Here is a 57,671-nt window from a genome sequence, read left to right as displayed (position 1 = left end):
AAAAAGCATTTTGTACACAGGATAATCTGCACCAACATTAATCCGAAAGCCTACCGCAACAATAATCAAAATCCCTGCGACCCACACAAAAACACTCTGCTTTTTTTCTAACCTAAAAATCTCCCAATAACTCGCAAAGGCAAGAAAGAGAAAAATCAAGATAAAAATAGGGTGTAAAATTGGCATCAATAAAGTACTGTTTTTATATTAATTTCCGTACAAACGAATAGAGTCCTGTAAAATAAAGGAAATAAAATACTTTTTTCTTAAGTGGCAAAGATAAGAGATAATTCTTTTCAAAGCGTTGATAGGTAAATATTTCTCTTTTTGATAGGTGATGTTTTCTGCTAAAACTTTTCAGTGCATTACTCATTTCACCATACGACCGATCATCTTTTACAAAAGCCAAGTAAGCCAAGAAGGTATAAACTCCTTCCAGAATATTAAAATTTTTAAGCTCCTTATTTTTTGCAGCATACTGCGATTTTTCAAATGCTACATTTACTGCTTCCACTGCTTTCAAAATATCTAAACCGCTACGGTTATGTGTTTTCGTGATTGAATCTTTTCGTTCTAGATAATCGTAATGATAGCATTGGGTTTGTGCAATTGTTCTGCATTCCAGCAGCAATTGTGGAATCAACTGAATGTCCTCAAAATGAATGTTTTTTTTAAATCTTTTATTTTCGAAAAGCTCTTTTTTGAAAATTTTATTACATGCAAAATACGAAAGATCTGAAAAAACTGAAAAATGCGTTTCTAAGTCGATTTTCTCGGGCATATTTGGAATTTGCGTAAGTTTCTGCGTGATATTACCAAATTCATCTACTTTTTGTAGATTACAAACCACCATTTCGGCAGCATGATTTTTTGCTAACGCATACATTTCTTCAAACATGGTTACCGAAACCGAATCATCGCTATCTACAAATCCAATGAACTCGCCTTTTGCTCGGTCTAAACCAAAATTTCGCGCCTCACTTAAACCTCCATTTTCTTTGAAGAACGATTTAATTATTACAGGATATTGGTGCTGGTATTCATCAATAATGATTTGTGAATGATCTGGACTCCCATCATTAACTACTAAAATTTCGATGTCCTGCAAAGTTTGATGAACCAAAGAATCTAAACATTTTCTAAGGTATTTTTCAACTTGGTAAACGGGAACAATTATGGAAACTTTCGGCATCTTAGTTTGTGTTTTCTATCCGTTTTTTATAAAGATAATAATCTTTACCAATCGGTCTAATCTGGTAAATCCATTTTAAAAGCAAAGGTGCATGATCGTGAATTTTTGCAATTGGATAGTCCTTGACGAGTTGATAATCTTGCTCAAAATCTTTGCTGTCTTCTGGTTTTATCTTGTATAAACTGTTTGTATCACCCGGTTTTTTTGCAATGGTTAAAATATAATCAGGCTGAAATTGATGAACAGCATTGATCCACCAATATTTCTCATCCTTCCGCATTTCGTCATTAATGCGTTCATTTACCAAACCCACCTCATCATACGTGTAAAGCCTCGTATAAAAAGGAATTATCCCAGCGGGCTCCAGCAAAATAGATTGCTCAATACCCACGTTATCTTTATTGATATCTGCTGCGATGGTCATTCTTTGGCGCTCTTCCATATAACCAATTGTGTATGATTGTAGCATTTGAAAAAAATACAACCCTACACCTGCAATTGAGATTCCGGCAAACAACCATTTCTTCTTCCAAGTAGTGATGTTCAAAAAATAATATAAAGTCACCACAAACAAAAATGCCCGTGGAAGCCAATAATACCAATCAAAATAAGCTTTAAAAATTGAAAATATCGTAATTTTTGAAAGGGCAAATAGAAGAATCAAACCCAAAATAACTTTGGTTGTAGGTGTTCCTATTTTTTTATTCTTAATAATTTTGAAAATAGCATAACCTAAAAAACCTAGAAATACAACAAAAAGTAAAAACGTATAAATTGCATACTTCTTAATTAAACCGCCATAATAGGCCCATTGATAAAGAAAAAACTCAATGCTGTTATTCTGTGTAAGATTTTTATAGGCAATTTTTTTTGCTGTAATCGTATGGTTGACGATTTCACCAAAATAAAAATAATTAAAGCCTACCACAGTCACTACGCCAATAATCCCACCTAAAATATAGAGGTAATTGAATTTTCTCTTAAGATACCAATCGCCCAGAAAGAAAATTCCTAGAAAAATTACAGTATCCACTCTGGTCCAAAGTAAAAGTATAGGAAAAAGAAAATAGGCCCATTTTTTATTTTTAAAAAGACCAAAATAAATCAGACTATTATAGAGGAAAAACAAAATCCCATACTCCATTCCGAGGAAAGAAGCGGTTAAAGCGGGTGGTGTAATATTTAGCAAAAGAAAGAAAAACCCCCGCTTCAGCGTATCACCCGGAAAGAAAATCTGGGCCAACCACCAAGACCCCATTGCAAAAAGAATCCCACTGAAAATAAGCAGTGGATAAATAAATCCATCACCAAAAATGAGTTGGAAAAATGCGGTTACAAGAACATATAAATGTGTGGTAGAAGCCGAAATCCTTTCATCACCATTAAAACCAATAACGCCATATTGCACGAAATTTCTCGCAACACGCCAAGTAATAAAAGAATCCTCCTGAATGTTTTTGGTGAAAAACAAAGGGACTTTTACCAAAACAGCCAGTAGTATAAGCAGAAAAGGAGATGCGAAAATCTTTGATAGAACGGATTTCATCAGGGTGTTTAAGCGTCAAAAATAAGAATTTTAATTGAAGTAGAAGAATCGTAAAACCCACTAATTTTTTAGCAGTCGTGGGTTCAGCGCTCCTTTTTTTGCTGCTTCGTAATCGCTCAGCGAACACGGGATTAATTGCGACAGGTCTTCATCAGCTCCAAAATACCAAAGGTTCGTAAATCTTTCCCGCTGAAAAGCATATTTCTCTTCATCAATCATCAACCAATAGATCTCAAAAGATTTTTCGACGGGATGAGATTTCTGAATATTAATTCCTTCGATAAGATGCCAAATCATCTGCGCCATCAATTGGTGATTCAGAAAAGATTCAGAATTGGCATTAAAATTAAAAATCCCAACCGACTTCAACTTTTGACTCAACCCGATTTCTTTCATATAGGCACAAATCTCTCTTTTGTTTAAGCCATTGATTTGCGGATTGACTGAAAAACCATCGCCTATACTTTCTACCGCGTCACAATTTAAAGTGACCAGATCTGCTTGTCGGAAAAACGGTTCTGTTCTCTCAGTATTGTTCATTAAATCGGCCAGCCTTACCACATCAAATTCTACTTCTTTCATCAATTTCACCGAGTCCATTTCATTCAAATGTTTCTGATAACCGAGATGATGATAATGATTTAGGCTAAAAGTTTTGGAACCTAAAATTCTGGACAGAAAATTTTTCTCCGTGAGTTCTTCTCCTTCATTTACCAAAGAAATGAGATTAGAAATTTGGGTATAATTCGTGTTTTTTTGATGAAAATCTAAAGCTGAGAATAACGAGAAAGCCAAGTCATTACTGCCGCCAATTAGAACTGGTATGGCATTTTTATAATGACACATGGATAATACCTCTTGTAAAATATAATGAGTATCCTGATGAGACCTCCCTGAAATTAAATTTCCTAAATCACAAATCGGGACTTCGAAATCTAAATTTGACAATCGATAAAGTTCTTTTCTAACGTTTTTAAAGTCTAGAATTTCTGCCTCACCATTTTGTAGTCCACGGTAATCAGAGCAAAAGATGAGCGCAATTCCGTACTCTTGTATTTCATTAAAGATGCTATTTCCGATTTGCCATTTTTCTGTTTTTATGGGCCTTGGTGGCAGCAGAATGTCCTCGAGATTCATAGTAGGTAATATTGATTGTAGCAAAAGTAAAAAAAAAGCACCACCCATTGGCGATGCTTTAGTTTTTAAATCAGATAAATACTAGTCTTTGATTACTTTTTTAGTCAAAAAAGACTGATCTTTCATGATAATTTTAACAATATAGACTCCCTTTGTTAAGTTTCCTGCATTTACCGTCCCATTTTCTATATTTGATTTTAACACCAATTTTCCGCTTAAATCATACAATTCTACCGCTTGCGCATCTTTGCTTTTGATATTGAATTGGTTTTTAAAAGGATTAGGATAGAGATTGATTTCTTTATTTTTCGGGTCATTATTGGTTTGCGTTTCGGTTGAGCCTAAAACTACAGGATTTCCATTTATAATTGTTCCCAGCAATCTATTTTCATCTTTTGCGCATCTTACTGACATTCCCGCCTGCGGATAAACTGCGGTACCGGTTTGCATCTTGCTTCCTTGAAACTGCATCGCGAGGGCGTAGCCTGTGCCATAGTCTGCCATCGATGCGGTCCACACTCCTGATCTTTCAAACAAGACTTGGTTCTGACCCAGCTCGCCACGAATACCATCAGCTGGAAAGCTTCCGATTGGAAAGAGTGGATTTTCAAATTTCCAACCACTATTCCCTGCAACAGTTCCAGAATAGAAATTTGCTACATCATGCCATTGATTCTGTATAATCCCAACCTTACCGTAGGCATCATTTTGATACCCATTGTACCAAGGAGAACTCCCCTTTGAACCTGCATAGAGATTGGTAAATGTAACATCTGGGACACGCCAACCTTCAGGACAAGGATCAAACGGAGATTTTTTGTCTGCATGTCCCCATCTGTTATCAGCTTGAGCACGCTCGTTGGAAACCCAATCTCGCACTTTGGTTAAATCGTTAGAAAATGAATTACCACCGTCGTATATAGTACCTATACCAGCATGGTACAAAAACGACAAGGGGTTCCCTACCGAATAGCGCACATTTTCCTGCAATTTTTTATAGTTGGTTGCATTTTGAGAGCTGTAACTGGCATAATCCGTAGTGAAATTTAATCTATAGTCTTCTGCACCAACTGAAGTAAAGTTTAAATTGTTTTTACTAAAAAATTTGGTTGGATTTGCCGGGATGGGCTGATCTGAAAAAACATATATTACATCGGTATCTGGATTTGCAAATATAGGCAGCGGATCCTTTCTACCCCACTGATAATGAAGACCATTGGCTTTTCCGGAGGCCAAGGAATTGCTTACTGCACCAAGATTTCGATCCATAAAAGTAGTTTTGAGAGGAGGTAATTTACTTGCTGTTGGATTGATGAAATTATAAGAAACTGGGATAAGGTTTTCTGTTACATAGGTAACTTCATTGTCAGTTGGGTCACTTTCTGCCGCCCAAATATGCCAGCTCCAAAGCGCAGGAGAATTTGGATCTGTGTCATGAAGGGAGACCACTGCATTTCCTTTTATCAAAGGATTAACTACCACATTAATAGCGGAGTTTCTACCATCAATGAGATTAGGCTCAAGTACGACTGAGGTAATTAATTGAGGATCTGAAGTCCACAAAACTTTTGCTACCAAATTATCAGAAGGAAGCATGCCGTGATTAGAAAGAATTTGATTATAAACCGAAAAGGCTTTATTGACTGGTATTTTCACCAAAGTTTCATCGACAACGACATAAGAATTAGGGTTTTCTAGACCTACGGTATAATTTTCTTTTTCAGAAGTGAAATATTGGGTTGCAAAATCACCGATTAATAATAGGTTCGGATCCCGCATACATTTTACTGCGTTACCTGCTTTGGTCGGATTGGTTTGATTGTTAAAAATTGCATGAAGTCCTACATTCGTACTTGTTCTAAAAGGATCCGAAATCATTGAAAAAATACGAGCACCATCGTAAGCAAATGTTGAACTCCACAGTCCCCCATTTGCAGCATTATCCTCAAATGAAATTCCTGCTGGAGCATTCGGAGCGGAAGAGTTGGGATAGTAAACATAACCACCAGAAATAGCAAGTATCCCTAGGTTTCTACTCCCTCCTAGCACATTAGTAAAATCCATTCCTAATCCAGGATAAACTTTAATTCCATCAAGATTCGGATTTTGTGACTGAGGAAAAAGCTGTCGCAAAGTTGTACTACTATCATCGTTATTCCAATCTTGTTTACCGAAAAAAGCCAAATTATTATTTTGTGTTTCTCTTCCGTAATAAGAGGGAATTCGCCAGCCATTCGGGCAAGGATCAAGTTCTGATTTTAGCTCATAGGAGCGACTCTCTTTTTTTAGCGTTGCGTTGGAGCTGTTGCCATTGCTATGATAACCCTTGGCGTTATCTGACCATAAATCCCAAGCTACATAATCGGGACTGGCACCCGGAATTTTATACCTGCTGCTAGAAAACCAATTCCCTTGTACATCTGTATTGATAATATAAGTAATGGGATTTTTTACTGAATATTGAATGTTTTTCTCAATTTCATTAAAGGGTCTAATCTCAACAGGAATCGTATTAACAGGATCAATTTGTTTGTGTTTTAACACGCCGACTTCGCCAGAAATTTCATAGAAATAGGCATCTTTATACAACAACGGAGGAAAAGGGTCCTTTCGTCCCCATTCGTACATTAAGCCACCAGATTTTTGCCACTGATCGCCCAGAAAACTACTGGAAGTTGCACCAAGGTTACGGTCCATGTATTGAATATTGATGGGGCGTCCGGCAATATCGGTTTCTGTACCTTGCTGATAATATACTCCCTCTGCGGGATTATCAGTTACCCAAACATGCCAACTCCAATAGATGGTTTCATCAACTTTTAAAGCGACCACCGCATTTCCTTTGCCTCTTCCTCTATTAATTTCTACCTTAATTTTGGATTTAGAAGGATCAGCACCTGGCACAAGGCTGACCTTATCAATAAGCCCAGGTACATCTTCCCAATAAAGAGAAGCAGTTTGAACACCAGCTGGAATAGGATTTGGGAGACCATCTGATTTTAGATACTCGTATTCTGCCCACATTTTATAGGCTTTGGCAACGGGGATTTCTAACCCGCCATAATTGTTGGTTTGCGCGAGCCCAATATCGAAGATATAACTATTGGGAGCTTTGGCTTCATTTGAAGTTTGAGCGGAAAATAAATTAGCAAAAAAACAAAAAGCTAACAGTTGATTTTTAATCATTATCAAAAAATTATACAAATTAATACTGTAAATTTTTTAACATCTTTTGTGTGTTTAGTTTCTTTTAAATCAAATGTGTTTTGTGTTTGTTTTTTTCATTTTGTGTGAGACCAAATATATAAATATAATTCACACCTTATCAACATGTTATAGAAAAAAACAGGTGTTTAATATTGAATGTTTGGAAATATCCAATTTGTAAATTGGTAACAACCTGTAAATAAAGTCATAAGCAGTGCATCTTCCCCCTAAATACGATACAAAAAAATAGCTTAAAATTTATATGTTTAACGCATAAACGCCTAATTTTCTTAAAAAAGGCGGTAAAAACCGTAAAAATTACGACCCAAAACAAGTCGTTTTGAGCCAAAAAATCCATAAAAAAAATCCCGCCGATCAATCGATGAGATTTGTATAACAAGATGTAAATCAAAACGCTACTTCTTTTTAACTACTGATTTTTTAGTAGTGTTTTTTTTCACAGCAGGTTTTTTTGTTACTGCTTTTTTAGGTTTTTCTTTAAACGCATTTTTATCTTGCGCGGTAATCCATTTTTTAACTTCTTCTAAAGACACTTCTGCTAATTCTTCTGCCGTAAATTTTTCTTCTTTTTTATTTTTTGGAATTTTAAAAATGTTTTTACCCATTTTAACAATCGGTCCCCATCTTGCATTTTCTATGGAAATCTTTTCGTCTGTCCATTGTTGAATGTAACGGTTGGCTTCCTTTTCTAACTTTGCCTCTATCAATTCATTGATGTCGCTCTGGCTAAGGTTATCGAAATCGTAGCGTTTAGGCACATTAATAAACATGGATTGATATTTAATAAAAGGGCCAAATCGACCGGTACCTTTCGTAACCGGCTCTCCTTTGAAAGTCGCTATTGGCGCATCGGCAAGTTTCTTCTCTTTAATGATTTCCTCGGCTCTTTGCTGGTTAACAGAAAGGGCATCTTCCCCTTTAGGAATACTGATGAAAGCATCGCCCCACTTCACATAAGGACCAAATCTACCCACTCCAATGGTCACAGTTTGACCTTCAAAATCATTTAAGTCAAAAGGGATTTTGAACAATTCTAACGCTTCTTCTAAAGTAATGGTCGCAATATTTTGCGTCGGCATTAAACTTGCAAAAACGGGTTTTTCCTCATCGTCTTGTTCACCAATTTGAACCATGGGTCCAAATCTTCCAATTCTGGTCAACACGTTTTTTCCGGATTTAGGATCTACGCCCAAAATTCTTTGGCCACTGGCTCGGTCTGCGTTTTCTTCAACGTCGGCGATTCTCGGGTGAAAATCTTTATAAAAATCTTGTAAAACCACTTTCCATTTTTCTTCACCACTGGCAATATGGTCAAAATCTTGTTCTACTTTTGCGGTAAAGCCATAATCGAGGACTTCGGCGAAATTCTGGGTGAGGAAATCATTGACGACTTCACCAATATCAGTTGGGACAAACTTATTTTTATCACCACCAAACTTTTCGGTTAAAACTTCTTTTTTTAGATCTGTCTTCCCTAAAGTCATTTTCACGATTTCTCTTTCTTGCGGAAGAATTTCTTTCTTATCTACATATTCTCTGTTCTGAATCGTTTGAATGGTCGGCGCATACGTAGAAGGTCTCCCGATGCCGAGTTCCTCTAGTTTTTTTACCAAACCGGCTTCAGTATATCTTGCAGAAGGCCTTGAGAATTTCTCGGTCGCTTCTATTTTTTTATAATCCAATTCTTCACCAAGAGAAACTTTCGGCAACAACTTATCGTTGTTATCCTCCTCATCATCTTCGGCTTTCAGAATTCCGTAAGCTTTCAGAAAACCTTCGAAAATAATCACTTCGCCTTGTGCTTCAAAATGTTGTGGGAGTTTTGTATTCCCAATTTCAATGACCGTTTTCTCAATTTTAGCGTTCGCCATTTGGGAGGCTAAAGTTCTTTTATAAATCAATTGATACAACTTATTTAATTGTGCATCACCAATTGTTTTCACTGAAAAATCAGTCGGGCGAATTGCTTCGTGAGCTTCCTGTGCAGATGCAGACTTGGTGGTATAATTTCTGGGATTTGAATACGCCTCACCATATTCTGACAAAATTTGCGCTTTCGCTCCGTTAATGGCTTCCTGCGAAAGATTCACGGAATCGGTTCTCATATACGTAATAAACCCTTCTTCATATAAACGCTGCGCAACTCTCATGGTAGCGGTCACGCCATAACCTAATCTGTTACTGGCTTCCTGTTGTAAAGTTGAGGTTGTAAAAGGAGCCGAAGCGCTTCTGGTCCCTGGTTTTGTTTCTACATTTAAAACCTTGAAATCAGTTGCTTGGCATTGATTTAAAAAATCCTCCGCATCTTTTTCTTTGGCAAAATCTTTCTTCAGTTTTGCGCTAATTTCCTGCTTGTTATTATTAACGAATAATCCTTCTAATTTAAACGTGGATTTCGGTTGAAAACCTCTGATTTCAAGTTCCCGCTCTACGACCAAACGAACGGCTACAGATTGAACGCGTCCTGCGGATAGTCCGGTTTTTACTTTTTTCCAAAGAACTGGCGACATTTCAAAACCAACAATTCTATCGAGAATTCTACGGGCTTGTTGCGCATTGACTAAATTTTGGTCTATTGTTCTCGGATTTTCTATCGCTTTTAAAATGGCATTTTTGGTAATCTCGTGAAAGACAATCCTTCTGGTATTTTCTTCCTTCAATTTTAATTCTTGGGCCAAATGCCAAGCGATCGCTTCCCCTTCGCGATCCTCATCGGAAGCGAGCCAAACCATATCTGCTTTTTTAACTGCAGCTTTTAATTCGGCAACGAGTTTCTTCTTATCGGCAGAAACCTCATAGTCTGGGGTGAAGGTCTCCAGGTCGATTCCCATTCCTTTCTTTGGCAAATCTCGAATGTGTCCGAAACTCGATTTCACTTCGAAATCTTTGCCCAAATATTTCTGTATGGTTTTTGCTTTTGCAGGTGATTCTACGATCACTAAATTTTTTGACATCCCGGAAACTTTTTTGCAAAAGTAGAAGTTTTTTTTTAATACGACGTTTTTCTCTTTCATTTGACTGGTTTTAAAATAAAATTTAAACGGAACAAAACCCTTACATTTGCTCTGATAACAAACTACTTTTGAAAAAATTCATTCAAAACACCTTACAGAGTCAAAAAGTTTTCTACCGCTATTTTCGGCGAAAAGGGCTGAAAAGATTTTTTAAAGAAAATATTTTAGAAACCGATGGTAGCAACCATAGCAAAGCAAAATCAATTGCCTTGGGCGTGTTCATTGGTCTTTCTCCATTTTGGGGATTTCACTCTTTTTTAGCCATCACCTTATCGGTTTATTTTAAATTGAATAAAGTGTTGACTTTTATGACTTCGCAAATCACTTTTCCTCCTTTAATCCCCATGATTATATGGCTTTCGATGATTGTGGGCGCTCCGTTTGTAGGCCATACTTCTAATTTAGAAAACCAAAGTTTCGATTATGATTTTATCAAAAACAATATCACACAATATATAATAGGGAGCTTAATTTTATCAGTGAGCTGCGCTCTGTTAATGGGTTTTTTATCATATTTTATTCTAGAAAAATTCAGCCCTTCCAGAAAAAAGATGGTTAGGGATCATTGAAAGAAAAATCAATATAATTGATAATCACTAATTTAAAATAACATATTTTTGTGATAAACTTATTAGAATGTCCGAAATATTAAATGTAATCATTGAGCGAGACACTTATGAAAGCATCTTATATGCGGTATTGGGCGGACTACTATTGCTTTCGATTTATCACTTATCTCTTTTTTTTCAAAATCGAGATCAATCTTATTTACTATACAGTTCTTATACTTTTACTTCTTTTCTCGCTTATATGACTTTAGCAGAAAGTGGATTTCTATTTGACCTGTCCTATTTCTTCAATTTCAATTACCATTCTAAGGAGTTTTTTACCATCATTTTCAACGGTATTTATTTCTTATTTTTCGCGCAATTTTTAAACATCAAAGAAACCAACCAGACCTGGTATAAAATCATTGTTTTACCCATTTATTTTTTAATTAGTATTGCGGCAATCGGACTCGGAATTTTACAAATATGGAATATCGAAATTGTTTTTAATCGTTTCTACGACCTATTTCCGTATCTCATTACTGTTCAGACCATCATCTCGTTTTACATTCTAACAAAAGTTAAAAACAAACTCAAATACTATATTATTTTTGGGGGGATATTTCTATACATCTGCTCCATTTTGGGCGAGCAACCGGTAAGAGAGTCACCTTTTCTAAATATAAGTAGAAAGGCAGGCGATTTTATTTATTTCATCGGACTTATCGTAGAAAACATAGCGTTTTCCTTCGCTCTAGGTCGTAAACAAAGGATTACTTATCAGGAAAAAGTTTCTTTTAATAAAAATTTAATTGTAGAAATGCAGAAAAATGCAATCCTAAAAGATAAAATAAACTTACAAAATCAAAACAAGCTTTTGGTTGAAAATGAGCGAATAAAGTACCAACAAGAGATTTCTGATTTGAAACTTTCTATTTTGCAAAACCAAATGAATCCTCATTTTATCTTTAACGCTCTTAATTCTATTAAATTTTACATCCGAGAAAATGATTGTGAAAATGCGGTAAACTACCTCACTAAATTTTCAAAAATAATCCGGTCAATTCTTATTTCTTCAACCGTTAAAGATTTTACCTTAGAGGAAGAAATCCAAATAATCAAAGTGTATGTAGATCTTGAAAACCTACGGTTTAATAAAAAAATAGATTTCACAATATCCATTGATGAGCAGATCAATCCTGAGCAAATAAAACTTCCGCCAATGGTGATGCAGCCTTTCATAGAAAATGCGATTTTACATGGAGTAACTTTGGTCAACGAAAAGAAAATCAATCTACAAATTCATCAAAACTGCAATCATATAGAAATACGAATTAGCGACAATGGGGTGGGCAGAAAAGAAGCAGAACGAAATCGGGTTCGGCAGAAAAGTTTGAGCAATTCCCTAGGCACAAAAATCGCTGATGGAATGTTGAAAAACTATTTCGGCACTAACTCCTATAAAATCAAGTATCATGATTTGCACCAAAATGATAAACCCTGTGGAACCATGGTCGTTTTAGAAATTCCAATTCCCTAATCTTTAGCGTATTCAATACCTCATAATTCCCTGAAAATTCTTATATTCGCAAACTTAATTAATGAAGATAATTCTTATTGAACTGTTTGAAAATGAAGAAGTTTACCGAATATAAAAATCTCGATTTAACAACCATTGCCGAGAATATTACCCAATTTTGGGACGAGAACCAAACCTTTAAAAAATCCGTCGAAATGCGCGATGGCGAGCCGGAATATGTATTTTATGAAGGTCCTCCTTCTGCAAACGGGATGCCTGGGATTCACCACGTGATGGCGAGAGCGTTGAAAGATATTTTCTGTCGCTACCAAACCCAAAACGGGAAGCAGGTTTTCCGCAAAGCTGGCTGGGATACGCATGGTTTACCGATTGAGCTCGGTGTAGAAAAAGAATTGGGGATTACAAAAGAAGATATCGGTAAAACAATATCGGTTGAAGATTATAACCAAGCCTGTCGCAATGCGGTAATGCGCTATACCGATGTGTGGAATGACCTGACCGAAAAAATTGGATATTGGGTAGATTTAGAAGACCCTTATATCACGTACGAACCCAAATACATGGAAACCGTTTGGTGGCTTTTGAAGCAACTTTACGAGAAAGACCTGATGTACAAAGGTTACACGATTCAACCGTATTCTCCCGCAGCTGGAACCGGCCTTTCTTCTCACGAATTAAACCAGCCGGGAACCTATCGCGATGTTTCAGATACGACTGTGGTTGCACAGTTCAAAGTGAAGCGCGCTCCTGAAAATGCGAGCGAAACTTGGAAAAAATTATCGGCAATCGCTTATCCTGAATCAAATATTGACACTTCCGAAATCGCAGGAGTTTCTTGTGGTGGCGCCTTGCATTGGGAAGAATTTGAGGCTGAGCAACCTAAGGCGAATGTTTATTTTCTAGCGTGGACGACCACTCCTTGGACTTTACCTTCTAACACGGCTTTGGCAGTGGGAAGAGACATTGAATATATTTTGGTAAAAACCTTTAACCAATATACTTTTGAGCCGATTCATATTGTTTTGGCAAGGGTACTTTTACAAAAGAATTTTGGTAAAAAATATATTGAAGGAACAGAGGAGGATTTTAGCAATTATCGTTCAGAAAACAAAACAATTCCTTATCAAATTTTAAAAGAATTTACAGGTGCAGATTTAGCCGGAACCGAATATGAACAATTAGTTCCCTGGTTTTTACCTGCCGAAAATGCAGACAAAGCCTTCCGTGTGATTATCGGAGATTTTGTAACCACAGAAGATGGAACTGGAATCGTACACATCGCACCCACTTTCGGGGCTGATGATGCGCGTGTTGGAAAAGAAAACGGAATCCCACCCTTATTAATTAAAGATGAAAATGATAATCTCGTTCCCTTGGTTGATTTGCAGGGTCGTTTCTTAACAGGAGGCAACACCCCCGAATTATTTGGCGGCAAATACATTAAAAACGAATATTACGACGACGGAACTGCACCAGAAAAATCCTGGGATGTAGAACTCGCCATTCTTTTAAAAACAGAGAACAAAGCCTTTAAAGTAGAAAAATACGTGCACAGTTACCCGCATTGCTGGCGAACTGATAAGCCGGTTTTATATTATCCGCTGGATTCTTGGTTTGTAAAAATGACTGCGGTGAAAGACCGTTTGGTTGAATTAAATGAAACCATCAACTGGAAACCAAAATCTACGGGCGAAGGCCGTTTTGCCAACTGGCTGGTCAACGTAAATGATTGGAATCTCTCCCGTTCAAGATATTGGGGAATCCCATTACCAATATGGCGCACCGAAGATTTGAAAGAAGAAATCATCATCGGTTCTGTAGAAGAATTAATGATGGAGATGCAGAAATCAATGGACGCTGGTTTCATGACCGAAAATCCTTTTGCAGCGTTCGAAGTTGGAAATATGTCAAATGAAAATTATGCAAACATCGATTTGCATAAAAACATTGTAGATGAAATAATTTTGGTTTCAGCTTCTGGAAAACCGATGAGTCGCGAAACTGATTTGATTGATGTTTGGTTTGATTCTGGCTCAATGCCTTACGCACAGTTGCATTATCCTTTTGAAAACAAGGAAATGATCGATTCTCATAAAGCCTTTCCAGCAGATTTTATCGCAGAAGGAGTTGACCAAACAAGAGGTTGGTTTTATACTTTACACGCCATTGCAACGGCTGTTTTTGATTCAGTGGCCTACAAAAATGTAATGTCCAACGGTTTGGTTTTAGATAAAAACGGCCAAAAAATGTCGAAACGCTTGGGCAACGCCGTTGACCCATTTACCACCTTAGAAAAATACGGGCCCGATGCCACACGTTGGTATATGATTTCTAACGCAAATCCGTGGGAAAATTTGAAATTTGACTTGGAAGGAATTGATGAAGTTCGCAGGAAATTCTTCGGAACACTGTACAATACGTATTCTTTCTTTGCATTGTATGCAAATGTTGATGGTTTTACCTATGCTGAAAAAAACGTAGAAAACCGACCAGAAATCGACCGATGGATTTTATCTGAACTCAATTTACTCGTAAAAGAAGTTTCTGCTTTTTATCAAGATTACGAACCAACAAAAGTAGCGCGGGCCATTAATAATTTTGTCAATGACAACTTAAGCAACTGGTATGTAAGACTTTGTAGACGAAGATTTTGGAAAGGAGATTACTCTGAAGACAAAATTTCTGCCTACCAAACTTTATACACTTGTTTGGAAACAATCTCAAAAATTGCGGCTCCAATTGCGCCATTTTTCATGGATCAGCTCTATCAGGATTTGAATAAAGTAACGGGAAAAAACACCTTAGAATCAGTTCACTTAACCGATTTCCCAAGTTCAAATGAAGATCTAATCGATCAGGATTTGGTAGAAAAAACGCATCTTGCACAGCAAATTACATCGATGGTTTTTTCCCTAAGAAAGAAAGAAAACATTAAGGTAAGACAGCCACTGCAAAAAGTAATGATCCCGGTTTTGGATCAGAAAACAGAAGCGCAGATTTTAGCGGTTTCGGACTTGATAAAACAGGAAGTTAATGTAAAAGAATTACAGCTGATCAAGGCTGATGAAGCGGCAGACCTCATTGTGAAACAAATCAAACCTAACTTTAAAACTTTGGGTGCAAGACTTGGGAAAGACATGAAAACAGTTGCTGGAGAAATTACGACTTTTACGGCGGAGCAGATTTCAAGTTTAGAAAAAGAAGGACGCATGGAAATTCAAGGTTATGAAATTTCATTGGATGATGTAGAAATTTTCACCAAAGATATCCCAGGCTGGACGGTTACCAGTGAAGGAAAATTAACCGTAGCCTTAGATCTAACCCTAACTGATGAACTGAAAGCAGAAGGAATCGCACGGGAATTCATCAATCGGGTGCAGAATTTAAGAAAGGAAAAAGATTTCGACTTAACAGACAGAATAACAATCCGTTTAGAGGAAAATAGTCCTTTTGAAAAAGAAATTATCAATAATGAGACATATATTTCAACAGAAGTATTGTCAGATAGAATAGAAATTGTAATTTCACTCTCAAATTTTGACGAAATCGAGATTGATGATCTACAATTTAAGGTAGAAGTTAAAAAAAAATAAACACATCATAATGGCCAGTGAGGAACTGGTTTTTTAAAAATACAGCTATGGCAGAAGACAGACAAAGGTACGGTGACGCCGACTTACAAGAATTTAAAGAAGTTATTCAGGCAAAAATAGAAAAGGCGGAAAGAGATTTAATGTTGATTAGAGAAAGCTTCATCAATGACCAAAACAATGGCACTGATGACACCTCTCCGACTTTCAAAGCCTTTGAAGAAGGCGCTGAAACTTTAAGCAAAGAACAAAACGCAATTTTGGCAGGTCGACAAGAAAAATTTGTACGTGACTTAAAAAACGCTTTGATTCGCATTCAAAACAAAACCTATGGAATTTGTAGAGTGACCGGAAAATTAATCCCTAAGGAAAGATTGATGGCTGTTCCGCATGCAACTTTGAGCATCGAAGCCAAAAATATGCAACGATAAATTCATCGTATTCCACGAATAATGTACAAAGTGCGCTGTGTAATTTTACACAGAATACTTTGTGCATTTATCATTTTAATTCATGAACACTATTCTTATCATCCTGGCAGTAGCGGTTATCTTGATCTATTTTTTTCGAAAAGATCTGAAGCATAAATTCGTGCCGAATAAAGAAAAATATGTAACGATCGACGATCAGTTTAATACTGAAAAAAAAGAACGTGAAAATGAAATTGATAAAATCCTGAGCAAAATAGGAAAAAACGGATTAAAAGATCTTTCAACAGAAGAGAGAAAACGACTCGACGAACTTTCAAAAAAAATAAAATAAAAATGGAATCCCTAATTGTACATCCTAAAAATCAAATGGAACTTAATGCACTGAAAAGTGTCATGAAAGATATGGGCATAAAATATGAAAAATTTCATACGAGAAATCATCATGCTGCTCCAAAATCCGAATCGAAATCACCCGCAAATAAATCAGCAAAACCTGCCAGAAATTTCAAGGATAAACCAAAGAACGATTTGTAATGAAGAAAATAGCATTAATTACCTTTATCATTCTCTTAATCGATCAGGTTTCTAAATTTTATATCAAAACGCATTTTAATTTAGGCGAAAGCATTCCTGTATTTCCTGGTTTTAAATTAACTTTTGTAGAAAATCCCGGCATGGCTTATGGCTTTCATTTCGGTGGTTTATTGGGAAAATATGCACTTGTAATTGTGCGCGTTTTTCTAATTGGCGGTATGGTTTATTTATTTAACAAATGGCTGAAAGAAGGTGCGAGCAATTATTTACTCATCCCAATGGCCATGATTTTTGCCGGTGCCATCGGTAATTTAATCGATGGAATGTTTTACGGAATGCTCTTCGACAGTGGTACTGTTTATGATGAAAGCATCAGTCGCTGGATCGAATATGGTGGTATTTCGAAAGTCGTTCCTATTGGGGAGGGTTATTCTAGCTTTATGAAAGGGTGCGTGGTCGACATGTTACATTTTCCTTTGGTTGACTGGTACGTGCCAGAAAGCTGGCCTTTAATCGGCGGAAAACATATTGAATTTTTTAAATATATTTTTAATGTAGCCGATTCTGCAATTACCGTGGGCGCTGCATTACTATTGATTTTCAGAAAAAAAGCTTTGCCAAATGGCTTGGATTTTTAAATAGGACTAAATGAAACTATTTAATAAAACACCCATAACATTCCTGATACTTACCGTATTGGGAATTTTATTTACATTCTGGGCGAATTACATAATCGTTCAACCAACCAAAGATTACGAATCCGATTATTTGTTGAGATTCTATAACATTCAGTAAAATAAACCAAATGAAAAGCCCATTATTTGGGTCTTAAAAAAATCTAGAAAACATCTTAAAATAGATTAATTTTGTTCGATGTCGCATTTTCTACGAATATTTGTATTCCTTCTGCTAGGCTCCAATTTATTTTTGGCGCAATCTCCACCTGATTTCAGATTGCGGGTAGAAAATAGTTTTGCAAAGTTATATGAGAATCCAGATGTTGCGATCCATGCCGCAGAGGAAATCCGGACTGAAGAGGAGCAGCTCATCATCAAAGATATTCTAGCACAAGCCTATTTGTTGAAAGGAAATTATTTGGAATCCGTGCGCATTAGTTTTGAAAAATCCAGCTTGCAAAAACCTCAACGAGAGCTTCTCATCCGATTGGTTTTAGCACGGGAATTTTACAGTTTAAATCTTTATGAGCAAACCGCAAAAATAATTGAAACGGCAGTATCTGCAAAAAATCCCCCGCAGAATAGTCTATGGCTGGCGCAACTCTACCAATTACAAGCAAAGAACTTCATCGCTCTTAAGGATTTAAAGGCCGCAAAAAAAAGCATTTCTAAAAGCTCAAATCTTCTGAATAAAAATACTACTGCGACTCTTATTCTGAAAGAAAATGAACTTATCGCCGCCAATATATTATTACTAAATGGCCAATTTGGTCAGGCGAAAAAACAAGCCAATCAGTTGTTTTATTCGTTGGATGCGTTACCTAGAGCAACCTATTTATTTGCTTTAACCCAAGAGTTTCGCGGCCATTTGTTTTTTGAAGAACAAAATTACAAGGAATCAATCACCTGTTTAGAAAGCTCACTAAAAGCGTTGGAGGGAACAAGTTATGAACCGTTGAAAAACAGTCTCTTTATGGATTTATCCAAGAGTTATCTTGTTGCCAATCAAAATGAAAAGTACCAGTGGTATACCAGCAGATTCGAAGAAAGTTCGAAAAATTTAGAAAGTCAAAAAAAGGATGCACGGCGGGAACTTATACAGCTTAGCAGTAAATTAACTGCTGAAAACAACAAAGATATTTTTCAAAAACATAAAACACAACTTCTGTATCTCATTGGGGTTTCGCTATTGCTTATTTCCGTTTCTGTCTATTTTTTATTCCGGGAAATAAACAGCAGTAAAAGTCTTTTTAAACAAATACGGTTTTTTAGATCGCTTAGGATTCCGTATTTACGCTTAAGTTCTGCTCCAATAAAAACCAAAGATTTTAGCCGAAAACCGCTTAATATTCCAAAAGAAAAAGAACTTGAACTGCTTGAAAAACTCAACCAGTTTGAGGATTCAAAAAAATATTTAGATAATAATATGTCACTGGCAAACCTTGCCGTAGAACTGGAAACGAACACCAAATATCTTTCAGAAATCATTAATACGTACAAAGACAAAAACTTCAATGCGTATATTAATGAGTTGCGGATTAAATATATCACGCATCTTTTATCGACCGATTCAAGCTATCTACAATACAAAATCAGCTACATTGCAGAAATCGGAGGATTTACCTCGCACAGTGCATTCACCAATATTTTTAAATCGGTTACGGGTATGTCTCCAAATGAATACCTACAAACGTTAAGAAATCAAGCATTATGATCAGAATTAAAATTTTTCTTTTATTGCTCTGTTCGTTTTCTTTAGCCGTAAGCGCGCAAAACCCTACCGATTCTTTACGAAAGCGGGCAAAGGAAATCATCTATGATCAGCCCGAAGAAACCATAAAAATTGTCGAAAAACTACTTCTACAAGAAAAGAAAGCAGATGAAAGGGCACATCTTTATATGCTCATTTCCAATGCGTATATTGCAAAAAGAAATAATGACAGCTCCTTATTTTATATTTTAAAAGCAACGGATCTCATCAACACCACGACCCTAATCACCACTAAAATTAAAATTTTAAATTCGGTAGCCGTTCAATACCAACAAATGGAATTGTACGATAAGGCATTGGAAAGTTTAGATCGGGCCTTGGTTTTAACAGAAAAACTGCCATTTGGCGACAAAGACCGGGTCTTCTACTCCGCCTTTAATAGTGCGGTACACGGCATGATTTATAGGAACCAATCAAATCCTGATTTGGAATTGAAAAAGTTTAAACTCGCTGCCCAAAATTTTCATGAGTTAAAAGCAGATTCAAAAACATTGGCTAATTTAAGCATCATCTACTATAATATGGGAAACTGTTATCTGGATTTGTTAAAATTTCAAGAGGCAGCCATCGATTTTAAAAAGGCAGAAAATTTTGCAAAAGACTCCAAAACAAACAGCTTAGAAGCCTATGCGTTGAAAGGTCAGGGTGAAAGCTTATTCCTGAATCATTTTTATAAAGAAGCCCTTACCGTCTTATATCGCGCAGAAAAACTTGCAGAATCAAGCGGAGATTTGGTTTTAAATGAAGGCCTCTACAGGCTTTTGGCAAGCAGCAATCTGGCGATAAATAATTTTGAAAAATTTCAGCATTATAATACAAAATACTTAGCGATTCAGAAAAACTTAGAACAAAATGAATTAAAATCTTTAAACAGATATTTGAACACGCAAGAACTGGAACAACGAGAGCTAAATTCTAAGGTTCAAAAAAAGTTCAGACTTTATGAAGTGTTAACGCTGGTTTTTGCTTTTGCCATCTTATTTTTTATCCTTCAGAAAATTATCAAGCTCAAGAAAAAGAACCTGCGCCAAAAGAAAATATTAGAAACAATGGCAAAAGCAAAACAAATCGTGTAAACCAAAAAATTGAGGCTTGCCAAACGACCTTTAGTTTTGTATTTTTGCTTTTAAATTACAACAAAAACCATGTCCAGAATACTTACCGGCATACAAGCCACGGGAACACCGCATTTAGGGAATTTACTAGGAGCAATTATTCCTGCCATCGACCTGTCTAAAAAACCAGAAAACGAATCTTTTTTATTTATCGCCAACCTGCATTCATTAACACAGATTAAAAATGCAGAAGAACTAAAGCAAAACACCTATGAAATCGCCGCAGCTTGGCTTGCGTGTGGTTTGGACACCAACAAAACATTTTTTTACAGACAAAGTGACATTGCGGAAACGTGTGAATTAACGTGGTATTTATCCTGCTTTTTTCCGTATCAACGGTTGACTTTGGCGCACTCTTTTAAAGATAAAGCTGACCGTTTGGATGATGTTAATGCAGGTCTGTTTACCTATCCGGTTTTAATGGCTGCTGATATTTTGTTGTATGATGCCGAAATTGTGCCGGTCGGAAAAGATCAGTTGCAGCATTTGGAAATGGCAAGAGATATGGGTGCCAGATTCAACCATCAAATGGGAGAAGTATTTGTTTTGCCCCAGGCCAAATTACAAGAAGACACCAAATATGTACCGGGAACTGATGGCCAAAAAATGTCGAAATCAAGAGGCAATATTATTAATATTTTCTTACCCGAAAAGGAATTAAAAAAACAGGTCATGGCAATTGAAACGGATTCTAAATCACTAGAAGATCCGAAAGATCCAGAGACCGACAAAATTTTCGCTTTGTACGAATTAATCGCAAGTGCTGAACAAACAGAAGTTTTAAGACAAAAATACCTGGCCGGAAACTTCGGTTATGGTCATGCAAAAACAGAATTATTGCATTTGATTCTAAACCGATTTGAAAAGGAAAGAGAACTGTTCACCTATTATATGAACAACTTGCCAGAACTGGAAGAAAAGCTACAGGAAGGCGCTGCTAAAACGCGAGTGATCGCTTTGGAAACCTTAAGTCGGGTTCGAAAAAGTGTTGGCGTTTAATTGAAGAACTCAAAAAAAACCTTTCCCACTCGGAAAGGTTTTTGCTTATAAATGATCTCTTAATTCTATTAATTTTTTAATGACTTTCACCTCATCAGCTTCAAATTTATCATCGAAGACATCAAAATAAATAACGCTTAGGCCAAAGGATTTTGCACCTTCCACATCAGCAATCCAGTCGTCACCGATCATTAATGATTCTGCAGCGGTAACTCCGGCTTTGTCCAAAGCATACTTGTAAATCTCTGGTTTCGGCTTTCTAATATTGATTTCATCAGCGCTGGTAATGGTTTCAAAATAGTTTTGAATTCCAGAAAGTTCACATTTTTTATGGGTGACTTCTTGAAAACCATTGGAAAGAATATGCATTTTGTAGCCTTTATCGTGCAGGTATTCTAATATTTCGAAAGCGCCTTCTACCAAATCATTATAATTCAGGATTTCATCTAAGAAATTGCGTTCAAAAGCTTGTGCTAATTCAAAATCATCAATTCCAAAAAACAAGAAAGAATCGTAAAACCGGTGTTTTCTTAAATATTCTTTATCTATTTCGCCATCACGAATTTGCTCCCAAAGTCGCTCATTGATGGTGAAGTATTCCCGATGGAAATCATCAAAATCCAAATTATACTTATCGCGGACTTCTTGTCTTTTAAAAATTTCCTTTAAAGTTAAAAAAGCATTTCCGCGGTGGTCCCAAAGGGTATTGTCGAGGTCAAAAAAAAGGTGCTGAATTTTCATACAGCACAAATTTAAGGAAATAAAGATTAATTGGTTGAAACAAGGTAGGTTTTTGATTTCAATTTTATAGCTTGAATACTTTTGGAATAGCTTAAGAGAAAATCAATGGTTTGTTTCTTTGGTCTCAATTGTCTTTCATTTAAAGTGTAATTATTTTTCATACGCGAAATATTTAACTAAAAACGAAAGATTTTGCATATTATTATCTGGTTAAAATAATTTGATGTTCTTCCATAATTTTTCTCAAATTAATTAAAGCGTAGCGTACCCTACCCAGCGTAGTGTTGATACTGGAATCGGTTTGATCGGCGATTTCTTTGAAAGACAAACCATCAAAAAAGCGCAATTTTATTACTTCTTGCTGATTTTTTGGCAGATAATCGAGCATTCTCATCAAATCTTCTTGAATTTGCCGACTTACCAATTGCTCTTCAATATTTTCTTCTTGCACAGAAATGAGGTCGAAAATTGAAAATTCTTCATTGTCGTAAGAGGTTTCTGAGACTTTGTTATGTTTGGCTTTTAAGCGAAAGTGATCGATGACCAGGTTATGAGCAATTCTCTTTGCCCACAAAACAAATTTCCCTTCTTCATTATAGCGGCCTTCTTTTAAGGTAACAATTATTTTCATGAACGTATCTTGGAAAATATCATTGGCCAAGCTTTCATCCATTAACTTATAAAAAATAAAGGTAAAAATTTCTTTCTGATGTCTTTCAATGAGTATGGCTAGCGCTTTTTCGTCCCCATTTTTGAAACTTGAAATCAGCCAACTATCTGTATTTTTATGCATAACTCTTTTCTTAATTTAATCCAAGAATTCTCGCCCCTCATGATCTGGGCTAGGAAAATTCCGTTATTAATAAACTGATAGAGTTATATGATCTATAAAATTGGCTTTATTGTGAGTGGCTAAATTAGTAAAAAAGTTAATACTCTGTTAACTAATTAATAAAAAATTGCAAAATAATCATTTTAATAAATCGTGAAGCATGACTAATGGTAGATTAATCGTAAAATTTACGTTGACACCTTTCATCTCTTTACCGTTGAGACCAGCTTTATCGATTGAAAATGCATAACCTCCTGTTAAATCTATGACCCCAAACAAAGTTACTCCGGCTTTGGGTGCGAAATATTTCGTGGTGGTTTCTGCTCCTGCGACAAAGTAGATAGAATGGTATAAATCAACATTCCTTTCAAAATTCAGAAGAATATCTGCCTGAATCTTAGGTATGATAGCGAATTTTCCGTTGACACTTCCCATCATTCCGGCTGCACCCAAGCGGTAAATAACATCATCATTTTGTAGAAAGAGTAAACGGCCACCGAGTTCTGCAAAATTTTGGTTTTGGTATACGTAACCCACATGAACCATTTTATGTACGGTCATTTGAGCTTTCGTACTACCGAAAGTTAATAAAAATAATAGGGTGGCGAAAACGATCCTCTTCTTCATTACTATAATTTTATATTGGGGATAAAGATAAAAAAACTGCTTTAACATTTCTGTAAAAGCAGCTTTTTATATTTTTTAAAGATTAAATTCTTTCTTTATCTCGTCTACTTTGTCGAGTTTCTCCCATGTAAAAAATTCTAAATCTTTAATGGTAAACTCAACACCATTGGCACCGCGGAAAGTTTTATCAGCAACATAATGTGCTCTTCCCATGTGCCCGTAAGAAGCAGTTTCCTGATAAATAGGGTTTCTTAATTTTAAATTTTGTTCGATGGCGTAAGGTCTCAGATCAAATATCTTCTGGATTCTTTCGGCAATTTCTCCATCATGTAACCCCAATTTTGAAGTTCCATAAGTATTAACATATAAACCACAAGGTTCTGCAACACCAATTGCGTATGAAACCTGAACCAGAATTTCCTCAGCAACACCAGCTGCTACCAGGTTTTTGGCCATGTGACGCACTGCATAAGCAGCACTTCTATCTACTTTTGATGGATCTTTACCGGAGAATGCACCACCGCCGTGTGCTCCTTTCCCACCATAAGTATCTACGATAATTTTTCGTCCGGTTAAGCCCGTATCGCCATGTGGCCCTCCGATAACAAATTTTCCGGTAGGATTTACATGGTAAGTAATCTGATCATTAAAAAGATCTTGAATTTCTTTTTTTTGTTTTGCTTTTACTTTTGGGATCAATATTCCGATGATATCTTTTCTGATTTTTGCAGACATCGCTTCATCACTTCCAAATTCGTCGTGTTGTGTAGAAACCACGATAGAATCAATTCTTACGGGTTTATGGTCATCAGAATATTCAATAGTTACCTGCGATTTAGCATCAGGGCGAAGGTAGGTAATCGCGTTATTTTCTCTTCTTAGGATCGCCAATTCTTTAAGAATGGTATGGGCTAGATCTAGGGCCAATGGCATATAGTTATCTGTTTCGTTGGTTGCGTAACCAAACATCATTCCCTGATCACCTGCCCCTTGGCTGTTTGCTTTGGTTTCAAAATCATCATTCTCAACGCTTCGATCAACACCCTGGTTGATATCTGAAGATTGTTCATGAATCGCAGAAATAACACCACAAGAGTCGCCTGCAAACATATATTCGCCTTTGGTATACCCAATTCCATTGATTACTTTTCTCGCGATATCCTGCACATCAAGATAGGCTGTTGACTTCACTTCACCAGCCAAAACAACTTGACCTGTGGTCACTAATGTTTCACATGCAACTTTTGAGGCCGGATCATGCGCCAGGAAATTATCGATTAAGGCATCAGATATTTGATCAGCCACTTTATCTGGGTGTCCTTCGGATACCGATTCAGAGGTAAATAAATAAGACATATTTCTATTTGTTTTTAATTAAAAAAATAGAAGAAAATTGGGTGATTGCAACAGAAACTAAAAGAGAAAAATCGGTTTTAGCATTTTTTAATGAGGTTGCAATCAGTACAAATTTTTCCTCTGGTAAATTATTGGTGCAAATTTAGCCACTATTTATGAAATTGCAAAATTTATTTAGATGTTAAAAATCATTGTGGTTTAATGCCCACAAATTCTTCTGGGTTTTTGTTAAAATTTAGCTTGGTATTCAATGACTCAGAAATAAAGGCAATTAATTCATCTAAAATCTTCTGCTTATAAGTCGGCTTATAATAAATGACCGAAATCTCACGATACGGAAATGGCGCTCTAAAACGCTTTACTTTTTGCCGCTGCTCATCGGTTAACTGTTCTACAGCGAGCTCAGGTAAAATACTGATTCCTCCTAATTTATCAACCAACTGAACCAAGGTATTGATATTTGACGCGACAAAATCTAGATTTTTTGGCTTTACCGTATTTTCCTTTAGTTCGCAAATATTTTCAAATTGGGTTCTCAGGCAATTACCTTCCTCCAAAAGCCAAACTTTCTGCACATCAATATCTTCAGGAACTACAAAACTGTCTTTCTTTTCCGAGGTGCTATCGTCGGCTGCATAAAGCATCAATTCTTCATTAAACAAAAAGTCGTGGTAGAATTCATTGGCTGCAGTATAAGGAGTAGAAATAATTCCCGCATCAAGTTCACCACTTTTTAAAGCTTTGATGATATTATCCGTGGTCATTTCTTTAACGCTCAGCTCAATCTTAGGATGGTTTTTTAGAAAATCGAAAATTTCTGTTGGTAGTATAAAACCCGAGACGGTGGGAATAATCCCCAAATTCAGTTTTCCTGCCAAAACATTATTGAGTAAATTTGCTTTGCTCCGTAACTCATTAATCGCATCGATTACTTTCTTTGCTTCTACGACCAGTTGCATTCCGACATCGGTGGTGCGTATGGGATGGGTCGTTCTATCAAAAATCTTTACATCCATTTCATCCTCAAATTTCTGGATCATGGCACTCAAGGTAGGCTGCGTAATAAAACAAGCTTGCGCCGCATTGCCAAAGTGTTTATATTTATCTACTGCGATAAGATATTCTAGTTGTTGAATATTCATTAGGGTAATTTAGTCTAGGTCAAATATACTTAGATTTTGCCGAAATGTAATTATTTTTAAATAAATTTGAGGTTTATTAAATTCATTATTATGAGCAACAACAAATTAACCAACTCCGCTGGAATTCCCTATTATGAGCATGAAGATTCGCAGACCGCAGGACCAAGAGGGCCGGTTTTATTGCAAGATTTCATCTTACAGGAAAATTTAGCTCATTTCGTACGAGAAAGGATCCCTGAAAGAGTGGTGCACGCAAAAGGAACTGGTGCATACGGAACTTTTACTGTTACCCATGATATTTCAAATTACACCAAAGCAAAGTTATTTTCAACCGTAGGAAATAGCTGCAAAATTTTTACTCGATTCTCTACTGTTGGCGGGGAAAAAGGAAGCGCTGATACCGAAAGAGATCCCCGCGGGTTTGCGGTAAAATTTTATACAGAAGAGGGAAATTGGGATTTGGTGGGCAATAACACGCCCGTTTTTTTCATTAAAGACGCTAAAAAATTCCCAGACTTTATTCATACCCAAAAGCGGCTCCCAAAAACCAATCTTAAAAGCGCCACGATGATGTGGGATTTCTGGAGTTTTAATCCAGAATCGCTGCACCAAGTTTTAATATTAATGTCTGATCGGGGAACACCGCATGGTTATCGCCATATGCACGGATTTGGATCACACACGTTTTCAATGATCAATGCAGCCAATGAAAGAGTTTGGGTTAAGTTTCACTTTAAGACAAAACAATCAATCAAAAACTTCAATCAAGATGAAGCGGTAAAATTGAAGGGAGAAAATCCTGATTTCGCACAAGAAGATTTAATGAATGCGATTGAAGCTGGCGACTTCCCAAAATGGACGCTTTACATTCAAGTAATGACCGACGAACAAGCCAAGGAATTTCGATGGAATCCTTTTGATGTAACTAAAGTCTGGTTTCACGATGAATTCCCTTTAATTGAAGTTGGCGAAATGGAGCTTAATGAAATTCCGGTCAATTATTTTGCCCATGTGGAGCAATCTACTTTTTCACCGAGCAACCTAGTTAATGGCATCAGTTTTTCACCAGATAAAATGTTACAAGGTCGACTATTCTCCTATGCCGATGCGCACCGCTACAGAGTTGGCGCAAACTCCCATTTATTAGAAGTTAACCGTTGTCCTTTTGTGGTGAATAATTATCAAAGAGATGGTGCCATGGCAGATTCGAGCCAATACAAAGATGCACCGAACTATTACCCCAACAGTTTCGATGAAATAAAACCGATATCTGACTTTAAAAATTTCGAAGAAGATTTAGACAGTACTCACGTTTCACACTTTAACCGAAATGAAAATGATGATGATCATTATACACAGCCGGGGTTACTGTACACCAAAGCGATGAACGATCACGATCGACAAAATTTGGTTAATAATATTATAAGTTCAATGAAAGGTATTGCCGGACCAAAGAGAGATGAAATCATCAATCGACAGTTGTGTCATTTCTTTCGAGCGAATATTGAATTAGGAATGAAGATAGCGATGGGCTTGCAGATTAACATCGATGCAAACATGATGAGTCATTCAACCATTTAACCATTTATCAGCATTATTCATTTCAAAGTAGCGTGGTAAATACCGCCTCAAAGATTTGAGACCACCATGAGAAAAAAATGATTAATTTGCAGCGTATTAAAACCTTAACCTTTATAAAGATGTCGTACGAAAATATAGTTTTAAAAACAGATCAGAAAACAGCAATCATTACAATTAACCGTCCACAGAGTTTAAATGCGCTAAATGCGAAAACCATTTCGGAACTAAGTCAGGTTTTAGATGAAGTGTCTGCTGATCCAACTTACAGAGCCGTTATTATTACTGGTAGCGGTGAAAAGTCATTTGTTGCTGGAGCCGACATTAAAGAGTTTTCTGATTTTGGAACTGCCGCTGCAGAAGATTTAGCAAGAAAAGGGCAAAACATTCTTTTTAACAAAATCGAAAACCTCAACAAACCAGTGATCGCTGCTGTAAATGGGTTTGCGCTAGGTGGCGGTTTAGAATTAGCCATGGCTTGCCACATCAGATATGCGTCAGAAAATGCGAGATTAGGCTTGCCAGAAGTAACTTTAGGCTTAATCCCGGGTTATGGTGGAACACAGCGTTTGCCAAAACTGGTCGGAAAAGGCTTGGCCAATGAATTAATATTTTCGGCGAAAATGATTCCAGCGCAGCGTGCCAAAGAAATAGGCTTGGTTAACGATGTTTTTAGTTTAGAAGAACTTCTTGAAAAAACGAAAGAATTGGCCAATACAATCGCTCAAAATTCTCCGATGGGAATAGCCAAAGCAATAGCCGCGGTGAATCAATCCGATACTGAGCAAGGTTTCGAGACGGAAATTAAAGCATTTGGTGAACTCTTCGAAATGGCAGATAAAAAAGAAGGAGTCGCCGCTTTCTTAGAAAAAAGAAAACCCTCATTTTAAAAAAGTATATTTTTGATAGTAACTAAATTCGATATTGCTTATTTGAAAATGGCAAAGGTCTGGGCAAAACTCTCCTACTGCAAACGCAAGCAAGTTGGAGCGCTCATCGTGAAAGACCGTATGATTATTTCAGACGGTTATAACGGAACGCCTTCTGGCTTTGATAATTGCTGTGAAAATGAAACTGGGGACACCCACTGGTTTGTTTTACATGCAGAAGCGAACGCTATCTTGAAATTAGCTGGCTCTACGCAATCTGCAAAAGACTCTACCCTCTACCTTACCTTATCACCTTGCAAAGAATGCAGTAAACTCATTTTACAAGCAGGAATTAAAAAACTGGTCTATGTTGATCATTACAAAGATGACGATGGGATTAAATTTCTAAAAAATCATGGGATTGAGATCTTGCAAGTTCCTGATGATGAAATAAAATAAAAACACAAACACACATAAAATGATGACTTGGGATGAAAAAATTAAAGACTTCGAAACTTTTTTAAAATTTGAAAGAAACTTTTCGCAAAACACAATAGATGCCTATCTAAGAGACATCAAAAAACTCAAAGAATACGCGGAAGTTGACCTAGAAAACACAGGTCCACTAACCATAACCTACGAAAATATTCAAGAATACCTCTTTCAGCTTTCTAAGAAAAAATTTAGCGAGCGAACGCAGGCAAGATGGATTTCTTCCATCAAGTCTTTTTTTAAATATTTGACTGAAGATGAAGTTCGGGAAGACAACCCTTCCACATTACTCGAGGGACCAAAATTGGGACTCTATCTTCCAGACACTTTGAGTTTTGAGGATGTAGAAAAAATCATTAACGCCATCAACATCAACACCGATTTGGGCAAAAGAAACCGCTGTATAATTGAAGTGCTCTACGGATGTGGATTGCGCGTTTCTGAACTAATCGATTTAAAAATTTCCAACATTAACTTTAAAGAATTGTATTTAAAAGTGGAAGGAAAAGGGGACAAGTCACGATTTGTTCCGCTCGCTTCCTATACCGCAGAACTCATGAAAAAACATATTCATTCGGTTCGGTCTAAAGGAAAAATCAATAAAAGACACGAAGATATTTTGTTTCTAAACAGCCGCGGAACTGCGATGTCTAGAGTTATTGTTTTTATCATTATTAAAGAACTTACAGAAAAAGCGGGCATTAGTAAAAGGATTTCACCACATACTTTCCGTCATTCTTTTGCAACCCATCTCTTACAAAACGGAGTTGACTTGCGCTACATTCAAGAAATGCTGGGTCATTCAAGTATTACAACCACCGAGATTTATACGCATTTAAAAAACGAAGAATTACGGGACGTAATCCTTAATTATCATCCCAGAAACAAAACAGAATGAACGATTTAAAATACTGTCCGAAATGCGGAAATCCCGCTCTAAAATGGGATGGCGAAAAAAAATGGACTTGCTCCAACTGTGAATACGTTCTTTTTCATAATGTTGCCGGTGCGGTTGCGGTCATTATTAAGCATGGGGATCAAATTCTTTTTACCCGACGAAACCAAGAACCGAAAAAAGGGAAATTAGATTTGGCAGGAGGATTTGTAGATCCCAAAGAAAGTGCTGAAGAAACCTGTGTGCGTGAGCTTTTCGAAGAAATGAAAATTAAAGTTGACCGCTCCCAATTAAAATACCTAGCGAGTTTACCCAACACGTACGAATACAAAAATATTTTGTACAATACCATTGATTTATTCTACGAATATGAAGTCTCGGAAAAGCTAGAAATTCAGTTAGAAATCGCTGAAATTTCGGAAGCTGTTTGGCTTAAAAAAGAGGACATTAATTTAGATGAAATCGCTTTTGAATCTCAACAAATATTTTTCGAAAAATATAAAAGATCATAGAAAACAACTTCTTGAAGGATTAGTTAAAAAGCCTGTTTAATGATACGTAAAAAAAATCTTTTTCGCCCATCCTAAAGGGTAGAAAATTTCTAAAAGATTTTGTCAAAACGACAGCCTTTAGGAATTGGGGAATTAATTTTGATAAATTTTAAACAGACTCTAATATTTTACAGTAATTTTGAAAATTGTAATATTCCACCATGCAAGAACAAATCATTTTCGAAGACAATCATCTTTTAATTATCAATAAAAAAGCCGGACAACTTGTTCAAGGTGATAAAACTGGTGATTTATCTTTACTTGATTTAATTAAAAACTTTATTAAAAAAAGAGATCAGAAACCTGGAAATGTCTTTCTTGGATTGGTTCACCGTATCGATCGACCGACTTCTGGATTGGTTATTTACGCCAAAACTTCGAAAGCACTTTCCCGTTTAACACAGATGGTAAAAAATCGGGAAATTAAAAAAACGTATTGGGCCGTGGTTCCCAAAACTGAAATTCCCCAAAGCCAGCGACTGATCAACTACCTTCAAAAAAATGAAAAAAACAATAAATCAACCGTTTTCCCAAAAGCGACAGAAGGTGCCAAAGAAGCAGTTCTCAACTACGAAATCATGAAAGTTTTAGAAAATTTTCAGTTGTTAGAAGTCGATTTAGAATCGGGTCGTCATCATCAAATTCGTGCACAATTAGCGAAAATTGGCATTCCAATTAAAGGAGATTTAAAATATGGTTCGGCTCGCTCGAATCCCGATGGTGGCATACATTTGCACGCTAGACAGTTAGAGTTTATTCATCCTGTGACGAAAGAAAACATAAAAATAACCGCACCAGTTCCGGAAAATGATGCGGTTTGGAAAGCTTGTGAAGTGTAAATTATCAAGAAAACACAAATATTTATCACTAAAAATTAAATGCCAAATCGAAATCTTAGGATTAAATCTTTGATTTCCTTCTGAAAATTGATATTGTTTTTTGGATTAGTTTTTTAACTTAGAATAGCAAAGCAATATTAATTAGGGTGTTGTTGGCATTGCACCTCCGTTACTATCATTTTGATTGGTTTGTTTTAGAATATTGGCATCTTCTTTCGCCAATTTATTTTTGGTCGGTATTTTATAATTCACAGAAAACCCAAAGTTTCTTGTATCTGTTTTGTTATAAAGGAAAACACTATTTCCAACCAATGGTTTAGAGTGCAATTGGGTTACCTGTGTATTGAACAGATCATTCCCATACACCGAAACGGTTAGTTTTTCATTTAAGAATTTTTTGGTAAAAGTCAAATCAAATCTTTCATTAAAAGGTTTCTCTGATTCAAAATAGTAGAAGCCGGCTTTTTTAGACAATACATTATAATTCGCCGTCATTTTTATTTGAGATGGCAACATGACCTGCGCCATTAGATTTACGATAAACATTCCTTTCGGGTCGATTTCTTTTATTTCATGTTTCATATAGCCGGCATACACATATAGAAAATTGATTTTATCGGGGTTGAAATTCACTTTCATAATTTCACTTAATGGCGTAGTGAAAATCATAAATGGAATTGGCATCCCGATATTAAAATTGTGAATTCTCATGCTTGGAATATTCACCTGCTCATTTTTAATAACATCGCCATCTCGCGAAAGTAATTGCGCCACCTGATTATCAACAGAGGAAACATTATAACCAATAAATGCATAATCAAAGGCCGAAAGTTTGATTTCGAAATTATCATAAATCGTTGGCTGCAAATATGGATTTCCTGTAATGCTAGAATTGGGTCCAGTAAAGGTATTGTTATTGGGATTCAACGCTGAAATGCTTGGCAAGGTGATTTTCTTATTGTAATTCAAAGCCAAATAAACCTGATTCATCAAATTGTATTGAATACTTGCATTGGGAAACAGTTTAAATTTATTAAAAGGAATCAGTGGTTCCCGTTGTAAAGCACCTGCCAAATCTATTAGCCTGGTTGTTCCCCCGATATCATAATTCTCTGCCCTTGTTCCCAAGACAAAATCAAATTTTTTCAACTTCGCTTGGAATTCTAAATACGTGGAAGCGGTATTTCTTTCATATTCCAAATTGGTCACTCCTTTACTTTCGGTATCGAAAATTTGATTTTCATACAAACCTCCGAAACTCACTTTTCCTTCATCTAAGATTTTAATGGGCTGAGAAAAATCAACTTTGAAGTTAGACACCTGCATCACCGAATTATTATCCAGCAACCTGCCCAATGATTGATTGCCGTTAACCGTTGACTGATTATAAATATTGTCTTGGTAGAAATCGTTATCTGAGCGCGTATAACCTGCCTGAAAATCCAGTTTTTTATTCTTGTCATCGAATCTTTTCTGATAGGTCACCACCGCTTCTTGTCGCAGCGTATTCGTTTTGGCTGCATCAAGAGCCGAGAATTTATTTACAATCTGGCTTGGTAGGGTAAATGACCCATTGCTTAAAGTAATATTATCATTATTATTGCTATAAACATCATAATTCAATAATAATTTATCATTGCCCAAATCTACAGTTACCCCCGCTTTTGCAAAAGTTCCACGAGAAATTCGATCGGTATTTGATAAGACCAAATGATCCTGATTGCTATTCATTTCGCTTTCACGATAACTTTGACCGACCCTTAATTGCCATCCAAAATATTTATTTCTGGCATTTAAACTTAGTGAATTATTGGTTCTGCTTCGGAATTTATTTTCATTGGTAAAGGCGTAGTTTCCAGAATAGGTGGCGGTTAAATATTTATTTGCATTTTTATTGGTAATAATATTCATGATCGCTCCCCCAGAAGTAGCAGGAAACTCTGCGCCAGGCTGGGTAATCACTTCAATTTTTTCAATGGAGTTTGCCGGCATTCCTTCTAAGAAAGAGATTAAATCGTTGGTAGAGATATTTAGCGGTCGCCCGTTGAGATAAACATCCAGTACTTTTCCCTGATACATCATTCCGGCCACATCGGTTGCAATTAAACCAGGAAGTTTTTTAATTCCTTCCATAGCAGAACCCGTGTTCAGGTATTCTTGCTCAGAAAAATCAAAGATTGTTCGATCGGCTTTTTGCTCAACTGCCTTTTTAGTTTTGGTGATAATGACCCCTTCAATTTCTTTTTCTTTGGTTGGGGAATTTGGTTTTTCCTGTGAAAAATAAAGTTGAGAAAATATTAAGGCAATAAATGCAGAGGATAGTTTTTTGGTCATAAATTGATTTCTACTTAATAAGACAACGGAACTGAGAAAATGTTACAGAATTTACTCTTTGGATCAGACTTTATCCTATCTTTTGTTAAATGACGACTTCATAATTTAAACTTATTTCTCAATTTAATTCGCTCTATTCTTTTCATCAAAATCTATAGAACGGTTATTGTTTTTTACTTTCTGGTTTCCAAAATTATAGGTTGCACTAAATGTAAATTTTCTTGCATCCCAATAGTTATTGAAGGTCTGAATATTATCTGCAAAATAAACCGTTCCCTTATATCCGGATTGACGGAAAATATCATTTACAGAAAGATTTATTTGCAACGCTTTTTCAATTAAACTCACTTTTATTCCTGCACTGAAATTCGCGTTACTTTCTGAAAAATTATTGCCACTTTTCGATGGTAAATTTTGCCAATAATTCATTAGCAAAAAGAAAGTTTTCTGTTTATTCAATTGAAAAGTATTGTTGGTCGAATAATAAAAAGATTGCCCATTTTGTGGTAAAGCATCAAATTTTAAAATTTGCGAATCACTATAAGTCAAAGAAGTTGAAAGATTAGTTTCCCAAAATTTAAAAAACGTATTCGAATAATTAAGATTAAGACCAAATGTATTCTCATTAAAATAATTTTCATAGGTACTGATCATGTTAATTCCGTCCAGAAAACTGATTTGATCAAAATTATCGATGCTTCTTTGGTAATAAATATTTGCGGAAAATTTACTTTTAAAAATATAATTAAATTCAATATTATGATTAAAGGAAGGTTGTAAAATTGGATTTCCGGCAAAATAATTATATGGATTAGAATACCATCGAAATGGATTAAGCGCTCGGAAATAAGGCCGATTTATTCTCTTGGAATAGTTTAAACTGAATTGATTGTTTTCGTTTGCTTCGTACGAAATATAAGCAGTTGGAAATAATTGACCGTAATTATTTTCAGATTTCGATTGAGTCGTTTTCGAAAATCCATCTGTTTGGGTATACTCATATCGAAGTCCAAATTTAGCAGACCACTTCTCACCGAAATCTTTAATGGCACTTAAATAAGCAGCATAATTCTTTTCATCATATTGAAAAACATTGCTTCTTTCGGAATTCATTTCGTAATCATTATTAATAAAATTAAAATATTGAATGTCTGAACTATTAGAGAACTGGCTATACTTCAAACCTGTTTCTACTTTAATATTTTTAAAATTTAAAGAAAGATCACCTTGCCCAGAATAAATTTTATAATCTACGTACGATAAATTTCTTACTATTTGATTGGATTGATTCGCCAAATCTGTCGTTATAAAATTAACATTCGTTTCTGGTAAATTTCCATAGTAATTGGCTCCAAAACTTAATTTGTGTTCACCCAATTTTTGGTCATAAAACAAATTCAATAATTGTGAATTTGCAGTTGAACGGTGTTTAGAATCAGTATTGGTATTCAATATATTTTGAGTTCCCGAGAAATATCGACTTTTTGAATCAATATCCATATTAGAATGATTTTTTGAAAGATCATAAATAAAACCGACGGTGGCCTTTTCAGAAAGCGAATAATCAAGATTTACATTCATTCCCAATCCATCATTCATATCGCGTCTTTCATCTCTGCCAAGATCAGAATTAACTCCGATGAAATTAAAATTTTCTATCGATTTTTTCTCATCATCATAACCACGAAACTTTACCGAAGTTTTTAGTTTTTCATTTTGATAATTTACACCGCCAGAACCTCCAAATCCATCATAAGTAGATTGTTTATAATAAGAATTTAAATAACCGTTCCAACCGAGGTTTTGGTTTTTCTTTAAAACAATATTGATAATTCCGCTATTTCCCTGCGCTTCATATTTTGCCGGCGGCGTGGTAATTACTTCAATTTTTGCAATATTCTCAGATCGTAAACTTTTGAGATAATTGATTAATTCTGCACCGGAAAGATTTAACATTCGATCGTTTACCATAACTGAAACACCACTTTTTCCAACAATAGAAAGTAAACCTTTGTCTTCATCAATCTTCAATAATGGTGTATTTTCCAAAACCTCAACTCCAGAACTTCCTTCGGAAACCATGGCATTTTGAACATTATAAATAAACCGATCTACTTTTCTTTCGAAGATTTTTTTCTTTCCTTCGAGAACTACAGTTTCGATATTTTTAATCTTGATAGAATCTTCTACTTGTCCAAATAAGGAAATAGAAAATAGGGATGAAATTAGTAAAGTTGATTTGCTCATAATTGTATTGTTCTTATTTATAACACTTAATGAAGTGTTTCTGTTACATTGTATGACGCAAAACTATAAAAGCAGATGTAGAACTAAAACCGATTTTAGACAAAGCCATTTTCTTACCCGATTAAATAGTTTAATCGGAAAATATGGTATGTTCGTCGAAAATTAGGTTCACAGTTTTTATAAATCTCTATTTTTGTTGCATGAAAAACAAGGCTCTTCTTTATTTACATTTATTTTATTGGCTAATCAATATGATTGGAAGCGTCATAATTCCCTATTTCGTCTTCCATACAAAGTATCCTATTTTAAACATTACCTTCTTTATTACAAGTCTTGCTTGTTTCTATATTAATTATTTCTTCGTCGTATCAGCATTTTTCGACATCAATAAATTATATAAAACGATTGTGGGATTTTTCTTAAGTGTATTATTTTTTGTCATCATCCGATTTTGTATTGAAGAATGGTTTCTTCCCAACTATTGGGGTTTTAGAAATTATGCTGAAAAGACAAGTTTTGGCTTCTATTTTTTTGATAATATTTATTTCAGCAGCAACACCATATTTATCAGCACCGTTTTTTGGTTGTTTAAAAAATTCTCTGATTCTGAAAAAGAAAAAAGTCTTTTATTAAGTGAAAAGAAAAGCGCACAACTTCAAGCGTTAAAAACTCAAATTAATCCGCATTTCATTTTCAATTCTTTGAATAATATTTATTCATTGGTTTATCAAAAATCAGATAAAGCATTATCTGCACTTGAAGAATTAAGCCAATTATTGAGATACAGCACCAAAGATTTAGAAAAAGATTTTATCTCTTTAGATAAAGAAATTGGATATATTGCCAGTCTGATTGCACTTGAAAAATTACGAATTAAAAATCCTGACCTTTTAATTGTAGAAAAAAACATCAACTATGCGGATCTTGATATTTCACCGATGTTATTAGTTCCTTTCGTAGAGAATGCTTTCAAACATGGAGATTTTGATGGAAACGGTTTTACTTTAAAAATAAATGATAACGATAAAACAGTGCATTTCCATCTTCATAATTTTAAAAATGAAAAAGTGAAAGATGCAGTTTCGGGAATTGGAATTGACAATGTTAAAAAACGTCTCGAAATTTTATATCCTCAAAAACATCAGTTAAATATTACCGAATCTCAAACAGAATTTACAGTAGATTTGAAAATCAATTTGCATTAAAATAAGAAAATCAACATGAAGAAAATAAAATGTATTATCGTTGATGATGAACCTTTGGCAGTTCAGTTGCTGGAAAATTATGTACAAAAAATTCCGTTTTTAGATTTGGTTTTCACGTCCAATAATCCAGTTACTGTTTTGGAATATATTCAAAATAATGAGGCTGATCTTATTTTCCTTGATATTCAAATGCCGCAATTATCGGGTATTAACTTTATGAAAATTGCAGGTGAACAATTGAAATATATTTTGACAACTGCATATTCGGAATATGCTTTAGAAGGTTATGAACACAATGTTATCGATTATCTTTTGAAACCAATATCTTTTGACCGTTTTAGCAAAAGCACTTTGAAAGCACAGGAACATTTTCAAATTAAAAATGCTGGCATTTCACATTTTTTCGTGAAATCTTCAGGTCAACAAAACCGAATTAATTTTGACGATATTTCTTTTATTGAAAGCATTAAAGATTACGTCAACATCAAAACAGAACATCAGGAACATATCGTTTTAGAAACTTTAAAATCCTTAGAAAATCAACTTCCCGATCATTTTTTGAGAGTTCATAAATCCTTTATTATCAATTTAAATAAAATTCAAACGATTGATGGAAAAAACATTCAATTGGTTTCTGAAAAAATAATCCCAATCGGCGAAACCTACAAATCTGATTTTCTTTTAAAAATAAAAAAACGCCCAATTTCTTGAGCGGTTTTTATTATAACTTTAAATACAATTATGCATTTCTTGCTGCTTCTGCGGCGATTAAGTTCAAAGCAGATCCTGCTTTATACCAATCGATTTGTTGAGCATTATAAGTGTGGTTTGTTACCACGAGATCTTTCGTTCCATCAGCGTGTACCAATTCTAAAGTCAATGGCTTTCCTGGTGCGAACTGTGCTAAATCTAAGAAGTTTACCTTATCATCTTCCTGAAATTTGTCATAGTCTGCCTTATCAGCAAAGGTTAAACCTAACATTCCTTGTTTTTTCAAATTCGTTTCGTGAATCCTTGCGAAAGATTTTACCAAAACTGCTTTTACCCCAAGATGTCTAGGCTCCATGGCAGCATGCTCTCTGGAAGAACCTTCGCCGTAGTTTTCATCTCCTACAACGATTGAAGGAACACCAGCTGCTTTGTATGCTCTTGCTACAGCCGGAACTTCACCATATTCTCCGGTAAGTAAATTTTTAACGGTATTGGTTTCCATATTATAGGCGTTAATTGCACCGATGAGCATATTATTAGAAATATTATCTAAATGTCCACGGTATTTTAACCAAGGACCTGCCATAGAGATATGGTCGGTCGTACATTTTCCGAAAGCTTTAATTAAAACTTTAGCGCCAGTGATATTTTGTCCGTCCCACGGCTGGAAAGGCTCTAGCAATTGTAATCGATCTGATGTTGGGCTCACTGCAATCTGCACGGCAGAACCATCTTTAGAAGGCGCTTGATAGCCGTTATCGTCTACCGCAAATCCTTTTGTTGGCAATTCAAAACCTTTTGGTTCATCTAATTTGATTTGCTCACCAGCTTCATTGGTTAAGGTATCTGTAATTGGATTGAAATCTAACCTTCCCGCAATTGCAACAGCGGCGACCATTTCTGGCGAAGCTACAAATGCGTGGGTATTTGGGTTTCCATCAGCTCTTTTTGCAAAGTTTCTATTAAAGGAGTGAATAATCGAGTTGACCTGTCCTTTATCAGAGCCCTCTCTGTCCCACTGACCGATACAAGGTCCACAAGCATTGGTAAAGATTCTGGCGTTTTCAAATTTTCTGAATGAATCCAGGAATCCATCTCTTTCTGCCGTGAATTTCACTTGCTCAGAGCCTGGATTAATTCCTAAGATTGCTTTTGGTTTAACTCCTTTCGCAAAAGCATCTTCAACAATCGAAGCTGCTCTGGACAAATCTTCGTACGAAGAGTTGGTACACGAACCAATCAAGGCCCATTCTACCTCAATTGGCCAACCGTTTGCAACTGCTTTCTCATGGAATTCAGCCACCGGAGTTGCTAAGTCTGGGGTGAAAGGTCCGTTTAAATGCGGTGTTAACTCATCCAAATTAATTTCAATAACCTGATCGAAATATAATTCTGGATTTGCATAAACTTCAGCATCACCTGTTAAATGGTCTGCAATTTTATCTGCCTGATCTACAACATCCTGTCTACCTGTGGCAGAAAGATATCTTCTCATCGAGTCATCATAACCGAAAGTTGAGGTGGTTGCTCCAATTTCAGCACCCATGTTGCAGATTGTTCCTTTTCCTGTAGCAGAAAGTGATTTGGCACCATCACCGAAATATTCTACGATACAGCCTGTTCCTCCTTTTACGGTAAGAATACCAGCGACCTTTAATATAATATCTTTTGCAGCGGTCCAACCACTAAGTCTTCCTGTTAATTTAATCCCGATTAATTTCGGCATTTTCAATTCCCACGCCATTCCTGCCATTACATCTACGGCATCTGCTCCACCAACACCAATGGCAACCATTCCTAATCCACCTGCATTTACAGTATGCGAGTCGGTCCCAATCATCATTCCACCGGGGAAAGCATAGTTTTCTAAAACGACCTGATGAATAATCCCGGCACCCGGTTTCCAGAAACCAATACCGTATTTATCGCAAACAGAACTCAAGAAATTAAATACTTCTGAGTTTTTATTAATACCATCCTGTAAATCGGCCTCTGCTCCAACCCTAGCCTGAATCAAGTGATCTGCATGAGCTGTAGAAGGTACTGCAACTTTCGATTTTCCGGCTTGCATAAATTGCAACAGTGCCATTTGTGCAGTGGCATCTTGCATGGCTACTCTATCCGGTGCGAAATCTACGTACGAATTTCCGCGCTCGTGAGCCTGCGAAGCATTGCCTTCCCAAAGGTGGGAATAAAGAATTTTTTCTGCCAGGGTAAGTGGCTTGCCCACGGCTTTGCGAGCCGCTTCAATCCTTTCCGGATAACGTGCATACACCTCCTTAATCATATCAATATCAAAAGTCATATCTAGTGGTTTTTTATTATGTTTTATTAGAAATTCAAAAATACGAATTATTTTAACTTTGACGGGCCTAATGTCATTTAGAATAAAAATAAATATGATGCTTTATTTCTATTTCTCTATTTTTAAAAATTAAATTTGCGTATTCAATAAAAGAACCCCATTTTCCCGTTCCTAAATCTTAATTAATCAATTTTGGTGACCAAAAAAAACATCCCTCTGGGTATTTATTTTACCTTAGCAATATTGCTGGGCTTGACTTATTATTTTTATCATCCTGCTCATTATCAATTATTTCCAAAATGTGTATTTAAAAGCGTGACCGGATTAAGCTGTCCTGGTTGTGGTACACAAAGAGCCACGCATGAGTTACTGCATTTTAATTTTAAAAGTGCATTTTCTTATAATGCCTTGCTGGTCGTTTCTCTTCCGTTGGTTTTGGTTGGTTTGCTCTTTCATCAAACCAGATTAAAGGAACAGTTTCCAAAAATAAACAACTTTTTATTTAGTTCAACTGCTCTAGTTCTTATGTTCATCGTCGTCATTTTATTCTTTATTTTCCGAAATTTATAAATTCATATTTTTGTTTTAATTTAAAATTGATGAAAAAATTTTTCGCTTTCGTTTTATTAAGTTTTTCAATACTTATTTTTTCGCAGAAAAAACCGATTGTTAAAAGACCGCTTTCGACGAATATAGAGGCGGATTTTATTAAAATTAATGATTCCATTCCTGCACTTATTCCGTACAAAAAAGAGGGAAAATCTGGTTTTATTAATCAGAAAGGAAAAATCATGATTCCAGCAATTTACAGCAATGTTGGTTTTTTTACTGAAGATTGCCACCTTTTGCATTCGCCCAACCTTACAATTCGGAAATTTGGCTCAAAGAATTATGCATCTGTCCGGTATAATGGCGAAGATTACAGAATTGACCAAAGTGGCAAACGTATTTATTTCTTCAAAGATGAAGATTTGGGAAAATGCCCTTCGCAATTTAAAGCGCAATTATTCCATGCCTATATTTTGAACAAATATTATGGAATTATAGAAGATTCTAAGTTTCATGACGCTTCAGATTATCGACAATTCGCCATTTACCCACAATTCGACTACCTGTATATTTTAGAAGGCGATGATCTGAAAAACCCAATGATTATCGCAGTTAGAGATGATAAATTTGGAATTATTGATGTGAAGGGCAAAACCATTATTCCCTTTGAATACGAAGAAATTAAAAGAAATTACAGTTGGAAATTAGGTCGATTATTTGAAGTGACCAAAGACGGGGACAATTATTATTATATTGACATCAACAACAACGCCTATTGAAAAAATATTTTGTAGCTTTGGCTTCAGAAATTAAAGGGGTGCTGTAAAAAGCTGAGATTATACCCACTGAACCTGGAACAGGTAATGCTGTTTAGGGACAATTCGACTTCATTCTAAATGATGCCCGAATCCGTATAACAATCGACCCCTTTTATTCAATTAATCTTAAAAATTAAAAGAATGAAAGGATTTATTTTTTTTGGACTTATCGCAGGTCCATTCTACTTGCCACAAAACACTGGGCAAGATTCCCTCAGAACAAAGGAAATTGCAAGCATCACTTTTCTAAAGCGACTGCCTGTAACCAAAGAAATCATCAACGTTGAAAAAGATTTAGGTTCAAAAAATATCGGTCAGGATTTGCCGATTTTATTAAAGAATCAGATGTCTGTAATTTCTACTTCTGATGCTGGTAATGGCGTTGGCTACACTGGTTTTAGAATCCGTGGTGTAGGTGGCACAGCCATTAATGTGATGTTAAATGGCGTTCCTTATAACGATTCCGAATCGCAAGGAACTTTCTTTGTTAATGTTGGTGATTTAACAAGTTCAGCCTCGCAAATTGTAATCCAGCGTGGCGTGGGAACTTCTTCAAATGGTGTTTCTGCTTTTGGAGCCAGTGTTAACGTACTTACCAAAAGTCCCGAGGAAAAATTTTATATTAAATCTGATGACTCCTACGGATCCTTTAATACTTATAAATATTCGGCAGAAGTCGGAAGCGGAAAATTCTGGAAAGACCGACTTTCCGTAATGGGGAGATATACCAAGATTCATTCTGATGGATATATTGAGCGTGCTTTTTCAGATTTAGACTCTTATCATCTATCTGCACTTTTTGAAGCGTACAAAACCAAAATCAGATTGCTGGCTTTTGGTGGTAAAGAAAAAACCTACCAAGCTTGGAATGCAATCGACAAGCAAATGTGGGAAAACCATCCTAAGTTTAACAATTCTGGAGCAATCTACGACGAAAACTGGGAAAACATCGTTGACTTTTATGATAACGAAACCGACAATTACCGACAGAATCATTATCAATTACTATGGGAACAAAATCTAAAGAATCACTGGAAATTAGAGACCACTTTTCATTACACCAAAGGAAAAGGATATTATGAAAACTACAAACAGGACGCGAAGTTTTCAAAATACAATTTGCCTATCTTAATGATTGATAATCAACAAATTAAAAGAACAGATTTCATTCGTAAGAAATGGCTCGATAATGATTTTTATGGTGGAGTTTCTACGCTTTACGGAACGTATGAAAACCTGGATTTAAATTTTGGACTTGTCGGAAATCAATATAAAGGAAAACACTTTGGAAACGTTTCTGGCGTTTATTTTCCTGAAATTTTCGAACATGAATATTATAGAAATAATGGCACAAAATCTGAATTTTCAGGGTTTGCAAAAGCGATTATAAAAATAAATAAACTCGAGCTGTACGGAGATATGCAGTTAAGAAACATTAATTACGACACTGAAATTATTCAACAAGGCGATAATGAAGGCGTGGAATTGATTAAAAACTGGCTATTCTTTAATCCAAAAATGGGACTGAATTATAAAATAAATTCTGGGAAACTTTTCTTGTCGTACGCTCATGCACATCGGGAACCTAATCGAGATGACCTCTTTGCGAACCCCGAAATTCAACCGGAAAAGCTACATGATTTTGAAGCAGGACTCGAAAAATCAATCGGTAGCGTTTCTTTCACCACCAATTTATACTATATGAATTATAAAAATCAGTTGGTTTTGAATGGTCAGATTAATGACATCGGCGAATTTATCCGCCTGAATTCTGGTAAAAGTTATAGAATGGGAATTGAGGTTGGAGCCTTAGCAAAACTTTCAGATCAATGGAATATTTCTGGAAATTTTACTTTAAGTAAAAATGAAAATAAAGAATTTAAAAATGAAACAGCTACTGGTTTTGAAAGTTTAGGAAATACTCCAATTTCATTTTCGCCTGAAGTGATGGGAAATGTTCTTCTGAATTATTCACCAAACTCAAAATTGAACCTAGGCCTTCAAAATCAATATGTTGGAAGCCAGTTTTTGGACAATACCAATAATGAAAACCTAAAACTGAACGACTATTTTCTGACGGACTTTACTGCCCAATATCGTTTAAATTTAAAACGGACTCAAGTTGATTTTAAAGTGTTAGTTAACAATATTCTGAATAAAAAATATGTAATTAACGGTTTTGTCTATGATAAAAACCCCTTTTATTTCTCACAGGCAGGAACAAATTACCTATTTGGATTGACGGTGAAATTTCATTAATAAAAATGATTAATTGCACTAAAAAGTACACCACCTATTATAATTTATAGTATTTTTGTTTTAATAAAACAATACATTATGAAAAGACTTTATTCATTATTTCTAGCATTAATCATTGCTACAACTGCATCAGCACAAATTCAGACCGAAGTTCTTAGTCCAGGTGTTTTTAAATTAACCTACGGTGCAACTGATGATTATACCTTGTATGATCCCGGCTTTGAAGTGCCTACATTTTACGTTCACTGTTTTGTAAATGCCGTAGACAATTCCTCAGGAAATGCTTTCGAGGATGCATGGATCAACTCAAATGTAACCATGAATTATGACAGTACTGCGATGGCTTATATAGGAATTGTCGATTTAAACAGCAAATTATTTACACAAACCAATGCCGAGATTCCGGTAGGAACTGTTGTTAATAAATTAGGATTTGTGTTTAAAGATTTACAAAATGGAGCAACAAAACAATCTGCGGATTTGTATGCAAATGGCCCCACTACGATTATTAACTTATCTGCTTTTACACCAAATTCTAAGCAAAAGTCATCAGTCGTTAACGGACAACTGCAAACTTCCATGAAAGGGTTATTAACAATAACGCTCTATGAAATATCTGGAAAACTCCTACGCAACTTTGAAACAAAAGCCGATGGAAATCTCATTGATTTAAATATTAGAAAAAACGGACTTTACTTGGTTAAAATTACCCAGGGAACTCAAAGTGAAGTGCTTAAATTCACAAAATAATTTCTGCATACGATTTTAAGAGACTGCTTTTGAGCGGTCTTTTTTATTTTGATTAAATCAATCAAAAAACATAAATTTGCCCTAGTATGAATTACGTTCTATTTCTTCTCGAATTTCTTAAAAAACAAGGAACCATAAGCCTACCTGGTTTTGGAACATTTTATCTGCATACGATTAATGCAGTACTCGATAAAAATGGCGAAAATATTTTACCACCCGGCACCGAAGTCGCTTTCAAAGCAGACGTTACAGGAAAAGGAGATGATTTTGCTGAATTTCTCGCCAAGCGAAAAAAAATTCCCATAATCGACGCGGAAATTGAAATTATAAAGCAAATCAACGGTTGGACTGCAGCGCTTCATAAAAACCAACAAGTTCCCATTGAAAATTTAGGAACCCTATCATTAGAAGATGGCAAAATTATTTTCTCGGGAAATAGAACGGAAAATCTCTCGCCTGCTTTTTACGGTTTAGAAGAAATCAATATCGCAGAAATCAAAACGAGTCCTACCAAAAACAGCAACACTTATCAATTCAGTAAATCGTTCTTCTGGATTATTCCTTTACTTGTTGGTGTTTTAGGACTTACTTATGTTGGAATTACCCAACCTGAAATGATTTTCGGGCAGAAATCCTTTCAGAACGAAACGCCAAAAAAAGAAGTCATTCCTGTTAAAATTGATTCATTAAAGACAGACTCTTTAAACACCGTAAAATTAGTGATAGATTCTCTGAAGAATGATTCTCTACAAAAAGCGATTGTGCCCCTAAAACCTCCAGCTAAAAAATGGAGTGCAAAAAATTATTCAAAAAACAAATGGAAAAAATCAAAAAAGCGTCCCAATCGCTAACCATAATGACCAATATCGTTTTGCCAAATGAAACGAATTCTTTACGAAATCTTTTCGGTGGTGAACTCTTAGCTAAAATGGATCGGTGCGCCTCTATTTCTGCCGCGAGACATTGCGAGCGACGCGTGGTAACCGCTTCTGTAAACCACGTTTCCTTTGATCACCCGATTCCGGAAGGGGGAATTGTGGTTTTAGAGTCCAAAGTTTCCCGAGCATTTTCAACCTCAATGGAAATTTATGTGGATGTTTGGTTAGATGATCCGATTAATCAAAAAAAAGTTCATACCAACTCAGGAATTTACACTTTTGTAGCGGTAGACGAATTTAACCGCCCAATTCCCATTCCCAAAATGGTACCCGAAACCGAAGTAGAAATTCAACGATTTGACGCTGCACTTCGCCGAAAAGAACTTTCCTTGATTCTATCGGGCAGAATGAAAGCTGCAGATTCTGTGGAATTAAAGAAATTGTTTGGTTCGTAAACACAAACTAACATTGATCATTACCGATATGAAAATTCTTCTGCTCGATAAAAACCATCTCTTAATCACTGAACAACTTAGCGCCAGAGGATTTACTTTGGTGGAGGATTTTACGTCTTCATATGAAGAGGTCTTAGCCAAAGTGGGTGATTTTGAGGGAATCATCATTCGCAGCAGAATTCCTATTGATCAAAATTTCTTAGAACATGCCAAAAATCTAAAATTCGTTGCTAGAGTCGGAGCTGGCATGGAAAACATCGATGTTGAATTTGCGAAAAAATCAGCAATCCAACTCATCAGTTCACCGGAAGGAAATCGTGATGCTGTGGCAGAACATGTTGTGGGAATGCTGCTGGTTTTAATGAACCGATTGTTTATTTCGTCTCTGGAAGTGAAAAATGGAATTTGGAAAAGAGAAGAAAATCGCGGCGACGAATTACTCGGTAAAACCATTGGATTGATTGGTTATGGCAACATGGGAAAGGCTGTAGCCAAAAGATTTTCAGGTTTTGGATCTAAAGTTATTTTTCATGATATATTGCCCGATATTGGCGATGAATTTGCGACCCAAGTTCCTTTAGATCAATTAAAAAAAGAAGCTGATATCCTTAGCCTTCATCTTCCCATTACGAAAGAAACGCATCATCTAATCGATGCAAAATTCATTTTAGAAATGGCGAAAGACTTTTATTTCATAAATACCGCCAGAGGGAAAAATGTTAAAACAAAGGATTTAGTAGAAGCCGTAAAATCTGGCAAAATAAAAGGAGTCGCACTTGATGTTTTGGAATATGAAAAAGCATCATTTGAAAATCTAGACACCGAGAATGACGACTTACAATTCCTATTAAATTCTGAAAAAACAATTATAACCCCACATATTGCGGGCTGGACGGTTCAAAGCAAGGAGAAACTGGCACAGGTGATTGTAGATAAAATAGATGCCCAGTTTCTGCAAACTTAACATTAGTTTATGACTTAAATCTTACTTCTTGTCTCGGATTTCCCTTATATTGCAGAGATTTCTTAAGCCAAAAACTTCTTCATGAAATTTTCAAAAGCCTTATTCGTTTTAATTTTATTTGCACTCATTCTATTTTCTTGTAAAAAAGAAAGTTCTGAAGAAGAACAAATCAAAACCACCTTACCTAATTTTGGAAATGTTGATTTAGATGGTGTTTTTAAGAATAAAGACCATACGTTAGAAAACAAAGATTCACTTGTAGCAGTACTGGACCGATATTATAAAAATGTGTGGGAAAAAGGAAATCTGTGGGGCGGATTTATGGTGGCTAAAGGCGATGAAATCCTTTACGAAGGCTACCGTGGCTTTGCTCAGGCAAACGACCAAGAACCGATTAACGATACAGTTGCACTGCATGTCGCATCAATTTCTAAATCGATTACCGCAATGGCTACCCTCAAACTGGTAGAAGCTGGGAAAATTAATTTAGAAGATCCACTGACGAAGTATTTTCCGAAATTTCCCTATCCAAAAGTGACTATTTTGACCCTTTTAAATCAAAGAAGTGGGCTGCCAAAATACGAATATGTTATTGAAAAAATAAGCCCCGCACCGCCGGAACTGTCAAAGAAATATTTAACCAATCAAGATATTTTAAATTTACTCATTCGCTACCAACCCGAACTTGCACGTCCCACGGACACTGGTTTTATGTATTGCAATACGAACTATGCCCTATTGGCGTTACTTATTGAAAGAGTGACTGAGAAAAATTTTCCCGAAGCGATGAAGCAAATGGTTTTTCGCCCCTTAAAAATGAAACATTCATACGTTTTTCAGGAGAAGGATACCCTAACGGCGGCAAAATCTTTTTTTCAACGTGGCCCTAGAGTTTATCCCTACGATCGGCTGGATGTTATTTTTGGTGATAAAAACATCTATACCACGCCAAGAGATTTATTAAATTTTTCAAAAGCCCTTTATTCAAAGGATTTTCTCCGGCCAGATTTGAAAAAAATGATTTTCGAACCTTATAGCAACGAGCGACCTGGAATTAATAATTACGGTTTAGGTTTTAGAATGAAGGTTTTTGATGACCAGGAAAAACTCACTTATCATAATGGTTGGTGGCACGGAACAAATTCAGTCTTCGCCCATTTACAAAAATCTCAAGTGACCATTATCGCCATCGGAAATAAATATTCTACACGAATCTACACTGCTTTGGCTCTTTCTGGTTTGTTTGAAAACTTCCCATATGAAATAGAAAAATTTCAAAAAGCGATGAATGAAACCGATACGCTGAAACAGAATATTTCTAATGACAGTTACAGCGAATAAATTTCTTAATTTTGCACAAATCCTTTTCATGAAAAGATTCTTATTTCTGGTTTTTATCAGCTTTCTTTTGGCATCGTGCGCACGAGTTGGATCGCCCGTGGGAGGTGCAAAAGACAGTATTCCCCCGCAAGTAACCGGAAGCAATATTGATAGTCCCAGAATTAATGTGCCGCGAGACATCAGAGAACTTCGGATTGATTTTGATGAATACATTGTGCTGAAAGATATTAACAAACAATTGATTATCTCGCCACCTTTGCAAAAAATCACCAAAATTCTTCCCTCTGGAATGGGCAACAAATATGTACTGATTAAATGGGCAGATACTTTGCAAGCCAACACCACCTACAACTTTAATTTTGGAAATGCAATTGTAGATAACAATGAAGGAAACGCCCTTACCTACTATAATTTTGCTTTTTCTACGGGTGAAAAAATCGACAGTTTGTATATCAGCGGAGAATTAAAAAGTCTCTTTAAAGAAAAAGATAAAAAAGAGGAAGAAGGGAGTTTAGTGGTTGGCCTCTACCAAGAAAAAGACTCTATGAATTATCGGCAAAAACCTTATTACATAACGAAAGCCGATCCTGACGGATATTATGAGCTTAATTATTTGGCTCCTGGCAATTATCATATTTTAGCTTTTGAAGACAGCAACGCAAATTCGGTCTACGACTTTGGAAAAGAAAAAGTAGGTTTCTTAAAGGAAAAAATTACTTTAAATAAAAGTGTTTCTGGATTGAATATTGACCTTTACCCTTCTAAAAAACCGTTAAAGTATGTAGAGATGAAAGAAATTGCAGGTGGAATTTTAATGACTTTTGAAGGAAATCCAGCAGACGTAAAAATAGTTTCTTTAAATGAAAAATTAAAGGATTACAAAATAACACATTTGCCAAAATCAGATTCTGCGACCATTTGGTTTAATGCAACTGAGCAGAATATTGGTATTACAAGCAATGAAAATCTGAAATTCAGTTATGATGCGGGAATTAAAAAAGATACCGTTTCGCTTTTTTATCGGTATAATGCGAAAAATGAAATGTCAATCGCCAATAATCGCGGGAATTTATTAGCCCCAAAACAAGATTTCGTGGTGACTTCTAATTATTTGGTTGATAAAATCCAACCCGAAAAATGGATCCTCGTTTCAGACAGTCTTAAACAAGATTTCACGGCAGAAATCTCTAAAAAGAATCCTTTTGAAATTCACATTCAATCAGATTTTAAAGAAGGTAAAAAATATTCATTAACCATTCCGAAAGAAACGGCATCTTCCTACTATGAAACCTTGAAAAAATCCTACCGGTTTGATTTTGAAGCAGATAAAATAGAAAACTATGGAGATTTATCCGTAATCTTAGAAAATGAACCTAAAAATAAATTTTGGATTCAAATGGTTAATGAAAACGGAACAGTTGCCTATTCCCAATATGGACTTGAAAAGAATATCAACTTCAAATCATTGAAACCTGGAAAATATGACCTGCGAATTATGGTTGATGAAAATGAAAATGGCATCTGGGATTATGCGGATTTTGCAGAAAATATTTTTGCAGAACCGGTCTATCTTTTAGACAAAAAAATAGAAATCAGACCCTTGTGGGAGATTCGTGAAACCTGGATCCTTGCCAGCCAAAAGTCAGAAAATGAAGAAGAAGTCCAAAAAAACCAAACCCAAACTCCTTTAAATATAGCTACGCCTCAATGAAAACTTTTTTAAATATTCTTTATTGGTTTTTGATTGTTTTTGCACTCATCCAGTTTATCCCAATCAACAGAACCAATAAACCGGTAGATTCTAAAGTGGATTTTGTCAACGTATATCAAACGCCCGCCAAAATTGAAAAGCTACTAAAAATCGCCTGCTACGACTGTCATTCCAACGAAACGGTTTATCCGAAATATGCATATGTGGCCCCAATTTCTTGGTCAATAAAAAACCATATTAATAAAGGAAAAGGGTATCTCAATTTCTCTGAGTGGGGAACTTTTAACCGTGATTTAAAAAAGAGCATGCTCGATAAGACTGTTAATTCTTTACAGGTTTATTCCATGCCGATGCCTGGCTATATTGCACAACATCCAGAGGCCAATCTTTCGAAAGCGGAAAGAATTTTATTAACCAAGTACTTTGAAGATATTGTAAAAACAGGAAATTATTAATTTTATTTAATTAATGTACTCTTGGCAGAAATCGTAATTATTTTCCATAGTTATGGTTCAATGAATTAAACCTTTACCAATAAATACAATTTCTGCGTAGAATAATGGCTTTAGAAATATCGTGAAATTTTCAATGGAGTTTTTTTTATATTTTCTTCACCGCTTTTGCAATATTTACAATAACCTTCACGGCTTTTTCCATCGACTCTAGGCATACGTATTCGTATGGCCCGTGGAAGTTAATTCCGCCTGCAAAAATGTTTGGACAAGGCAATCCCATATAAGAAAGTTGTGCGCCGTCTGTACCGCCGCGGATGGCTTTAATTTTCGGTTCAATGTTCGCGTCAATCATCGCCTGTTCTGCCAGGTCTATAATATGCATTTTTCCTTCAAACTGCTGCTTCATATTGCGGTATTGTTCTTTGATCTCCACTTCTGCAGTACCGTCACCAAATTTTTTATTGAATTCTGCAACGGCTCCCGTCATGAATTTTTTTCTCGCTTCAAATTTCTCGTTGTCGTGATCACGAATAATGTATTGAATTTTTGCTTCAGAAACATCTGCTTTAACATCCATTAAATGATAGAATCCTTCAAATCCTTTAGTCGTAGAAGGCGTTTCGTGCGCTGGCAGCATTTGAATAAATTCTGCAGCCAATAAAGATGCGTTCACCATTTTACCAATCGCATAACCAGGATGTACACTTAAACCATGAATTGTAACCACTGCTCCTGCGGCATTGAAATTTTCATATTCTAATTCTCCAACCTCACTACCATCCATGGTGTAGGCCCATTCTGCGCCGAATTTCTTTACGTCAAATTTATGTGCACCACGTCCTATTTCTTCGTCCGGTGTAAATCCAATCGCAATTCGGCCATGCTTAATTTCCGGATGCGCCAATAAATATTCTGCGGCAGTAACGATTTCTGCAATCCCAGCTTTATCATCGGCACCAAGCAGTGTTGTTCCGTCCGTCGTTATTAATGTTTTCCCTACATAATCATTTAATGTTTCAAATTTTGAAGGGGAAAGCGTGAATCCTGTTTTTTTATTTAAAAGCAAATCACCTCCATCATAGTCATCCCAAATTTTCGGTTTTACATGTTCTCCGTTAAAGTCAGGTGAGGTGTCATAGTGCGCGATAAAACCAACCACTGGCTCGTCATCATTTTCCAAATTAGAGGGCAAGTACGCGTAGATATAGCCGTGTTCATCCATCGAGACATCACTTAAACCGAGTGTTTTAAGTTCTTCAAAAATATAATTCGCAATATCCCATTGTTGGGGCGTGGAAGGGGTCGATTCACTTTCAGGATCGCTGGTTGAATATATTTTAACATAATTAATAAAACGGTTTTGTAGTTTCAGTTTCCAATCGAGATTAAAAGATATGGTTGTCATAATTGCGTATTTTTAACAAAGTTAAAATTTTAGCGTGAGGATTGCGCAAGATTTTCGGAAATATTTTGGTTACAATAATGGCTGTGTTTTATCTAAGTTACTGAAAATGATTATCTTAAAAGGATTTTGTTTTTTTTAAGCATTTTTCAAAGTTTTGGTATATTTGAGAAAATCAAAAAATAGAAATGTTTTTAACAGAATGTCCTCGTGATGCGATGCAAGGCTGGGGAGAATTTATCCCGACGCAGAAGAAAATAGACTATCTTAATTCATTAATGGAAGTTGGTTTTGATGTGCTCGATTGTGGGAGTTTTGTTTCACCTAAGGCTATCCCGCAGATGGCAGATTCCGGTACGGTGATCGATGAAATTGATAAAGGCGTTTCTAATACTAAATTATCAGTGATTGTTGCGAACTATCGCGGAGCAGAAAAAGCATTAAGCCACCAAGCTGTTGATATTCTCGGTTTTCCTTTCTCGATTTCAGAAACTTTTCAATTTCGAAATACCAATAAAAATCAAGAAGAAGCTTTTAAAGATATTAAAAAAATTAACCAAGTTTTAGAATCAGATGGGCGGATTTTAAATGTATATTTTTCCATGGCTTTCGGGAATCCCTATGGCGAAGTCTGGAAATCTGCTGAGGTGGATTATTGGGCGCAGCGATTTCATGACATCGGGATTAAAAATATTCTCCTCTCTGATACCACTGGAACTGGCTCGCGCGAGCAAATAGAATTACTTTTTAAAACCATCCCTACAAAATATTCTGGAATTGATTTTGGCGCACATTTCCATAACCGTTACGAAGATTCCTATATGAAATTGAAAGCAGCCTACGATAATGGTTGTCGCAGATTTGATTCCGCAATTAAAGGAATTGGTGGTTGCCCAATGGCGAAAGATGATTTGGTAGGAAATATGCCGACCGAACAAGTGATTAATTTTATGGCGGTTGAAAAAATCGACCATTCCCTAAACTTACTGCATTTCGAAAGTGCCTTTAACAAAGCCAAAGATATTTTTCATTTTTAATGCTAACAATTCTCATTTTAATTTTGTTCTAAATCTTAATTGAATTTATTATCTTTAACTAAAATAAACAAAAGACTATGACTTCAACAATTACCTATTTGGGAGATTTTAAAATCGTTTCACAACATGAGAAATCTGGTGCGACCATTACTACTTGTGCACCATTACGAGAAGGAGGAACTTCAGAATTATTCTCGCCATCAGATATTTTTGGTATTTCCTATGGCCAATCTATGTTAATGGCAGTTGCGGTACTAGGGGAACCTAGAGGGATTTTCATTAAAGGCGCAACCTGTGAGTTAAAAAAATCAACCCATCCAGAACCGAAAAGAATCGGAACCATCTTTTGTATTGTAAGAATCCCTGGGAAATTTACAGATGAACAGAAGAAATTCATCGAGGATACGGCACTTAATTGCCCTGTAGCCTTATCTATTCATCCTAACGTACAAAAAACAGTAATGTTCGAATTTGAATAAATAGAATAAAAAATGCTGGAATTATCCAGCATTTATATTTTAGAACATTCCCAATTCAAATCGGGCTTCTTCACTCATCATGTCTTTGTTCCAGGCTGGTTCAAAGGTAAGCTCTAAATCTACTTCATTAACCTCATCAACTTCAGTTACGCGCTGGCGAACTTCAGCAGGCAAACTTTCTGCGACCGGGCAGTTCGGTGTTGTTAAAGTCATAATCACTTTTACTTTACCCTCATCAGAAATCTGTACATCATAGATTAATCCTAGTTCATAAATATCAACCGGGATTTCTGGATCGTATACGGTTTTAAGTGCGGTAATAATATTTTCACCAATTTCGGCAATTTTTTCGTCTGTATATTTCATTCTTATTTTGGAACGTTTAATTTTCGCTTTTGTCTAATAAATCCTCCTGCCGCATGCGCCGGAAAACATTTGCCAAAGTTAAGACATCTTTTTCACAATATTTAACGATTCTAAATAAGTCTTTCTCTATATAGTAGATTGATGCCACCATTGAACCATCTATATCATCTTTTGGCGTGGGTATTCCGAAGAGATGAGCCAATAGTTCCAAAGAGATAAATGATTTGTAATCTCCAAATTTCCAAAGCTCCATGGTGTCGAGATGTGGAATTTCCCATGGTTTTTTTCCAAACATTTGAAAAGGAAGTGGCGGCTGCATTCCATTGATTAAAAAACGGCGGGCAATCCAAGGAAAGTCGAATTCTTTCCCATTATGAGCGCAAAGAATAACTTCCCGCAGTTTTGGACTGTTAAAAATTACCCCAAATTCTTCCAGCAATTTTTTTTCATCATCTCCGTAGAAACTTTTGATTTTCAATTTGCCATTTTTCTCCAGGATCCCAACCGAAATACAGATAATCTTTCCGAATTCTGCCATGATTCCGCCTCTTTCCGTGTAATATTCTTCCGCGGTAAATTCTTCTTTTCGTTGAAATTTTGTTTTTTTATCCCAAAGATATTGCTCGGTTTCATCCAAATCCCGCCAATTCCCAAACTGTGGAACCGTCTCAATATCCAGAAATAATACTTTTTCTAAAGGAATGTTTTGAATCATAATTTTAGTTTTTAACAATAGTTCTATCCAATAGGCAAGCCATTTTTTACGGGTAAGGTGGTACTTAAAATGGTGATTTCTTTATTCTCGCCTATTACACCTAATATTAAACACTCACTAAAAAAGTTGGCAATCTGTTTTTTCGGAAAATTTACAATGGCAATAATCTGTTTTCCAATAAGGTCTTCTTTGTCATATAAATCGGTGATTTGCGCAGAAGATTTTTTAGTTCCAAGCTCGCCAAAATCAATTTCTATTTGATAAGAAGGATTTTTTGCACGTTTAAAATCAGAGGCAGAAATAATTGTTCCGATTCTTATATCGAGTTTTTCAAAATCACTCCAACTAATTTCGGGTTTCATCGCCAATGATTTTTTTTATTTAACAGAGACGATGTAATCGTAAACCATCTGATGTTGGCTCTCATTTAATTTCGCTTTTGGAGCCATCGAATTCATAATACCTACCCAACTTTGTGCAGAATATTCCTTAGGATTGGGTAAGTCGTGGCATTTCCCACATGAATTGTCGTAGATTGTTTTCCCCTGGGAAAGGTATTCAGTAGAATTATTTTTAGTGCTTGCTTCTCCAATTTTCGGACTACAAGAAAACATAAAGCCGATAATGCCCAACGCAGCGACTAAAAAGTTGTAATTGGGAATTGCTTCATTTTTAAATTGATTGTGCTTATTCATTTTTATAGTTTTTGACTACGTATTTCTTTCAAAAATAAGAATTTTTATTTTCAGTTTCCCTCTCCCTTCTGAAAATTACGTATTTTGTTAAAATATAAAAATCTTAACTATTTTATTTCCCGATAATATTTTGACCATTCGTAGAGGCTTAGTTTTTCACTAGCCGGTAAATAGTTGAATTGATTTCAGAAAAGAATTGTATTTTTGAGTTAATGAAAACGCCTTCAAACCAAGATCTGATAAATGGAATACGATCCGGAGACAAACGCTTGCTCGGAAAAGCAATTACGTTGGTCGAAAGTAAAAAAGCGGAGCATCGCAATCAGGCGGATGAATTGTTAAAAGAAATCTTGACTTTTACCGGGAAATCAATAAGAGTAGGAATTACTGGCGTGCCTGGTGCTGGAAAATCGACCTTTATCGAAAATTTTGGAAAATTAGCCGTGGCGCAGGGAAAAAAAGTTGCGGTCTTAGCGATTGATCCAAGTTCTACTTTGAACAAAGGTTCTATTTTAGGCGATAAAACCCGCATGGAAGAATTGTCGAAGGAGAAAAACGCCTTTATTCGTCCCAGTCCGACTTCTGGATTTTTGGGAGGAATTGCTAATGCAACATTTGAGTCGATGTTGATTTGCGAAGCGGCGGGGTATGATTATATTCTCATTGAAACCGTGGGTGTTGGTCAAAGTGAAGTTCTGGTATCCGATATTACTGATGTTTTTTTATTCTTAAAGATTATTGGTGGTGGCGACGAACTTCAGGGAATAAAACGAGGTATTATGGAAATGGTGGATTTGATTTTCATTAATAAAGTTGAAGAAGAAAACCGCCTTAAAGCAAAAAATACAAAAGTGGAATTGATGCGTGCTCTTCATTTTTTACCATCAAAAGAAAAAGACTGGAAAGTTCCGGTTCTGCTGGGTTCTGCTTTAAACAATGCGGGATTACAAGAGGTTTACGAAAAAATTCAAGAATTTATTGATCTAAAAATAACTCATCATTCTTTTGAAGAAACCCGAAAAAAACAAGCCGAAAAACGTTTTGATTACTGGGTTCAGGAATATATTTTACAAAAAGCAAAATCAGATAAATTGACCGAATCCTTTTATGAAGAACATAAAAAAAATGCTTCTGAACTGAAATCAAATCCAAGTACAGAAGCAAAAATTTTTGTTGAGAAATTAATCGGATAATAGGTTAGTTTTTTACAGTCCTATTTACTGTAACATAACCATCATAAGAAATGGGTTGCCTGTCATTAGAATCGATTGACACATAGGTTTTAGCATTTTTGAAAACCTCCATAAAAATGGTCTTCGTGTTTTGCTGATCGTTGGTTGTAATGGTATACAAGAGACTTCCTTTTTTACCTTCTTTTTTATTAATGGTAAAATCTTTCGAAGTGAATCGGTAAGAATTTTTGTCGGGATCCATGTTTGAAGTGTACATTCTGCCAAAGTAGGGTAAAGTGACCTCTAGTTTATCTTTTCGGATTTCTATGGAATAACCGTAGTCTAAATCCATCATCCGCGAAGAACTGCCACCCGGAAGTGAATTCATAACATTTATAACATCCAAATTACTTGGATTTGCGTGCTGTGCGACAAAAGTAAATTCATTGCTCTCCAACAATGACACAATATTTCCTGACGCAGGGATATTATTCTGTGTACGACAAGAATACATTAAAATAAAAGTGAAAACAGCAATTACTATTTTATGTAAATTTCTCATGAGATTTTTTGGTACTCATGCAAAAATTATGCAATATTGCCTCTTAAATCTTTTTTTGGAATAAAAATTGTTTAATTCCTTAAAAGTAATTTATAAAACGATGAAGAATATAAACAAAATATTGGGAATCAGCATTGTGTCTGCAATGATGATCGCCTGTACTACCAACCCAATCACGGGTCGCAAGTCAATTCAGTTGGCAAACAATCAAGAGATTTCAGCGATGGCTCTTCAGCAGTACCGTCAAGCTTTGTCGACTGCGAAGGTTGTTTCTGGGACTACTCAAGCAAAAAGCGTTCAGAACGTAGGTTTGAGGATAAAAAATGCTGCCAATAATTATTACCGTGGAATAGGTAGAGAAGCTGATCTTGCCAATTATCAATGGGAATTTAATTTAATTGATGATAAGCAGGTTAATGCGTGGTGTATGCCTGGTGGTAAAGTGGCCGTTTATACGGGAATTATGCCTATCACAAAAACAGATACCGGCTTAGCAGTAGTTTTGGGTCACGAGATTTCCCACGCCATAGCAGGCCATGGAAACGAGAGAATATCACAAGGTATGATTGCAGAATATGGTGGCGCAATTTTAGGAAGCACGATTTCGAATGGCCAAATGGCTGCGATTTTTCAACAAGCTTATCCTTTAGGTGCTCAAGTAGCACTATTAAAATATGGCAGAAGTCAAGAGTTGGAAGCAGATGAAATGGGTCTGTATTTGATGGCAATGGCAGGTTACGATCCACGAGAAGCACATCCTTTCTGGCAGAGAATGGAAGCTGCCTCGTCTGGAAATCGACCACCAGAATTTCTTTCTACGCACCCTAATCCTGACACCCGTAGAGCAGATTTAGAAAAGCATATGCCCAAAGCTTTGCAATATTTCAAAGCATCTGGCGGCAAACTTTAAGACATATAATATGGCAAACCTTCCCGAAATTTTCTTAAATTTGGGAAGGTTTTTAAATTAATATCAACATGAAAAATTTAACTTTTATAGGATTTTTATTACTTGGT

General features: G+C 35.8%; 55 protein-coding genes (2 of these 55 cut by a window edge). 34 read left to right on the top strand and 21 right to left on the bottom strand.

Annotated features, from left to right (window positions below; translation table 11 throughout):
- The 6 genes from QWY78_RS04230 to topA form a co-directional block, all read right to left on the bottom strand.
- Positions 1 to 186 carry the beginning of an EpsG family protein gene (locus QWY78_RS04230; RefSeq protein ID WP_290216915.1) on the bottom strand. It extends 945 nt beyond the left edge of the window, so the window shows 186 of its 1,131 coding nt (coding positions 1-186); the start codon lies at positions 184 to 186; its stop codon lies off the left edge, out of view.
- A 16-nt stretch (positions 187 to 202) separates the two neighbouring features.
- Entirely contained in the window at positions 203 to 1,192 is a 990-nt protein-coding gene (locus tag QWY78_RS04225) for a glycosyltransferase family 2 protein (protein WP_290216914.1), read from the bottom strand.
- A gap of 1 nt (position 1,193) precedes the next feature.
- Positions 1,194 to 2,738 (bottom strand): DUF8728 domain-containing protein, encoded by a 1,545-nt coding sequence (locus QWY78_RS04220; protein ID WP_290216911.1) that lies wholly within the window; start codon positions 2,736 to 2,738, stop codon positions 1,194 to 1,196.
- 60 nt (positions 2,739 to 2,798) lie between these two features.
- Positions 2,799 to 3,875, bottom strand: a complete 1,077-nt coding sequence (locus tag QWY78_RS04215) for a formimidoylglutamase (protein ID WP_290216909.1) — start codon at positions 3,873 to 3,875, stop codon at positions 2,799 to 2,801.
- An 81-nt stretch (positions 3,876 to 3,956) separates the two neighbouring features.
- The gene (locus tag QWY78_RS04210) at positions 3,957 to 7,061 is read right to left on the bottom strand and encodes a T9SS type A sorting domain-containing protein (RefSeq protein ID WP_290216907.1); all 3,105 of its coding nucleotides are present in this window, start codon (positions 7,059 to 7,061) and stop codon (positions 3,957 to 3,959) included.
- A gap of 437 nt (positions 7,062 to 7,498) precedes the next feature.
- Positions 7,499 to 10,057 carry a type I DNA topoisomerase gene (topA, locus tag QWY78_RS04205; RefSeq protein WP_290216906.1) on the bottom strand — a complete coding sequence of 853 codons (2,559 nt, stop codon included), beginning with the start codon at positions 10,055 to 10,057 and terminating at the stop codon, positions 7,499 to 7,501.
- Between the two features lie 128 nt (positions 10,058 to 10,185).
- Here topA and QWY78_RS04200 point away from each other — a divergent pair, with 128 nt between their 5' ends.
- From QWY78_RS04200 to trpS, 11 genes are all read left to right on the top strand, one after another.
- On the top strand, positions 10,186 to 10,686 hold the full coding sequence (locus tag QWY78_RS04200) for a DUF2062 domain-containing protein (protein WP_290216903.1): 501 nt from the start codon (positions 10,186 to 10,188) through the stop codon (positions 10,684 to 10,686).
- A 67-nt stretch (positions 10,687 to 10,753) separates the two neighbouring features.
- Positions 10,754 to 12,205, top strand: a complete 1,452-nt coding sequence (locus QWY78_RS04195; RefSeq protein ID WP_290216901.1) for a sensor histidine kinase — start codon at positions 10,754 to 10,756, stop codon at positions 12,203 to 12,205.
- Positions 12,206 to 12,297: 92 nt separating this feature from the next.
- Positions 12,298 to 15,798 (top strand): isoleucine--tRNA ligase, encoded by a 3,501-nt coding sequence (gene ileS / locus QWY78_RS04190; protein ID WP_290216899.1) that lies wholly within the window; start codon positions 12,298 to 12,300, stop codon positions 15,796 to 15,798.
- A gap of 47 nt (positions 15,799 to 15,845) precedes the next feature.
- Positions 15,846 to 16,226: a TraR/DksA family transcriptional regulator gene (locus QWY78_RS04185; protein WP_290216898.1), complete on the top strand. Its 381-nt coding sequence runs from the start codon at positions 15,846 to 15,848 to the stop codon at positions 16,224 to 16,226.
- An 82-nt stretch (positions 16,227 to 16,308) separates the two neighbouring features.
- Entirely contained in the window at positions 16,309 to 16,557 is a 249-nt protein-coding gene (locus QWY78_RS04180; RefSeq protein WP_290216896.1) for a DUF6576 domain-containing protein, read from the top strand.
- A 2-nt stretch (positions 16,558 to 16,559) separates the two neighbouring features.
- A complete protein-coding gene (locus QWY78_RS04175) occupies positions 16,560 to 16,760 on the top strand; it encodes a DUF2683 family protein (protein ID WP_290216894.1) in 201 nt (66 codons plus the stop codon).
- Positions 16,760 to 17,398, top strand: a complete 639-nt coding sequence (locus tag QWY78_RS04170) for a lipoprotein signal peptidase (RefSeq protein ID WP_290216891.1) — start codon at positions 16,760 to 16,762, stop codon at positions 17,396 to 17,398. The genes QWY78_RS04175 and QWY78_RS04170 overlap by 1 nt, the downstream gene beginning before the upstream one ends.
- A gap of 10 nt (positions 17,399 to 17,408) precedes the next feature.
- Positions 17,409 to 17,555: a hypothetical protein gene (locus tag QWY78_RS04165; protein WP_290216889.1), complete on the top strand. Its 147-nt coding sequence runs from the start codon at positions 17,409 to 17,411 to the stop codon at positions 17,553 to 17,555.
- A 78-nt stretch (positions 17,556 to 17,633) separates the two neighbouring features.
- Positions 17,634 to 19,151: a helix-turn-helix domain-containing protein gene (locus tag QWY78_RS04160; protein WP_290216887.1), complete on the top strand. Its 1,518-nt coding sequence runs from the start codon at positions 17,634 to 17,636 to the stop codon at positions 19,149 to 19,151.
- Complete coding sequence (locus QWY78_RS04155; RefSeq protein WP_290216885.1) at positions 19,148 to 20,284, top strand: tetratricopeptide repeat protein; 1,137 nt, start codon at positions 19,148 to 19,150, stop codon at positions 20,282 to 20,284. The genes QWY78_RS04160 and QWY78_RS04155 overlap by 4 nt, the downstream gene beginning before the upstream one ends.
- A gap of 69 nt (positions 20,285 to 20,353) precedes the next feature.
- Positions 20,354 to 21,322, top strand: a complete 969-nt coding sequence (gene trpS / locus QWY78_RS04150) for a tryptophan--tRNA ligase (RefSeq protein WP_290216883.1) — start codon at positions 20,354 to 20,356, stop codon at positions 21,320 to 21,322.
- A gap of 45 nt (positions 21,323 to 21,367) precedes the next feature.
- Here the strand turns inward: trpS and QWY78_RS04145 are convergent, their stop codons facing one another.
- From QWY78_RS04145 to QWY78_RS04120, 6 genes are all read right to left on the bottom strand, one after another.
- Positions 21,368 to 22,063, bottom strand: a complete 696-nt coding sequence (locus QWY78_RS04145) for a YjjG family noncanonical pyrimidine nucleotidase (RefSeq protein ID WP_290216880.1) — start codon at positions 22,061 to 22,063, stop codon at positions 21,368 to 21,370.
- A 26-nt stretch (positions 22,064 to 22,089) separates the two neighbouring features.
- Positions 22,090 to 22,224, bottom strand: coding sequence for a hypothetical protein (locus QWY78_RS04140; protein WP_290216879.1), 135 nt, complete (start codon positions 22,222 to 22,224; stop codon positions 22,090 to 22,092).
- A gap of 41 nt (positions 22,225 to 22,265) precedes the next feature.
- Positions 22,266 to 22,856 (bottom strand): RNA polymerase sigma factor, encoded by a 591-nt coding sequence (locus tag QWY78_RS04135; protein WP_290216877.1) that lies wholly within the window; start codon positions 22,854 to 22,856, stop codon positions 22,266 to 22,268.
- A gap of 177 nt (positions 22,857 to 23,033) precedes the next feature.
- The gene (locus tag QWY78_RS04130; RefSeq protein ID WP_290216875.1) at positions 23,034 to 23,522 is read right to left on the bottom strand and encodes a hypothetical protein; all 489 of its coding nucleotides are present in this window, start codon (positions 23,520 to 23,522) and stop codon (positions 23,034 to 23,036) included.
- Between the two features lie 75 nt (positions 23,523 to 23,597).
- A complete protein-coding gene (gene metK / locus QWY78_RS04125) occupies positions 23,598 to 24,878 on the bottom strand; it encodes a methionine adenosyltransferase (protein ID WP_290216873.1) in 1,281 nt (426 codons plus the stop codon).
- A gap of 188 nt (positions 24,879 to 25,066) precedes the next feature.
- Positions 25,067 to 26,020, bottom strand: coding sequence for a hydrogen peroxide-inducible genes activator (locus tag QWY78_RS04120; RefSeq protein ID WP_290216872.1), 954 nt, complete (start codon positions 26,018 to 26,020; stop codon positions 25,067 to 25,069).
- Positions 26,021 to 26,110: 90 nt separating this feature from the next.
- On the opposite strand from QWY78_RS04120, the gene QWY78_RS04115 reads away from it, so the two are divergent.
- From QWY78_RS04115 to QWY78_RS04090, 6 genes are all read left to right on the top strand, one after another.
- A complete protein-coding gene (locus tag QWY78_RS04115; protein WP_290216869.1) occupies positions 26,111 to 27,601 on the top strand; it encodes a catalase in 1,491 nt (496 codons plus the stop codon).
- Between the two features lie 119 nt (positions 27,602 to 27,720).
- Positions 27,721 to 28,488: an enoyl-CoA hydratase/isomerase family protein gene (locus QWY78_RS04110; RefSeq protein ID WP_290216867.1), complete on the top strand. Its 768-nt coding sequence runs from the start codon at positions 27,721 to 27,723 to the stop codon at positions 28,486 to 28,488.
- A 12-nt stretch (positions 28,489 to 28,500) separates the two neighbouring features.
- A complete protein-coding gene (locus QWY78_RS04105) occupies positions 28,501 to 28,926 on the top strand; it encodes a deoxycytidylate deaminase (protein ID WP_435389046.1) in 426 nt (141 codons plus the stop codon).
- A 22-nt stretch (positions 28,927 to 28,948) separates the two neighbouring features.
- On the top strand, positions 28,949 to 29,857 hold the full coding sequence (gene xerD / locus QWY78_RS04100) for a site-specific tyrosine recombinase XerD (protein WP_290217000.1): 909 nt from the start codon (positions 28,949 to 28,951) through the stop codon (positions 29,855 to 29,857).
- On the top strand, positions 29,854 to 30,366 hold the full coding sequence (locus QWY78_RS04095; RefSeq protein ID WP_290216865.1) for an NUDIX domain-containing protein: 513 nt from the start codon (positions 29,854 to 29,856) through the stop codon (positions 30,364 to 30,366). Before xerD ends, QWY78_RS04095 begins: the two co-directional genes overlap by 4 nt.
- A gap of 200 nt (positions 30,367 to 30,566) precedes the next feature.
- Positions 30,567 to 31,244: an RluA family pseudouridine synthase gene (locus QWY78_RS04090; protein WP_290216863.1), complete on the top strand. Its 678-nt coding sequence runs from the start codon at positions 30,567 to 30,569 to the stop codon at positions 31,242 to 31,244.
- 141 nt (positions 31,245 to 31,385) lie between these two features.
- On the opposite strand, the gene QWY78_RS04085 is transcribed toward QWY78_RS04090, so the two are convergent.
- Together QWY78_RS04085 and QWY78_RS04080 are read right to left on the bottom strand one after the other, a co-directional pair.
- Positions 31,386 to 33,578, bottom strand: coding sequence for an outer membrane beta-barrel family protein (locus QWY78_RS04085; RefSeq protein ID WP_290216860.1), 2,193 nt, complete (start codon positions 33,576 to 33,578; stop codon positions 31,386 to 31,388).
- Between the two features lie 123 nt (positions 33,579 to 33,701).
- Positions 33,702 to 35,825 (bottom strand): outer membrane beta-barrel family protein, encoded by a 2,124-nt coding sequence (locus tag QWY78_RS04080; protein WP_290216858.1) that lies wholly within the window; start codon positions 35,823 to 35,825, stop codon positions 33,702 to 33,704.
- A 200-nt stretch (positions 35,826 to 36,025) separates the two neighbouring features.
- Here QWY78_RS04080 and QWY78_RS04075 point away from each other — a divergent pair, with 200 nt between their 5' ends.
- Positions 36,026 to 37,030, top strand: coding sequence for a sensor histidine kinase (locus QWY78_RS04075; protein WP_290216856.1), 1,005 nt, complete (start codon positions 36,026 to 36,028; stop codon positions 37,028 to 37,030).
- Between the two features lie 15 nt (positions 37,031 to 37,045).
- Positions 37,046 to 37,741 (top strand): LytR/AlgR family response regulator transcription factor, encoded by a 696-nt coding sequence (locus tag QWY78_RS04070; protein WP_290216854.1) that lies wholly within the window; start codon positions 37,046 to 37,048, stop codon positions 37,739 to 37,741.
- Between the two features lie 28 nt (positions 37,742 to 37,769).
- Here QWY78_RS04070 and QWY78_RS04065 read toward each other — a convergent pair whose 3' ends face one another.
- Positions 37,770 to 40,046, bottom strand: coding sequence for an aconitate hydratase (locus QWY78_RS04065; RefSeq protein ID WP_290216852.1), 2,277 nt, complete (start codon positions 40,044 to 40,046; stop codon positions 37,770 to 37,772).
- Between the two features lie 195 nt (positions 40,047 to 40,241).
- Between QWY78_RS04065 and QWY78_RS04060 the strand changes: the two genes are divergently transcribed.
- The 10 genes from QWY78_RS04060 to QWY78_RS04015 all read left to right on the top strand — a co-directional run bounded on the left by QWY78_RS04060 (position 40,242) and on the right by QWY78_RS04015 (position 50,226).
- The gene (locus QWY78_RS04060; RefSeq protein WP_290216850.1) at positions 40,242 to 40,616 is read left to right on the top strand and encodes a DUF2752 domain-containing protein; all 375 of its coding nucleotides are present in this window, start codon (positions 40,242 to 40,244) and stop codon (positions 40,614 to 40,616) included.
- Between the two features lie 29 nt (positions 40,617 to 40,645).
- Positions 40,646 to 41,374: a WG repeat-containing protein gene (locus QWY78_RS04055; protein ID WP_290216849.1), complete on the top strand. Its 729-nt coding sequence runs from the start codon at positions 40,646 to 40,648 to the stop codon at positions 41,372 to 41,374.
- Between the two features lie 180 nt (positions 41,375 to 41,554).
- Positions 41,555 to 43,672 (top strand): TonB-dependent receptor, encoded by a 2,118-nt coding sequence (locus QWY78_RS04050; RefSeq protein ID WP_290216847.1) that lies wholly within the window; start codon positions 41,555 to 41,557, stop codon positions 43,670 to 43,672.
- 78 nt (positions 43,673 to 43,750) lie between these two features.
- Positions 43,751 to 44,422 (top strand): T9SS type A sorting domain-containing protein, encoded by a 672-nt coding sequence (locus QWY78_RS04045; RefSeq protein WP_290216845.1) that lies wholly within the window; start codon positions 43,751 to 43,753, stop codon positions 44,420 to 44,422.
- Positions 44,423 to 44,508: 86 nt separating this feature from the next.
- Positions 44,509 to 45,273 (top strand): hypothetical protein, encoded by a 765-nt coding sequence (locus QWY78_RS04040; RefSeq protein ID WP_290216843.1) that lies wholly within the window; start codon positions 44,509 to 44,511, stop codon positions 45,271 to 45,273.
- Positions 45,240 to 45,755 carry an acyl-CoA thioesterase gene (locus tag QWY78_RS04035; RefSeq protein ID WP_290216841.1) on the top strand — a complete coding sequence of 172 codons (516 nt, stop codon included), beginning with the start codon at positions 45,240 to 45,242 and terminating at the stop codon, positions 45,753 to 45,755. Before QWY78_RS04040 ends, QWY78_RS04035 begins: the two co-directional genes overlap by 34 nt.
- A 28-nt stretch (positions 45,756 to 45,783) precedes the next feature.
- Positions 45,784 to 46,719 carry a 2-hydroxyacid dehydrogenase gene (locus tag QWY78_RS04030; protein WP_290216840.1) on the top strand — a complete coding sequence of 312 codons (936 nt, stop codon included), beginning with the start codon at positions 45,784 to 45,786 and terminating at the stop codon, positions 46,717 to 46,719.
- An 81-nt stretch (positions 46,720 to 46,800) separates the two neighbouring features.
- The gene (locus QWY78_RS04025) at positions 46,801 to 48,060 is read left to right on the top strand and encodes a serine hydrolase domain-containing protein (RefSeq protein ID WP_290216839.1); all 1,260 of its coding nucleotides are present in this window, start codon (positions 46,801 to 46,803) and stop codon (positions 48,058 to 48,060) included.
- Positions 48,061 to 48,088: 28 nt separating this feature from the next.
- Entirely contained in the window at positions 48,089 to 49,771 is a 1,683-nt protein-coding gene (locus QWY78_RS04020; protein WP_290216837.1) for an Ig-like domain-containing domain, read from the top strand.
- Positions 49,768 to 50,226 carry a heme-binding domain-containing protein gene (locus tag QWY78_RS04015; RefSeq protein WP_290216836.1) on the top strand — a complete coding sequence of 153 codons (459 nt, stop codon included), beginning with the start codon at positions 49,768 to 49,770 and terminating at the stop codon, positions 50,224 to 50,226. The genes QWY78_RS04020 and QWY78_RS04015 overlap by 4 nt, the downstream gene beginning before the upstream one ends.
- Before the next feature lie 145 nt (positions 50,227 to 50,371).
- Here QWY78_RS04015 and pepT read toward each other — a convergent pair whose 3' ends face one another.
- Positions 50,372 to 51,631: a peptidase T gene (pepT, locus tag QWY78_RS04010; protein ID WP_290216834.1), complete on the bottom strand. Its 1,260-nt coding sequence runs from the start codon at positions 51,629 to 51,631 to the stop codon at positions 50,372 to 50,374.
- Positions 51,632 to 51,816: 185 nt separating this feature from the next.
- On the opposite strand from pepT, the gene QWY78_RS04005 reads away from it, so the two are divergent.
- A complete protein-coding gene (locus tag QWY78_RS04005) occupies positions 51,817 to 52,665 on the top strand; it encodes a hydroxymethylglutaryl-CoA lyase-like TIM-barrel protein (protein WP_290216832.1) in 849 nt (282 codons plus the stop codon).
- A gap of 77 nt (positions 52,666 to 52,742) precedes the next feature.
- Positions 52,743 to 53,144, top strand: coding sequence for an OsmC family protein (locus QWY78_RS04000; RefSeq protein WP_290216830.1), 402 nt, complete (start codon positions 52,743 to 52,745; stop codon positions 53,142 to 53,144).
- 39 nt (positions 53,145 to 53,183) lie between these two features.
- Here QWY78_RS04000 and QWY78_RS03995 read toward each other — a convergent pair whose 3' ends face one another.
- Genes QWY78_RS03995 through QWY78_RS03980 form a run of 4 tightly spaced genes read right to left on the bottom strand, consistent with a single transcriptional unit; the run spans position 53,184 to position 54,920 of the window.
- Positions 53,184 to 53,510, bottom strand: coding sequence for an SUF system Fe-S cluster assembly protein (locus QWY78_RS03995; protein WP_290216828.1), 327 nt, complete (start codon positions 53,508 to 53,510; stop codon positions 53,184 to 53,186).
- 16 nt (positions 53,511 to 53,526) lie between these two features.
- A complete protein-coding gene (locus tag QWY78_RS03990; protein WP_290216827.1) occupies positions 53,527 to 54,225 on the bottom strand; it encodes a 3'-5' exonuclease in 699 nt (232 codons plus the stop codon).
- Positions 54,226 to 54,248: 23 nt separating this feature from the next.
- Positions 54,249 to 54,593, bottom strand: coding sequence for a tRNA-binding protein (locus QWY78_RS03985; protein WP_290216825.1), 345 nt, complete (start codon positions 54,591 to 54,593; stop codon positions 54,249 to 54,251).
- A gap of 9 nt (positions 54,594 to 54,602) precedes the next feature.
- The gene (locus QWY78_RS03980) at positions 54,603 to 54,920 is read right to left on the bottom strand and encodes a cytochrome C (protein ID WP_290216823.1); all 318 of its coding nucleotides are present in this window, start codon (positions 54,918 to 54,920) and stop codon (positions 54,603 to 54,605) included.
- Positions 54,921 to 55,132: 212 nt separating this feature from the next.
- On the opposite strand from QWY78_RS03980, the gene meaB reads away from it, so the two are divergent.
- Positions 55,133 to 56,113, top strand: a complete 981-nt coding sequence (meaB, locus tag QWY78_RS03975) for a methylmalonyl Co-A mutase-associated GTPase MeaB (protein WP_290216821.1) — start codon at positions 55,133 to 55,135, stop codon at positions 56,111 to 56,113.
- A gap of 4 nt (positions 56,114 to 56,117) precedes the next feature.
- On the opposite strand, the gene QWY78_RS03970 is transcribed toward meaB, so the two are convergent.
- Complete coding sequence (locus QWY78_RS03970; RefSeq protein ID WP_290216818.1) at positions 56,118 to 56,654, bottom strand: DUF4251 domain-containing protein; 537 nt, start codon at positions 56,652 to 56,654, stop codon at positions 56,118 to 56,120.
- Positions 56,655 to 56,754: 100 nt separating this feature from the next.
- On the opposite strand from QWY78_RS03970, the gene QWY78_RS03965 reads away from it, so the two are divergent.
- Both QWY78_RS03965 and QWY78_RS03960 read left to right on the top strand, forming a co-directional pair.
- Complete coding sequence (locus QWY78_RS03965) at positions 56,755 to 57,564, top strand: M48 family metallopeptidase (RefSeq protein WP_290216816.1); 810 nt, start codon at positions 56,755 to 56,757, stop codon at positions 57,562 to 57,564.
- A gap of 68 nt (positions 57,565 to 57,632) precedes the next feature.
- A protein-coding gene (locus QWY78_RS03960; protein ID WP_290216814.1) for a hypothetical protein crosses the window boundary here: on the top strand, positions 57,633 to 57,671 show its 5' portion. Its footprint extends 288 nt past the window's final position; 39 of the gene's 327 nt are visible here — the first part of the coding sequence; its start codon is at positions 57,633 to 57,635; its stop codon lies off the right edge, out of view.

Source organism: Kaistella yonginensis, from assembly GCF_030409525.1.
Classification (GTDB): domain Bacteria; phylum Bacteroidota; class Bacteroidia; order Flavobacteriales; family Weeksellaceae; genus Kaistella; species Kaistella yonginensis.
The sequence above is the reverse complement of the archived record's forward strand: the minus strand, read 5'-3'. Positions and strand labels throughout refer to the sequence as shown.

Bases quoted from the DNA above. Each gene is read 5' to 3' on its own strand.
- QWY78_RS04155 (WP_290216885.1), top strand. From the start codon at position 19,148: ATGATCAGAATTAAAATTTTTCTTTTATTGCTCTGTTCGTTTTCTTTA.
- QWY78_RS04025 (WP_290216839.1), top strand. From the start codon at position 46,801: ATGAAATTTTCAAAAGCCTTATTCGTTTTAATTTTATTTGCACTCATT.
- QWY78_RS04055 (WP_290216849.1), top strand. From the start codon at position 40,646: ATGAAAAAATTTTTCGCTTTCGTTTTATTAAGTTTTTCAATACTTATT.
- QWY78_RS04160 (WP_290216887.1), top strand. From the start codon at position 17,634: ATGTCGCATTTTCTACGAATATTTGTATTCCTTCTGCTAGGCTCCAAT.
- metK (WP_290216873.1), bottom strand. From the start codon at position 24,878: ATGTCTTATTTATTTACCTCTGAATCGGTATCCGAAGGACACCCAGAT.
- trpS (WP_290216883.1), top strand. From the start codon at position 20,354: ATGTCCAGAATACTTACCGGCATACAAGCCACGGGAACACCGCATTTA.
- QWY78_RS03965 (WP_290216816.1), top strand. From the start codon at position 56,755: ATGAAGAATATAAACAAAATATTGGGAATCAGCATTGTGTCTGCAATG.
- QWY78_RS04175 (WP_290216894.1), top strand. From the start codon at position 16,560: ATGGAATCCCTAATTGTACATCCTAAAAATCAAATGGAACTTAATGCA.
- QWY78_RS04030 (WP_290216840.1), top strand. From the start codon at position 45,784: ATGAAAATTCTTCTGCTCGATAAAAACCATCTCTTAATCACTGAACAA.
- QWY78_RS04140 (WP_290216879.1), bottom strand. From the start codon at position 22,224: ATGAAAAATAATTACACTTTAAATGAAAGACAATTGAGACCAAAGAAA.
- QWY78_RS04170 (WP_290216891.1), top strand. From the start codon at position 16,760: ATGAAGAAAATAGCATTAATTACCTTTATCATTCTCTTAATCGATCAG.
- QWY78_RS04225 (WP_290216914.1), bottom strand. From the start codon at position 1,192: ATGCCGAAAGTTTCCATAATTGTTCCCGTTTACCAAGTTGAAAAATAC.
- QWY78_RS04110 (WP_290216867.1), top strand. From the start codon at position 27,721: ATGTCGTACGAAAATATAGTTTTAAAAACAGATCAGAAAACAGCAATC.
- QWY78_RS03970 (WP_290216818.1), bottom strand. From the start codon at position 56,654: ATGAGAAATTTACATAAAATAGTAATTGCTGTTTTCACTTTTATTTTA.
- QWY78_RS04080 (WP_290216858.1), bottom strand. From the start codon at position 35,825: ATGAGCAAATCAACTTTACTAATTTCATCCCTATTTTCTATTTCCTTA.
- QWY78_RS04065 (WP_290216852.1), bottom strand. From the start codon at position 40,046: ATGACTTTTGATATTGATATGATTAAGGAGGTGTATGCACGTTATCCG.
- QWY78_RS04050 (WP_290216847.1), top strand. From the start codon at position 41,555: ATGAAAGGATTTATTTTTTTTGGACTTATCGCAGGTCCATTCTACTTG.
- QWY78_RS04215 (WP_290216909.1), bottom strand. From the start codon at position 3,875: ATGAATCTCGAGGACATTCTGCTGCCACCAAGGCCCATAAAAACAGAA.
- QWY78_RS04040 (WP_290216843.1), top strand. From the start codon at position 44,509: ATGAATTACGTTCTATTTCTTCTCGAATTTCTTAAAAAACAAGGAACC.
- QWY78_RS04000 (WP_290216830.1), top strand. From the start codon at position 52,743: ATGACTTCAACAATTACCTATTTGGGAGATTTTAAAATCGTTTCACAA.
- QWY78_RS04135 (WP_290216877.1), bottom strand. From the start codon at position 22,856: ATGCATAAAAATACAGATAGTTGGCTGATTTCAAGTTTCAAAAATGGG.
- QWY78_RS04220 (WP_290216911.1), bottom strand. From the start codon at position 2,738: ATGAAATCCGTTCTATCAAAGATTTTCGCATCTCCTTTTCTGCTTATA.
- QWY78_RS04020 (WP_290216837.1), top strand. From the start codon at position 48,089: ATGAAAAGATTCTTATTTCTGGTTTTTATCAGCTTTCTTTTGGCATCG.
- QWY78_RS04145 (WP_290216880.1), bottom strand. From the start codon at position 22,063: ATGAAAATTCAGCACCTTTTTTTTGACCTCGACAATACCCTTTGGGAC.
- QWY78_RS04045 (WP_290216845.1), top strand. From the start codon at position 43,751: ATGAAAAGACTTTATTCATTATTTCTAGCATTAATCATTGCTACAACT.
- QWY78_RS04130 (WP_290216875.1), bottom strand. From the start codon at position 23,522: ATGAAGAAGAGGATCGTTTTCGCCACCCTATTATTTTTATTAACTTTC.
- QWY78_RS04070 (WP_290216854.1), top strand. From the start codon at position 37,046: ATGAAGAAAATAAAATGTATTATCGTTGATGATGAACCTTTGGCAGTT.
- QWY78_RS04185 (WP_290216898.1), top strand. From the start codon at position 15,846: ATGGCAGAAGACAGACAAAGGTACGGTGACGCCGACTTACAAGAATTT.
- QWY78_RS04095 (WP_290216865.1), top strand. From the start codon at position 29,854: ATGAACGATTTAAAATACTGTCCGAAATGCGGAAATCCCGCTCTAAAA.
- meaB (WP_290216821.1), top strand. From the start codon at position 55,133: ATGAAAACGCCTTCAAACCAAGATCTGATAAATGGAATACGATCCGGA.
- QWY78_RS04165 (WP_290216889.1), top strand. From the start codon at position 17,409: ATGAAACTATTTAATAAAACACCCATAACATTCCTGATACTTACCGTA.
- QWY78_RS04085 (WP_290216860.1), bottom strand. From the start codon at position 33,578: ATGACCAAAAAACTATCCTCTGCATTTATTGCCTTAATATTTTCTCAA.
- QWY78_RS04075 (WP_290216856.1), top strand. From the start codon at position 36,026: ATGAAAAACAAGGCTCTTCTTTATTTACATTTATTTTATTGGCTAATC.
- QWY78_RS04210 (WP_290216907.1), bottom strand. From the start codon at position 7,061: ATGATTAAAAATCAACTGTTAGCTTTTTGTTTTTTTGCTAATTTATTT.
- topA (WP_290216906.1), bottom strand. From the start codon at position 10,057: ATGTCAAAAAATTTAGTGATCGTAGAATCACCTGCAAAAGCAAAAACC.
- QWY78_RS04035 (WP_290216841.1), top strand. From the start codon at position 45,240: ATGGAAAAAATCAAAAAAGCGTCCCAATCGCTAACCATAATGACCAAT.
- QWY78_RS03990 (WP_290216827.1), bottom strand. From the start codon at position 54,225: ATGATTCAAAACATTCCTTTAGAAAAAGTATTATTTCTGGATATTGAG.
- QWY78_RS04090 (WP_290216863.1), top strand. From the start codon at position 30,567: ATGCAAGAACAAATCATTTTCGAAGACAATCATCTTTTAATTATCAAT.
- QWY78_RS04120 (WP_290216872.1), bottom strand. From the start codon at position 26,020: ATGAATATTCAACAACTAGAATATCTTATCGCAGTAGATAAATATAAA.
- QWY78_RS03995 (WP_290216828.1), bottom strand. From the start codon at position 53,510: ATGAAATATACAGACGAAAAAATTGCCGAAATTGGTGAAAATATTATT.
- pepT (WP_290216834.1), bottom strand. From the start codon at position 51,631: ATGACAACCATATCTTTTAATCTCGATTGGAAACTGAAACTACAAAAC.
- QWY78_RS04195 (WP_290216901.1), top strand. From the start codon at position 10,754: ATGTCCGAAATATTAAATGTAATCATTGAGCGAGACACTTATGAAAGC.
- QWY78_RS04005 (WP_290216832.1), top strand. From the start codon at position 51,817: ATGTTTTTAACAGAATGTCCTCGTGATGCGATGCAAGGCTGGGGAGAA.
- QWY78_RS04180 (WP_290216896.1), top strand. From the start codon at position 16,309: ATGAACACTATTCTTATCATCCTGGCAGTAGCGGTTATCTTGATCTAT.
- QWY78_RS04115 (WP_290216869.1), top strand. From the start codon at position 26,111: ATGAGCAACAACAAATTAACCAACTCCGCTGGAATTCCCTATTATGAG.
- QWY78_RS04015 (WP_290216836.1), top strand. From the start codon at position 49,768: ATGAAAACTTTTTTAAATATTCTTTATTGGTTTTTGATTGTTTTTGCA.
- ileS (WP_290216899.1), top strand. From the start codon at position 12,298: ATGAAGAAGTTTACCGAATATAAAAATCTCGATTTAACAACCATTGCC.
- QWY78_RS03980 (WP_290216823.1), bottom strand. From the start codon at position 54,920: ATGAATAAGCACAATCAATTTAAAAATGAAGCAATTCCCAATTACAAC.
- xerD (WP_290217000.1), top strand. From the start codon at position 28,949: ATGACTTGGGATGAAAAAATTAAAGACTTCGAAACTTTTTTAAAATTT.